Origin of the sequence: Kitasatospora sp. NPDC049285 (assembly GCF_040678815.1) — a bacterium.
Classification (GTDB): Bacteria; Actinomycetota; Actinomycetes; order Streptomycetales; family Streptomycetaceae; genus Kitasatospora.
Genome location: NZ_JBFAQR010000006.1, coordinates 168,566 through 209,045, shown reverse-complemented (window position 1 = coordinate 209,045; position 40,480 = coordinate 168,566). Strand labels below are relative to the sequence as shown.

Here is a 40,480-nt window from a genome sequence, read left to right as displayed (position 1 = left end):
ACGCCGAAGGAGCCGCCGATGGTGCGGAACAGGGTGGCGGAGGAGGAGGCGACGCCCATGTCCTTGAGGCCGACGCTGTTCTGCGCGACCAGCATGGTGACCTGCATCAGGAAGCCCATGCCGGCGCCGAGGACCACCATGTAGCAGGCGGAGGCGAAGCTGGAGGTGTCCACGGCGAGGGTGGAGAGCAGCAGCGCGCCGCCGGCCATCACCGCGGTGCCGATGATCGGGTAGATCCGGTACTTGCCGGTCTTGGTGATGGCCTGGCCGACGACCAGGGAGATCACCAGCATGCCGAACATCATCGGCATCAGCAGCAGGCCGGAGTTGGTCGCCGAGGCGCCCTGGACGATTTGCTGGTAGGTGGGCAGGAAGGTGACCGCGCCGAACATGGTGAAACCGACGATGAAGCCGATGATCGAGACCATGGTGAAGTTCAGGTTGCGGAACAGGCCCAGCGGGATGACCGGCTCGGCGACCCGCTGCTCGACGTAGCAGAAGCCGATCAGCGAGGCGACGGCGAGGGCGCCGAGGCCGAGGATCTGCTTGGAGCCCCAGGCGTAATCGTGGCCGCCCCAGGTGGTGATCAGGACCATCGAGACGATGCCGATGGTGAGCAGCGCCGAGCCGAAGTAGTCGATCTTCGCGTTGGAGCGGACCTTGGGCAGCTTCAGCACGATGACGATGAAGGCCAGCGCGATCGCACCCAGCGGCAGGTTGACGTAGAAGGTCCAGCGCCAGCTGAGGTGGTCGGTGATGAAGCCGCCGATCAGCGGGCCGCCGATGGTCGCCAGCGCCATGACGGCGGCGAACATGCCCTGGTACTTGCCGCGGTCGCGGGGGGCCACCAGCGCGCCCATGATCGACATCACGCCGACCATCAGACCGCCGGCGCCCAGGCCCTGGACGGCGCGGAAGGCGATCAGCTGGTCCATCGACTGGGAGAGCCCGGACAGCGCCGAGCCCGCCAGGAAGATCGCGATCGAGATCAGGAACGAGCCCTTGCGGCCGTACAGGTCGCCGATCTTGCCCCAGATCGGGGTGGAGGCGGCGGTGGCCAGGGTGTACGAGGTGACCACCCAGGACATGTGCTCGGAGCCGTGCAGCTCGCCGACGATGGTGGGCATCGCGGTGCCGACGATCAGGTTGTCGAGCATGGCCAGCAGCATGGTGATCACCAGGCCGACCATGACCAGGCGGATCTCCTTGTGCGGCCGCTGCTCGAACTCGTCGGCCTTCCCGGGAGCGACTGCCGGCTCCTCTGGAGCGGCCTCGGACTTGGCGGTTGACATCGTGCTTCTCTCCCGGGGCGTGAGGTAGCCGCGGGGCCCCGCGGCTTCACTTACTTGACGACCGGCTAGTGAATCGTCGACCGGCACGGTAAGTTGTTCCCTAGCCGGTCGTCAAGCCAGTTTCAGGGAAGCCGCCCTGGGCAGGGAGAATGCACCGGAAGCGGGTCGTCGTCGCCCGCGCCCCACCGACCGTCAAGGCAGGCCGTCAGGATGACCAGCACCCAGAGCCCGCGCAGCGACACCCGAGCGCGGATCATCGACGTGGCTCTGGAGTTGTTCGCGGAGCACGGGTACGAGAAGACCTCGCTGCGCGAGATCGCCGACCGGCTCGGCGTCACCAAGGCCGCGCTGTACTACCACTTCAAGACCAAGGACGACATCGTCCGCGGCATCGTGGAGAAGATGGCCGCGCCGATCGACGACGCCATCGCCTTCGGCGAGGACAAGCCCTGGTCGCCCGAGCTGCGTGACGAGCTGCTACGCCGCTTCGCGGTCGGGATGGGGGAGCGGGCGCCGCTGCTGCGGTTCTTCCACGAGAACCAGCCCGCGCTGCGGGAGTCCGCGGCCGGGCTGGCGTTCAAGGACCGGATGCTGCGGATGATCACCCTGCTGCACGGGCCGGAGCCGACCTTCCGCGACAAGCTGCGGGCCACCGTCGCGCTGACCGCGGTGCACTCGGCGATGTTCCTGCTGAAGGCGGACCTCTGCGAGGACGGCGAGCACCCGGCCGGCGCCACCTCGCTGAACGAGGCGATGGACGCCGCGCTGGAGGTCGCCCTCGAGGTCGCGGCACGGATCGAGCCGCCCGCGTAAGGACGCGGACGGCTCGGTCGGGAAGCCCGGGGGCGGATCAGAAGTTGGTCGCGCCGTGCTGCTTCAGGTAGGCGATCGGGTCGATCACCGCGGCGTACTTGTTGGCGGTGCGGATCTCGAAGTGCAGGTGCGGGCCGGTCGAGTTGCCGGTGGTGCCGGACTTGCCGATCTGGTCGCCGGCGCCGACGTGCTGCCCGGCCTTCACGCCCAGCTGGGACAGGTGCGCGTACTGGGCGAACCGGCCGTCGGACAGCTTCAGCACGATCTGGTTGCCGTACGCGCCGGCCCAGCCGGAGGAGACCACGGTGGCGTCGCCGACCGCGACCAGCGGCGTGCCGACGGAGACCGCGAAGTCGGTGCCGGTGTGGTAGCCGGCCGCGTACTCGGCGTTGGTCTTGTGGTACGGGTTGCTGATCGACGCGCCCGGGGCGGGCGAGGACCAGGACGGCTTGGCCGGCTCCGGCGCGGGCTGCGCGGCGACCGGTGCGGCGGCGGCCGGCTGCTCGGCGGCGGGCTGCGGGGCGGCCGGCTGCTCGGCGGCGGGCAGCTCGGTGCGCGCGGAGTCCCGGGCGGCGCGGTCGTCCTGCGGCTGCGCGGCGGGCTGCTCGGCGGCCGGGGCGGTGCGGTCCAGGTTGGCGGCGACCGCGACCTCGGCGTGCGGGTGCGCGCCCTTCACCTGGTAGGCGACCGGCGAGCTCAGCTGGACCTCGCCCGGCTGCAGCTGCACGCCCTGCACGGTGAACGCGGAGGCGCCCGGGGTGGTGGGGTGCACGGTCTGCGCGGCGGCGTGCCCGCCGGGGATCAGCAGCGCGCCGACCGCGACCACGGCGGCGCCGCCGGCCAGTGCCTTGCCGGGCGCCTTGCGGGCCGCGGCGAGCCGGGCGGCGCCGGCGCTGCGGACGGAGTCGACGCGCTCGGCGGTGAGCAGGTCGGTGGAGAGCAGGTCGCGGACGTGGCGGGCACTGATCGCCTGGAGAAGCCGGCGGCCGGTGGCGGGGAGAGAACGCATCGGGAGTCGGAACCTCACGGACGGGGCCAGCCCGGGGCCGAGCCGCGGGGACTCGCCGAACTGGTGGAACGACTCCGGTGTAAACGACCTCGGGCCCGGGGCCCAAGAGTGTGACCTACGACGGCGGGTAGTGCGCGGGCCGGTCCGAAGGTCCCCCCGGAGCATCGGACGAAGCGGTCATTCACGCTTCAAACCTCCTATTGCGGGTCGTATGTCGTTCGGGGCCTGTGACCATCACCACCGGACGGCACCCGGTTTGGCGGCGAACCGGCGGGGGTAGGACCGGTTCCCGTACCAGCTGCACCATCCGATCTCCCCCACCCATCGGAGATGATCAGCTGATGAACGACACCACGGTTCAGGAACGCCGCTTCGCCGCCCGCCGACAGGCCGACCGCCTGCTCTCCGGCGGCCGCCCGCAGACCGTCCGCGAGGCGCTGGCCGCCCTCACCGCCCTGGCCGACGACCCGCTGCCGCTCGACGGCCCCACCGACCTCTACGGCGACGGCCTGGTGCGCACCCTGGAGCGGCGCACCGCCGAGCTCCTCGGCAAGCCCGACGCCGCCTACTTCCCGACCGGCACCATGGCCCAGCAGGCCGCCCTGAAGACCTGGGCGGACACCCACGGCCCGACCGTGGCCATGCACCCGCTCTCCCACCCCGAGGTGCACGAGCGCCGCGCCTACGCCCGCCTCAGCGGTCTGCGGACCGTCCCGCAGACCGCCGCCCCGCGCCAGCCCACCGCCGCCGAGCTGGCCGCCCTGGACGAGCCGGTGGACGTCCTGATGCTGGAGCTGCCGCTGCGCGACGCGGGCTTCCTGCTGCCCTCCTGGGAGGAGCTGTCCGCCCTCTACGACGTCGCCGAGGAGCGCGGCTGGCCGGTCCACCTGGACGGCGCCCGGCTGTGGGAGTCCACCGCGCACCTGGGCCGCGGCCTGCCGGAGATCTGCGCCCGGGCCGGCTCGGTCTACGTCTCCTGCTACAAGTCGCTGGGCGGCCACAGCGGCGCCCTGGTGGCCGGCGAGGAGGGGTTCGTCCGCCGGATCAAGGTCTGGCGGCACCGCTACGGCGGCAAGCTGTGGCAGCAGTGGCCCGCCGTGCTGAGCGCGCTGGCCGGGCTGGAGCACGAGCTGCCGCGGCTGGACTCGTACGTGGCGCACGCCAAGGTGGTGGCCGAGGCGCTGGCCGCCGTCCCCGGCGCCCGGGTCAACCCGGAGCCGCCGCACACCCACCAGTTCCAGTTCTGGCTGCCGTACCCGGCCGCGCAGCTGGTCGAGGCCGGGCTGCGGCAGGCCGAGGAGCAGGGCGTGGCGCTGTTCTCCGGCTGGCTGGAGCCGGGCCTGGCGCCCGGCTGGGCGATGACCGAGGTGACGGTGGCCTCCGAGGCCCTCGGGTGGAGCGGCAAGGAGGTCGCCGAGGCGATGGAGGCCTTCCTCTCATTGCTCTGATGCCACGTCAGCATGCCGAAGACCCCCGGAGGTTGGGATACCTCCGGGGGTCTTCGGCGTTCAGTGACGGTGCGTCACCTCACGGTGCGTCACTTCACGGGCTTGACCCGGACCAGCGCCTCGAGCTTGTTCCAGGACTGCCACCAGATCTCGATCTGGGTGTGGGTGTCCGGGACCTGGACGCTGCTGTACGGGTTGGCCGCGTCCCAGTACTTCTGGGTGTGGTCGTTGAAGACCGTCACGCCGCGCTCGCTCGGGATCTTGGTGAGCACGTCGGCCTTGTGCAGCTGCAGGCCGTCGGTGCGCTCGAACCCGAAGGTGGAGTCGTAGCCCTGGAGGCGCGGACGCATCAGGGTGCCGTCGGACCACTTGAGCGCGGTCGGGTGGGCGTCGACCGGGAGGATCAGGCCCTGGCCCGGGTGGTTGGCCACGTTGTTGTCCGTCTGCGAGCCGTCCCACAGCCAGATCAGGACGCCGTTCTGGTTGGCGTAGTGGTCCACCCAGTTCGGCTTGGCGGTCGACCCGAAGACGTACGGACCGCTCTTCAGCATGGCGTCGTACGAGACGTACTGGCGGTTCTCGACCAGGTAGTGCTGGTCGTAGTCCTTGGAGAACTTGCCCGAGATCCGGGAGAAGCCGTCCGCGGTCCAGCCGTTGTCGCCGTTCTCGGCGCCGTCGGTGAACACGGTCGCGCCGTCGGCGGTGATCGCGATCTCGTCCAGGGCCAGGCCCTTGAGGTGGACGCCGCCGTCGGTGGTGTTGTGGAAGCGGAGCTTGACCGCCTTGCCGGCGTAGGCGTCCAGCGAGAAGGACAGGTCGCCCCAGGCGCCGTTGGACGAGCCGTTGATGGCGTTGTCCGGCAGCGCGGTGCCGTTGAAGGTGCCGGCCAGCGCGGTCCAGTTCTTGCCGCCGTCGACGGAGACCTCGGCGTACGCGTAGTCGTAGTCCGTCTCCAGCTCGTACCAGGCCTTCGCGGTCAGCTTGGCCGAGGTCTTGCCGGTCAGGTCCAGGTCACGGGTCACCGAGACGTTCAGGTTGTCGGCGCTGCCGCTCCACCACTCGTTGCCGCCCGCGAACGGGGTGTTGATCTCGGTGGTGACGGTCTTCTTCGGCAGGTCGACCAGCAGGCCCTGCTTGCGCTTGCTGTTGTACTCGGCCGGGCCGAGCAGGTGCAGCGAGTCCTTGCCCGCGGTGGCCTTGTCGAAGTCCAGCCAGCCGAGCTGCAGCTTCGACCAGACGTCGAAGTCGGCGGGCATGTCGCCGATCGAGTCCTTGCCCTCGCCGAGCCAGGAACCCGAGGACATCAGCGACCAGAAGCCGACCGAGTTGTCGATGCCCTGGCCGGAGGTGTCGTACAGGTCCGGCAGGCCCAGGTCGTGGCCGTACTCGTGGGCGAACACGCCCAGGCCGCCGTTCTCCGGCTGCATGGTGTAGTCGCCGACCCACAGGCCGGTGGTGCCGACCGGGGTGCCGCCGAGCTTGTTGTTGTCCGGGCCGGACTTGCCGGCCTGGTTGGCGTACACGTAGGAGCGGTGCGCCCACAGCGCGTCGGTGCCCTGGACACCGCCGCCCGCCGACTGGTCCTCACCGGCGTGGACGATCTGGAAGTGGTCCAGGTAGCCGTCCGGCTCGTTGAAGTTGCCGTCGTGGTTGTAGTCGTACCGGTCCCACTGGTCGTACTGCGCCAGGTCGGCCTTGATGTCCGCGTCGCTGCGGCCCTTGGCCTTCTGGTCGGCGACCCAGGCGTTGATGCCGTCGCGGATCAGGTCCTGCGCGTTGGCGCAGACGTGCTGGCCGCAGTAGTCCGAGCCGTAGCGGGCCTCGTTCCACGGCACCCGCACCCAGTCGGTGACCAGGCCGTCGACCGAGTACCGGCCCGAGGACTGGCGCTCGTAGAAGGTCTTCAGCGAAGGCTTGTCCTTCGCGAAGTACAGGTCCTGGTAGTGCTGCTGGTTGTAGTCGGCCTGCCAGGCGGTGGAGTTGTTGGTGGCGCGGTCCGGTGCGGCGATCTGGTTGCGCGCCGGGCCGGGGGTGCCGCCGTACTTCACCTTGCCGTCAGCGGTCTTGGTGGTGGAGTCCACCTGGTCGCTGAAGTCCACCAGGATGGTGAAGATCTTGTCGGTGCGCTCACGCGAGAGCTCGACGAACTTGTCGCGGCCCAGCTTCACGGCCGTGCTGTCGCCGTGCTTCTCGACCTTGGCGGTGCCGTTGACGACCTGCTCGACGGCGGCCTTCTGCTCGGCCTCCACCTTGTCGGTCAGCGGGCTCAGCAGCTCGCGGGGCACGCTGTCGTTCTGAACAGAGTCGGCCGGGTCCTTCACGACCGGAGTCACCGGCGCGGCGGTGGCCGTACCCGGCAGCAGGCCGGCGCCGAGCGCGGCGGTCACCGCGATGGCAGCCGTGGCTGCGGCAGCCTTCTTGGTTATCTTCAACGTGGTGACGTCCTCCCCTAACCGGCCGGGCTGGTGACCGAACCGGTGAACCAATGCAAGACAGGTGGACGACATTTGACCCAAGGTCCGGTAAAAAAGAAAGACCTTGACCATGGCATGGTCACGCCGCTATGCTCCGGCAACTCAGATCATCTGACGGTACGTCAATCTACCTAATGCGCAAGGGGTTAGCGGCTCGATCGCACCCCAACTCGAGGCGAACCCACCCGTTCGGCCGCCCCAAGGGCCGGATTTCACACCACACGGAAACCTAAACAGTTTTTCAACTGAAGAACCGCCCGTGAAAAAGCCCCGGGCCCCGACCGGTTACGGTCGGGGCCCGGGGCTTGGGCCGTGCTTTGCGGCGCTATTACTTCGTCAGGTCCGGACCGGCCGCCGACACCGCCGCGGGAGTGTCCGCCACCGGGGACTTCTCCTCACCGCGGAAGGTGAACTTGGCTTCCTTGCCCTCGCCCTCCACACCGACCACCACGATGTGGCCGGCCCGCAGCTCACCGAACAGGATCTTCTCGGACAGGTGGTCCTCGATCTCCCGCTGGATCGTGCGGCGCAGCGGACGGGCGCCCAGGATCGGGTCGTAGCCGCGCTTGGCCAGCAGCTTCTTCGCCTCGACGCTGAGCTCCAGGCCCATGTCGCGGTCCTTCAGCCGCTGGTCCACCTTCGCGATCATCAGGTCGACGATCTCGATGATGTTGTCCTCGGACAGCTGGTGGAAGACCACGATGTCGTCGACACGGTTCAGGAACTCCGGGCGGAAGTGCTGCTTCAGCTCGTCGCCGACCTTGGCCTTCATCCGCTCGTAGCCGGTGGCGCTGTCGCCGGTGGCCGCGAAGCCCAGGTTGAAGCCCTTGGAGATGTCCCGGGTGCCGAGGTTGGTGGTCATGATGATGACCGTGTTCTTGAAGTCCACGACCCGGCCCTGGGAGTCGGTCAGGCGACCGTCCTCCAGGATCTGCAGCAGCGAGTTGAAGATGTCCGGGTGGGCCTTCTCGACCTCGTCGAACAGGACCACCGAGAACGGCTTGCGGCGCACCTTCTCGGTGAGCTGGCCGCCCTCCTCGTAGCCCACGTAGCCGGGCGGGGAGCCGAACAGCCGGGAGACGGTGTGCTTCTCCGAGAACTCGGACATGTCCAGCGCGATCAGCGCGTCCTCGTCGCCGAACAGGAACTCCGCCAGCGTCTTGGACAGCTCGGTCTTACCGACGCCGGACGGGCCGGCGAAGATGAACGAACCGCCGGGGCGCTTCGGGTCCTTCAGGCCGGCACGGGTACGGCGGATCGCCTGGGAGAGCGCCTTGATGGCGTCCTCCTGGCCGATGACCCGCTTGTGGAGCTCGTCCTCCATGCGCAGCAGGCGCGAGGACTCCTCCTCGGTCAGCTTGAAGACCGGGATGCCGGTGGCGGTGGCCAGGACCTCGGCGATGAGCTCCTCGTCCACCTCGGCCACGACGTCCATGTCGCCGGCCTTCCACTCCTTCTCCCGCTTGGCCTTCGCCTGCAGCAGCTGCTTCTCGCTGTCGCGCAGGCCGGCGGCCTTCTCGAAGTCCTGCGCGTCGATCGCGGACTCCTTCTCCCGACGCACCTCGGCGATCTTCTCGTCGAACTCGCGCAGGTCCGGCGGCGCGGTCATCCGGCGGATGCGCATCCGGGAACCGGCCTCGTCGATCAGGTCGATCGCCTTGTCCGGCAGGAAGCGGTCCGAGATGTACCGGTCGGCCAGGGTGGCGGCGGCGACCAGGGCGGCGTCCGTGATGGAGACCCGGTGGTGGGCCTCGTAGCGGTCGCGCAGACCCTTCAGGATCTCGATGGTGTGCGGCAGCGACGGCTCGGCGACCTGGATCGGCTGGAAGCGGCGCTCCAGCGCGGCGTCCTTCTCCAGGTGCTTGCGGTACTCGTCCAGCGTGGTGGCACCGATGGTCTGCAGCTCGCCGCGGGCCAGCATCGGCTTCAGGATGCTGGCGGCGTCGATCGCGCCCTCGGCGGCGCCCGCGCCGACCAGGGTGTGCAGCTCGTCGATGAACAGGATGATGTCGCCGCGGGTGCGGATCTCCTTGAGCACCTTCTTCAGGCGCTCCTCGAAGTCACCGCGGTAGCGGGAGCCGGCCACCAGGGCGCCGAGGTCCAGCGTGTAGAGCTGCTTGTCCTTCAGCGTCTCCGGGACCTCGCCCTTGACGATCGCCTGGGCCAGGCCCTCGACGACCGCGGTCTTGCCGACGCCGGGCTCACCGATCAGCACCGGGTTGTTCTTGGTGCGGCGGGACAGCACCTGCATGACCCGCTCGATCTCCTTCTCGCGCCCGATCACCGGGTCGAGCTTGGCCTCGCGGGCGGCCTGGGTCAGGTTGCGGCCGAACTGGTCGAGGACCAGCGAGGTCGACGGGGTGCCCTCGGCGGGGCCGCCGGCGGTCGCCGACTCCTTGCCGCCGCTGGTCTGGTAGCCCGACAGCAGCTGGATCACCTGCTGGCGCACCCGGTTCAGGTCGGCGCCGAGCTTCACCAGGACCTGGGCGGCGACGCCCTCGCCCTCGCGGATCAAGCCGAGCAGGATGTGCTCGGTGCCGATGTAGTTGTGGCCGAGCTGAAGGGCCTCGCGGAGCGACAGCTCCAGCACCTTCTTCGCCCGGGGGGTGAAGGGGATGTGACCGGACGGGGCCTGCTGGCCCTGGCCGATGATCTCCTCGACCTGCTGGCGGACCGCCTCGAGCGAGATGCCGAGGCTCTCCAGCGCCTTTGCGGCGACACCCTCGCCCTCGTGGATCAGGCCCAGGAGGATGTGCTCGGTGCCGATGTAGTTGTGGTTGAGCATCCGGGCTTCTTCCTGTGCCAGGACGACAACCCGCCGCGCGCGGTCGGTGAACCTCTCGAACATCGTTAATCGCTCCTCAGAGCGGTCGGTCAGTTCGGGGGCCGTCCCCGCCCTGTCCTTCCGCATGCTAGTCCCGCTCAGCAGCGCGGCTACGGAACTCCCACGGAGCGGGAGCAACATGCTGCGCGACCAGCCGACACCTTTCCCAACCTGATGCTGGGAGACGGTGTTCCCAGCGGCGGGCCCGATGCACCGGATACCGCTACGCCAACGGCGAACACGTCTCCGGTGGTACCGGGGACCGGTCCCGCCCGGTGCTGCGGCAGGGCTCCATCGACCCCGTCCACCTGCATTCATACCCGGTAATCCGGCGGGTTTCGCGTGGTTTCCGCGGTGGTCCTGTTCGCCTGGCGAGAAGTTCGCCGACCGGGCCCCCGGGGTGACGGATCATCAGGCCGGTCGCGGTTGACGTACCGCCATCCCGGTGGCGGCCGCGTGACCGCCCCGGCCCCTCCAGCGTTGCACAGGTCGTGACCCTGCCGACCACCCCGGCAGTCCGCACCGGCGCGGCGGCCCCCTGGCGCGGATCGGACCGGGTGACCGCGCCGCTACGGCCGGCGCTCGCCGCGCTGGGACGGCTGGACCGGCTCGGCCGACCCACCGGCCCGGTGCTGCGGCACCGCGGCCGGGCCGTCTTCCTGCTCGCCCCCGGCACCGCGGAGGCGGTGCCCGCCCTGCTCTGCTGGCTCGGCTGGGGAGCCGAGCTGCGGCTGCCCATCGAGGCCCGGTGGCCCGCCCCCCACGACGGACGGCCGACGGCGGCGCACCCGGAAACCCCCCGGGTGCCCGCGCCGAGGACGACCGCCGACTGGCTGCGGGTCGGCGCCGTCAGGCCCGTGCTGGACCTGCGCTCGCCCGACCTGCTGCGCCTGCTGGACGCCCTCGCGGACGCCTGCGCGCGGGAGCGGCTGGGCCTGCCGCCCGCGCCCTGAGCCGCGCCCGGATCAGGAGGCGTTGGCCTTCTCGTACGCCTCGCGCACGTTGCTCGGGACCCGGCCGCGGTCGTTGACCTGGTAGCCGTTCTCCTTCGCCCAGTTGCGGATCTTGGCGGTGTCCGGCTGGCCCGCCGCGGCCGCCCGGCCGGTGCTGCGGGTGGTGCCGCCGCGCCGCGGCGCGGTCAGCCGGCCGCTCTGCTTGCGGCCCTTCTCCACGTACGGCGCCAGCAGGTCGCGCAGCTTGTCCGCGTTGTCGCTCTTGAGGTCGATCTCGTAGGCCACGCCGTCGAGGGCGAACGTCACGGTCTCGTCCGCGGAACCACCGTCGAGATCGTCTTCCAGAATGACCTGAACCCTCTGTGCCACGGGCTTCCCTTTCCGCGATAACGATCCATTGCCTGAGGAAAGGAAACCGCCTTTTCCCGGAAAACACAAACCCCCGGTGCGTCCGTGCTGCCCCGGGCAGAGCGTCAGAGCCGGAGCAGCATGCGCGAGTTGCCCAGCGTGTTCGGCTTCACCCGCTCCAGGTCCAGGAACTCGGCGACGCCTTCGTCGTACGAGCGCAGGAGTTCTTCATAGACTTCTGTGGCGACGGCAGCCGGGTCTGCCGTACGATCGTCGTTTTCGCCGATCTCCACGAAGCCGTGTTTCGAGAAGAACGGCACCTCGAACGTCAGGCAGAAAATCCGACGGACGCCGAGCCAGCGCGCGGTCTCCAGCAGCTTCTCCAGCAGGAGATGGCCGATACCGATCCCCGTGCAGACCGGATCGACCGCGAGGGTGCGCACCTCGGCGAGGTCCTCCCACATCACGTGCAGCGCGCCGCAGGCCACCACGCGGCCGTCCTCGTCGCGTTCCGCGACCCAGAACTCCTGGACGGACTCGAACAGTGTGACGGTCGGCTTGTCGAGCAGAATGCCGTCCCGTGAGTAGGCGTCGATGAGCCGCCGGACGGCTCGCACGTCGGTGGTCCGCGCGCGGCGGATGGTGACCTCCATGGCGGGGAACGTTATCGTGCATCGGGCGGCCGGGTCTCCTCGGTATCGACGCCCGCCACCCGCAGGGCGTCCCGAAGGGACTCGCGCTGTTCCGGCGACATCATCCCGAAGAAGTGCACCAGTGCCGCGGCCGGATTGTCACTGGTGGCCCACGCGTCGTTCATCAACGCCGCGGTGTATGCCTCCCGGGAGGAGACCGGCTCATATCTATAGGCGCGCCCGGCGCGCTCCCGGCGCACCCAGCCCTTTCGATAGAGCTTGTCCAGCACCGTCATCACGGTGGTGTACGCGATTTCGCGTTCCGACCGCAGATCCTGCAGAACCTCCCGAACCGTGACCGGGCGGTTCCACTGCCACACCCGGGTCATGATGTCGTTCTCGAGTTCTCCGAGTTGCCGCGCCATAGTGCCGCCCAGGATAGGACCGAAGCGGACAAAAGACGGCAACGGCAAACAAAACGGCGCGCCGTTCCGCCCGGACGGGGGGAACGGCGCGCCGTCGGAAGAGCGCTTATTCGGCCTGCGAACGGGACGCCATCGCCTCTGCGGCGGCGTCCTCCTTGGCCTTCTGCGCGCCGCCCTGGCTACGGATGATGGCCCGCACCAGGAAGGCGAAGCCGACCGCCATGACCAGCGGCGGCACGATCGCGCTGACGTACTCCATCAGTTCACTCCTCGGACTTGTCGTCGGCCGCCGCGGTGGCCTTGGCTTCGGGCTTCACCAGCGGGAAGAGCACCGTCTCGCGGATGTTCTTGCCGGTCAGCAGCATGATCAGGCGGTCCACGCCGAGGCCGAGGCCGCCGGTGGGCGGCATCGCGTACTCCAGGGCGCGCAGGAAGTCCTCGTCCAGCTGCATCGCCTCGACGTCGCCGCCGGCGGCCAGCAGGGACTGCGCGGTGAGCCGGGCGCGCTGCTCGACCGGGTCGACCAGCTCGGAGTAGGCGGTGCCGATCTCGGTGCCGAAGATCACCAGGTCCCACTTCTCCGCGACGCCCGGGATCGAGCGGTGCTGGCGGGTGAGCGGGGAGACCTCGGTCGGGTAGTCCTTGATGAAGGTCGGCTTGATCGCGTTGTGCTCCAGCAGCCGCTCGATCATCTCCAGCACGATCTGGCCGTGGCCCCACTCCTTCTCCCACGGCACGCCCGCGGCGTCGGCGAGCTTGCGCAGCTCCTCGACGGTGGTCTCCGGGGTGACCTCGGTGCCCAGGTGGGCGGAGATGCCCGGGTAGACCGAGACCTCCTGCCACGGCTCGGCCAGGTCGATCTCGTGCTCGGCGCCGTCCGGCCCGACGCCGGTGACCACGGTGGTGCCCAGCGCGTCCCGCGCGGCGTTGACGATGATCGCCCGGATCAGCTCGGCCTGGGTGTCGTAGTCGCCGTACGCCTCGTACGACTCCAGGGCGGTGAACTCCGGGTTGTGGGTGGCGTCCGCGCCCTCGTTGCGGAAGTTGCGGTTGATCTCGAAGACCTTCTCCGCGCCGCCGACCACCAGGCGCTTGAGGTACAGCTCGGTGGCGATGCGCAGGTACAGCTCGATGTCGTACGCGTTGATGTGGGTCTTGAACGGCCGCGCGTTGGCCCCGCCGTGGATCGGCTGGAGCATCGGGGTCTCGACCTCGAGGTAGCCGCGGTCCTCGTAGGTGCGGCGGATCGAGCGGATCACCCGGGTGCGCAGCTGGAGCATCTCGCGCGCCTCGGGGTTGACGATCAGGTCGACGTAGCGCTGGCGGACCCGGGCCTCCGGGTCGGTCAGGCCCTTGTGCTTGTCCGGCAGCGGGCGCAGGCACTTGGCGGTGAGCTCCCAGCGGTCCACCATCACCGACAGCTCGCCGCGCCGGGAGGTGATCACCTCGCCCTCGACGCCGACCTGGTCGCCGAGGTCGATGTCGGTCTTCCAGGCGGCCAGCCGCTCCTCGCCCAGCTTGTCCAGGGAGAGCATCACCTGGAGGTCGCCGGAGCCGTCCCGCAGGGTGGCGAAGCAGAGCTTGCCGCCGGTGCGGGCCAGCATCACCCGGCCGGTGATGCCCGCGCGCTCGCCGGTGGCGGTGTCCGGCTCCAGGTCGGGGTGGGCGGCCCGCAGGTCGGCGATGGTCGAGGTGCGGGGGAAACCGACCGGGTACGGGTCGATGCCGGCCGCCCGGAGCCGGTCCAGCTTCTCGCGCCGGACGCGCATCTGCTCGGGAAGGTCGTCGGTCGCGGGGAGAGTGCTCTGATCGGTCACCCCACCAGGGTAGCCAGGCTGACGGCGCGCTCCGCCACGGGATTACCGGTGCCGCGCCCCGCGGTGCGCGCCGCGCCGGCGCCGCTGGGTGAGGAAGAGGATGACGCCCGAGCCGACGGCGACGGCACCGAGGCCGCCGGCCAGCATCGGGGCGATGCCGGTGGCGCCGGTGGACGCGAGGTCGGAGCCGGGGACGGTGCCGCTCGGGGTGGTCGCGCGGGTGGTGGGCGCCGCGCTGCTCGGGGCGGTGGCGGTGGGGGAGTGCGCCGCGGCGGTGCCCGGCGGGGAGGCCGCTCCGGTCGGCGTGGCGCCGGAGGTCCGGCCGTCGAGGGCGACGGTGGCGGTGTCGTTCGCCTTGTCCGGGTCCCAGGGCTTGCCGCCGTCCCGGCCGTCCTGGCCGATGGACGGCAGGGTCACCACGGCGGAGCCGCCCGCGGCCGGGTCGGCCTCGACGGTGAAGTCGAACAGGACGAAGTAGCCGGACGGGATGACGGAGCCGGTCGCGCAGTCGTAGCGGTCGAGCGAGGCGCTCGGAGCGGGGTCGGCGAGCCGGCAGGCGTCGGGTGCGGCGACCACCCTGGCGGTCTTCGGCAGCTCCACCCGGACGTGGGCGGGCTCGCCGCCGCCGCGCCACCGGATGGCGGCCGGGCCGCTGCTGGTCATGCCGACGGAGAGCTTGCCCTGGCGCTTGGCGGTGTCCGGGGCCCAGGCGCCGAACGCGGCGAAGTCCGCGGAGTTCGCCACCTGCGCGGTGAGCCCGGTGCCGTTGCCCCGGTGGAGGTCGAGCGCGCCGCCCGGCGCGGTCGGGGTCTCGGGCTTGCCGACGGTCAGCCGCGGGCTGCCGGCCGGGCCGGGGGTGAAGTGGTAGCGGCTCAGCGGGCCGGTCCGGTCGGGGGCGGTGGTGTCGACGGCGACGTCCTCGTAGGCGGTGTACGCGGTGGTGTCGACGTGCAGCGCGATCGGGTCGAGGTGGACGCTCTCGCCCGGCGCGACCGTGGAGCCGACGGTGCAGATCACCACCTGGCCGCCGTCGCCGTCGGTGCCGTACTCGCAGTTCGAGAAGCGCGGGGCGAAGGTCAGGTCCATCCCGCCGGTGAAGGTGAAGTACAGCCGGGAGGCCGGGAGTTGGCCCTTGTTGGTGAGGGTGAGGTCGGGCGTCCAGGAGTCGCCGGGCCGCAGGCCGGTGCCGGTCGGGACGGCTGTGAAGGCCAGCCTGCTCCCGCCGAGGGTCACCTTGGTGTCGGAGGCCGTGGTGCCGCTGCCGGCCGCCGCGGTGACGTGCAGGACCGCGGTGGCACCCGCGGTGCCGCCGCCGGCGGGCGCGTACAGCGCGAGCTGCTGGGTGGACGTGCCGTCGACGAGCCAGTGCTGACCGCAGGTCAGCACCTGCATGGCGAGCGTGCAGCCGTCGGGGGTCCGCACCGAGGCGACGCCGGCCAGCGGGGTCAGGTCGACCCTGAACACCGCGCGGGTCGGATGCGTGGTGCCGGGCAGGGTCAGCTTCAGGTCGACGGTGGTGAAGCCGCTGCCGTGGTCCACCGAGGTGGCGGCCGGGTCGACGGCGACCGCGGCGGGGGCGGTGAGGGTCGGGGCCGGGTCGGCCGCGCGGGCCGGTACGGCGGCGCCGCCCAGGGCGAGCGCCGCCAGGGCCGCGGCCGGCCCCAGGGTGCGGGAGCGCGGGATGCACATGGTCTCCCCATGGTGGTCTGTGCGCACAGCTGCGCGCGGCCGACCATAGAGGGAGAAACCGACCGGCGGGAGAACGGGAATCGGACAGTTCGGGGCATGGTCGTTCGTATCGCGGGTGATCTTTACCCAAACGTTGGAAAGCCCCCTCGGGGAGGGGGCTTGGGGGCGGTGACGGTGCGTCAGCCGTCGGTTCCGGTGGCGAGTTCGGGGTGCTCGTCACCGGTGGGCGGTTCGGGGTGCGGAGCGGCCTTCGGGCGGCGGCCGAAGAGTTCCGCCGGGGTCGGCATCCGGCGCGGGCGGGGGCGCTCGGCGGGGGGTTCGGCCTGCGGTTGGGGCTTGGGCTGGTCGCTCATCGGGATCCGTCCTCCAACAGGGGTGGCGGGCTGGGGTTCGGAGGCCGGGCTGGGCACCGCCGTCAGGTGCCGCTGCCCGGAGCCGAGGGAGAGCCGTTCCCGCACCTCCGCCTCGGCGAGCGCGTGGCAGCGCCCGGCGAGCCGCGAGCGGCGGGAGCGCTCCTGCGGGCCGCACGGCTGGCGGGAGAGCGAGCGCAGTGCCGAGAGGTCCTCGGCGGTGGGCAGGTAGCCGTCGGTGACGGCCTCCTCCAGGCGCTCCAGGTAGCCGCCCGCGCTGCCCGGCAGGGCGCCGCGGTAGCGTGCCAGGTCGGCGAGGAGGAAGGCGCGCAGCCGCCCGCCCTCCTGTACGGCCTCGTCGATGGCCTCGGTGAGGCGAAGCGCGTCCTGGACGTCCTCGGCCCACAACTCCCCGGCGGTGGCCGCCGGGAGCCGGTCGGGGAGGGCCGGATGGAGGGCTTGGGCGAGGACACGGCGCAGCACCCGGACTTCGTCGGCGCTGAAGGCCATGCCGCCGCGCGATCCGTGTGGCGTTGGCATGGATCGACAGTACGTGGCGTACGTCCGACTTATGGCGATTGATGACGTGTTTGTCCCGATTGGCCTATGAGAGGCTCATTCGATCCGGAACGCGCCGGGGCCGCACACCCCTGTAACGACACGCCGGGCCATCCGGTCATCCAGGTGTAGGGGAGAACACCGGAACAGGGGAGTCGGACGCGATGGTGACGGACGGTCAGGCGCGATCGGGGCACAACGGCCCGGACGAGGAGTTCAGGGCGTTCGCCGCCGCCCGCGCCGCGGCGCTCTACCGCACCGCCTGCCTGCTCACCGGCGGCGACACCCACCTCGCCGAGGACCTGGTGCAGGACGCGCTCGGCCGGGTCTACCTGCAGTGGCACCGCACCGGCTGGTTCGGCCGCCGCAACCGGATCGACAACCCGGCCGGCTACGCGCACACCGTGCTGGTCCGCGCCTTCCTCACCCACCGCGGCCGGCGCCGCTCGGACGAGCAGCCGACCGCCGAACTCCCCGACACCGCCGCCCCCGACGCCGACCCGGCGCTGCGCCTCACCCTGGTCGACGCGCTCGCCCGGCTCGCCCCGACCGACCGGACGGTGCTGGTGCTCCGCTACTGGGAGGACCGCAGCGTCGAGGAGACCGCGGCGATCCTGAACGCCACGCCCGGCGCGGTGCGCACCCGGGCCTCCCGGGCGCTGACCCGGATCCGCGCCGTCCTCGGCGACGGGCTCGGCACCCTCGCCGACCGCTGATCCGACCGATCGTCAGTTCGCTTTCCACTCCGTTCAGTTCACCGAGAGGATGATCCCGCATGTCCGCAGAAACCCCCGAGCCCGGGCACGAGCAGGCCTTCGCCGACGCGATCGGCCTGGCCGCCGAGTCCTACCGGATCGACCCCCAGCCGCTCGCCGACCTCGGCTGGTCCCGCGGCCGCCGGTTGCGCGCCCGGCGACGCGTCTCGCTGCTGGGCGGCGTCGCCGCGCTCGCCCTGATCGGCGTCGCCGGGGCCGGGGCCATCAGCCTGCCCGGCGGCGGCGGCGGCGCGGTCGGGCCGGGCGCTTCCGGTTCGGCCGCGGCCGCGGTCAGCGGGCCGGAGTTCCAGTCCATGCTGACCGAACTCCTGCCCGCAGGGCAGCTGGTGGAGGTCGGCGAGGCACGCGGGACGGAGAACCCGATCCCGCAGCTGCGGCTGGTCTGGGACGACGGGCACGGCCGCGTGCAGTACCTGTTCTGGATCATGAAGGGCGACGGCGGCCCGACCGCCTGCGATCCCACCGTGATCGCCGGGGACGCCTGCACCGACCGGACCCTGGCCGACGGCACCAAGGTCGTGGTCTACCAGGCCGGCACCCGCCCCGGCGAACCCGCCGGGGCGAAGACCTGGTCGGTGAGCGCCAGCACCGCGGACGGCTACCGGCTGATGCTGCAGGAGTGGAACCGGGTGCCGCTCGCCAACGGCACCCCGGTCACCCGCACCGACCCGCCGCTCGACCAGGAGCGGCTGGTCGCGCTGATCAGCGACCCGCGGTGGAAGCAGGTCGAGCGGTCGGTCCGGGAGGACCGCCCCGAGGACGGACCCGCCGGGATGGTCGGCTCGCCGTCCGCCAAGCCGTGACCCGCCGTCAGGCGGTGGCCGGGCGGTTGCGCTCGAAGATCAGGCGCAGGCCGATCAGGGTCAGCCAGGGCTCGTGGACGTCGATCGAGTCGGCCTCGCCGAGCACCAGCGGGGCCAGTCCGCCGGTGGCGATCACCTGGACGTCGTTGGGGTCGGTGGCCAGTTCCTTGGCCATCCGGTTGACCAGGCCGTCGACCTGGCCGGCGAAGCCGTACAGGATGCCGGACTGCATGCCCTCGACGGTGTTCTTGCCGATCACGTTGCGCGGGCGGGCCAGCTCGATCTTGCGCAGCATCGCGGTGCGGCCGCCGAGCGCGTCCACCGAGATCTCGATGCCGGGGGCGATCGCGCCGCCCACGTAGTCGCCGCGCGCGTTGATCGCGTCGAAGGTGGTGGCGGTGCCGAAGTCCACCACGATGCACGGACCGCCGTACAGGTGGTTGGCGGCCAGCGCGTTCACGATCCGGTCCGCGCCGACCTCCTTCGGGTTGTCCATCAGCACGTGCACCCCGGTCTTCACACCGGGCTCCACGATCACCGCGGGGACGTCGCCGTAGTAACGGCGGGTCACCTCGCGCAGTTCGTGCAGGACGGCCGGCACCGACGAACAGATCGCCAGGCCGGCCACCCGGTCGTCCGCCGAGACGATCGGGTGCGCCCCCATCAAACCCTGGAGCAGTACCGCGAGTTCGTCCGCGGTGCGGCGGGGATCGGTGGAGATCCGCCAGTGCTCGACGATCTCCTCGCCGTCGAACAGGCCGAGCGTGGTCTGGGTGTTGCCGACGTCGATGGTGAGGAGCATGGGGCGCTTTCTGCTTCGAGGGGTCAGGAACTGCGGAGATCCAGGCCGATGTCGAGGATCGGCGAGGAGTGGGTCAGCGCCCCGACTGCGAGGTAGTCGACACCAGTGTCCGCGACCTCGCGCGCCGTGGCCAGGGTCAGTCCGCCGGAGGCCTCCAGCCGGGCCCGGCCCGCCACCAGCTCCACCGCCGCGCGCAGTTGCTCGGTGGTGAAGTTGTCCAGCAGGATCAGGTCCGCGCCGGCGTCCAGCACCGGCGGGATCTGCTCCAGGGTGTCCACCTCGATCTCGATCGGCAGCTCCGGGTACGCGGCGCGGACGGCGGTGAACGCCTCGGCGACACCGCCGGCCGCGACCACGTGGTTGTCCTTCACCAGTGCCGCGTCCGACAGCGCCATCCGGTGGTTGGCGCCGCCGCCGGCCCGCACCGCGAACTTCTCCAGCGCGCGCAGGCCCGGCGTGGTCTTGCGGGTGTCGCGGACCACGGCCTTGGTGCCCGCCAGCGCGTCCGTCCAGGCGCGGGTCGCGGTGGCGATGCCGGACAGGTGGCAGAGCAGGTTCAGCGCGGAACGCTCGGCGGTCAGCAGGTCGCGGGTGCGGCTGCGCACCGAGAGCAGCACCTGGCCGGGCTCGACCAGGTCGCCGTCCTCGACGTGCCGCTCGACCTCGAACTCCTCCTCGCAGACCAGCGAGACGACCGCCTCGGCGACCCGCAGGCCCGCCACGACGCCCTTCTGACGGGCCGTGAAGTCCGCGGTGGCGACGGCCTCGGCGGGCACGGTGGCCACCGAGGTGACGTCCTCGCCGCCGGCCAGGTCCTCGGACAGGGCCATCATCGCCACGTCCTCGACCTCGACGGGGTCCAGCCCGGCCGCCTCCAGCAGCTCCGCCAGCGCGGGGTCGAGACCGGTCTCGTACACCTCGCCGTCGCCGCAGGCACACCCGTCGCCGCAACCGTCGGACTCGGCGGACAGGAGGGGGAGTTCGGAGTGGGACATGAGGGCTGGGCTCCTAGCGGGGAATCGGGGCGCGGGCGGTGACGGGAGGTCAGGCGGGGGTGGAGCGGGTGATGTGGTGCTGCCAGTGGGCGTCGTCGCGGTCCGGGAAGTCCTCGCGCCAGTGGCAGCCGCGGGTCTCCTCGCGGAGGGTCGCGGCGGCGACCAGGGCGGAGGCGACCTGGTGGAGGTTGGTGGACTCCCAGGTCTCGACGGCGGGGTCGGCGGAGTGCCGGGCGTCGGCGAGCGCCGCCAGGCCCTTGGCGGTGGCGGTGAGCGAGTCGGCGGAGCGGATCACGCCCGCGCCGGTCGACATCAGCTGCTGGATCTCGCCACGGGCCTCGGCGGGCAGCAGCGGGACCGGGGTGGCGGCGCTCGCGGCGTCGGTGACCACGGTGCGGGCCGGCAGGTCGCCGGCCGCGTCCCGGGCGGCCAGGTCGGCGGCGATCCGCTCGGCGAACACCAGACCCTCCAGCAGCGAGTTGGAGGCCAGCCGGTTGGCGCCGTGCACACCGGTGCAGGCGACCTCGCCGCAGGCGTACAGGCCCGGGACGGTGGTGCGCCCGTGCAGGTGGTCGGTGCGGACGCCGCCGGAGGCGTGGTGGGCGGCCGGGTAGACCGGGATCGGCTCGGTGACCGGGTCGATGCCGTGCGCCCGGCAGGCGGCCAGGATGGTCGGGAAGCGGTGCTCCCACATCTCGGCGCCGAAGTGCCGCCCGTCCAGGTACACGTGCTGGGTGCCCTGCTCCTGCATCCGGCGGATGATCGCCTTGGCGACGATGTCGCGCGGGGCGAGTTCGGCCAGCTCGTGCTGCCCGACCATGAAGCGCACCCCGTCGGCGTCGACCAGGTGCGCGCCCTCGCCGCGGACCGCCTCGGAGACCAGCGGCTGCTGGCCCTGCGCGTCCGCGCCGAGGAACAGCACGGTCGGGTGGAACTGGACGAACTCCAGGTCGGTGATCTCGGCGCCGGCCCGCAGCGCGAGTGCCACGCCGTCGCCGGTGGAGACCGCCGGGTTGGTGGTGGCGGCGAAGACCTGGCCCATGCCGCCGGTGGCCAGCACCACGGCGCGGGCCAGGATCGCGCCGACGCCGTCGCGCTGGCCCTCGCCCATCACGTGCAGGGTGACGCCGGCGGCGTGGCCGCCGGCGTCGGTGAGCAGGTCCAGCACCAGCGCGTGCTCGATGAGTTCGAGGCCCGGGTCGGCCTCCACCGCGGCGACCAGGGCGCGCTCTATCTCGGCGCCGGTGGCGTCGCCGCCGGCGTGCGCGATCCGGCGGCGGTGGTGGCCGCCCTCGCGGGTCAGGACGATCTCGCCGTCCTCGTCGAGGTCGAACTCGGCGCCGGTCTCGATGAGCCGGCGCACCGCGTCCGGGCCCTCGGTGACCAGCGTCCGGACGGCCTCCTCGTCGCACAGGCCGGCGCCCGCGACCAGGGTGTCCTGCAGGTGCTGCTCGGGGGTGTCGCCCTCGCCCAGGGCGGCGGCGATGCCGCCCTGGGCCCAGCGGGTGGAGCCGTCGTCCAGCACCGCCTTGGTGACCACCATGGCCCGCAGGCCGGCCTTGCGGGCGTTGAGCGCCACGGTGAGTCCGGCCACGCCGGAGCCGACCACGACCACGTCGGTGGTCGTGGTCCAGCCGGGGGCGGGGGCGGTCAGACGGTAGGACATGACTTCAGTCGCTCCTTCAGCGCGCGGCGGCGGTGGCCGTGCCGTTCGAACCACCGTACGCGGCGTCCCCGCGCAGCAGTCCGCTGCCCTCGGGGGCCTCGGCGGCGTCCCCGCCCATGCCGGTGATCCGGTTGTGCTCGTCGACGAAGACGACCTTGGGCAGGTAGCCCTTGGCCTCGGCGGTCTCCATCTGGCCGTAGGCGATCAGGATCACCAGGTCGCCGGGGTGGACCAGGCGGGCGGCGGCGCCGTTGATGCCTATGACGCCGGTGCCGCGCGGACCCGCGATGGTGTAGGTCTCCAGCCGGGCGCCGTTGTTGATGTCGACGATGTGGACCAGCTCGCCGGGGAGCAGGTCCGCGGCGTCGAGCAGGTCCTCGTCGACCGTCACCGACCCGACGTAGTGCAGGTCGGCCTGGGTGACGGTGGCACGGTGGATCTTGGACTTGAGCATGGTGCGGAGCATGGGTCACGCCTCTCTGAGTGCATGCCTGGGGCTACTGCGGGCTGTGCTTACCGGACGATGATGCCGACGTTGTCGATCAGCCGGGTCGAACCGACCCTGGCCGCGACCGCGAGCACCGCCTCGCCCTGGAAGTCGTCCGGCGCCTCCGTGAAGGAGAGCGGGTCGATCAGGGCGAGGTAGTCGAGGGAGATGCCGTCCGCGTCGTCCAGCACGGCGGCGGCCGCCTCGCGGACGGCCTGCGGGCCCTTCGCGCCGGCGTCGCGGCCGGCGAACAGGGCGCGGGAGAGGGCGAGCGCCCGGGAGCGCTCCTCCTCGGAGAGGAAGCGGTTGCGGGAGGACAGCGCCAGGCCGTCCTCCTCGCGGACGGTCGGGACGCCGACGACCTCCACGTCGAAGTCCAGGTCGGCGACCATCCGGCGGATGATCGCCAACTGCTGGGCGTCCTTCTCGCCGAAGACCGCGAAGTCCGGGTCGGTGATGTGCAGCAGCTTGGCGACGACGGTCAGCATGCCGTCGAAGTGGCCCGGGCGGGCCGCGCCCTCGAAGCCCTCGCCCATCGGGCCCGCGGACAGCCGCACCAGCGGCTCGCCGTTCGGGTACATCTCGTCCACCGAGGGGGCGAACACCACGTCCGCGCCCATCTCCTCGGCCAGCGCCAGGTCCGCCTCCAGGGTGCGCGGGTAGCGGTCCAGGTCCTCGCCCGCGCCGAACTGCAGCGGGTTGACGAAGACCGTCACCGCGACCCGGCCGTCCTTGCCGACCTGGCGGCGGGCCGCCTGGACCAGCGCCGCGTGCCCGGCGTGCAGCGCGCCCATGGTCATCACCACGGCGTTGTCCACCGGCTGCTCGTCCGGCCAGAACGCCGCCTCGAACTCGTCCACGGTGCGGGTCAGCACCGCCGTGCGGACCTTGGCGGCCTTCGGGGCCTTCGCCGGGCGCCTGTCGCGTGCCATCAGTGGTTCTCCTCGTTCAGTACGTCCAGCAGCGCCGCCGCCGGTTCGGGCTTGAGCGTGCCGCTCGCCACCGCCCGCTGCGCGGTGGCCTTCGCCATCGCCCGGTAGGCCTGGCCGATGTCCGGGGTCACGGTAGCGAGTTGGGCCAGGTGCTTGCGCACGGTCCCCACGTCGCCGCGGGCCACCGGGCCGGTCAGCGCCAGGTCGCCGGAGCGCAGCGCGTTGTCCAGCGCCGCGCCGAGCAGCGGGCCGAGCATCTGCCCCGGCTCGCCGACGCCCGCGGTGCGCAGCAGCTCCATCGCCTGCGCGACCAGCGTGACCAGGTGGTTCGCGCCGTGCGCCAGGGCCGTGTGGTAGAGCGCCCGGACCTCCTCGGGCACCCAGGCCGGCTCGCCGCCCATCTCCACCACCAGCGCCTCGGCGACCGGGCGCAGTTCCTCGGGCGCCGTCACCCCGAACGGGCAGCCGGCCAGCCGGGCCACGTCCACCGAGGTGCCGGTGAAGGTCATCGCCGGGTGCAGCGCCAGCGGCAGCGCGCCCTTGCGGGTCGCGGGCTCCAGCACGGCCACGCCGTGCGCGCCCGAGGTGTGCACCAGGAGCTGGCCCGGGCGCACCGCGTCGGTGGCGGCCAGGCCGGCCACCAGATCCGGCAGCGCGTCGTCCGGGACGGTCAGCAGCACCAGGTCGGACGCCGCCATCACCTGAGGCGGCGTCACCAGCCGCACGCCGGGCAGCAGCGCCTCGGCCCGCCGCCGGGAGGCGGCGGACACGCCGGAGGCGGCGACCACCCGGTGCCCGGCCAACTGCAGGGCCGCGCCCAGCGCGGGTCCGACCCTTCCGGTACCGACCACCCCGACGGCCAGCCGGGCAGGGCGGTTACCGGGGTCGGAGGGGTCTCCGAAGTCGTGCAGCACAGTTCGCGTTCCAGTCCTCGGCGGGTACCAGACGTACCGGTCCATGGTACGGGGACGGGAAAGGCGGGTGGGACCTCAGAGCACCTCGCCCGCGCGGACCAGGCCGTTCTCGTAGGCCAGCACGACCGCCTGGACCCGGTCGCGGAGGCCGAGCTTGGCCAGGATCCGGCCGACGTGGGTCTTCACGGTGGCCTCGGAGAGGGTGAGCCGGGCGGCGATCTCGCTGTTCGACAGGCCCTGGGCGACCAGCAGGAAGACCTCGCGCTCGCGCTCGGTGAGCGGGCCCAGGACGGGCGAGCCGGGGGTGCTGGACGGGGTCGGGAGCACCTCGGCGAAGCGGTCGATCATCCGGCGGGTGGTGGTCGGGGCGACCACCGCGTCGCCGTTGTGGACGGCGCGGATCGCGGCGACCAGCTCGGTCGGCGGGACGTCCTTGAGCAGGAACCCGGAGGCGCCCGCCTTGAGCGCGGCGAAGGCGTACTCGTCCAGGTCGAAGGTGGTGAGGATGAGCACGTGCGGGGCGCCCACGACCGGGGTGCCGTGCTCGTCCAGGCAGATCCGGCGGGTCGCCTGGACGCCGTCCAGCCGGGGCATCCGGACGTCCATCAGGATCACGTCGACCTCGGCGGTGCGCAGCACGTCGAGGGCCTGCTGGCCGTCGCCGGCCTCGGCGGCGATCTCGATGTCGCCCTGCGACTGCAGGACCATCCGGAAGCCGGTGCGCAGCAGTTCCTGGTCGTCCACCAGCATCACGCGGATGGGCATCGGTGGGGCTCCTTACTTGGACACTTTGAGGGGGAGGACGGCCCTGATCCGGAAGCCGCCGCCGGGGCGGGGCCCGACGTCCAGGCTGCCACTGACCATGCCGACCCGTTCGCGCATGCCGATCAGGCCGTGGCCGAGGCCGTCGGTGCCGCCGCCGACCAGCTGCTCGGAGGTGCTGCCGCGGCCGTCGTCCTCGACCAGCACCTCCAGGTCGCGCTCGCGGAAGTCCACGGCCACCTTGGCCCGGGCCGCCGGGCCGCCGTGCTTGCGGACGTTGGTGAGCGCCTCCTGGACGATCCGGTACACCGTCAGCTCCAGGCCGCGGGGCAGCTCGCGGACCTCGCCGGTGGCGGCGAACTCCACCGGCAGCCCGGCCGTGCGGACCTGCTCCAGCAGGTCGGGCAGCTCCTCGACGCCCGGCTGCGGCACGTACTCCTCGCCGACGGTGTCCGCCGTGCGCAGCACGCCCAGCAGCCGGCGCATCTCCACCAGCGCCTGCCGGCCGGTGGAGGCGATGGTGCCCAGCGCCTCCTTCGCCTGCTGCGGGGAGGAGTCCAGCACGTACGCGGCGCCGTCCGCCTGGACGATCATCACCGAGACGTTGTGCGCCACCACGTCGTGCAGCTCGCGGGCGATCCGGGCCCGCTCGGCGGCGACCGCGACCTTCGCCCGGGCGTCGCGTTCGCGCTCCAGCCGGGCGGCCCGGTCCTCCAGCTCGACCAGGTACGCGCGGCGCACCCGGGTCAGCCGGCCCCAGGCCCAGCACAGCACGAACGGCGTGGTCATCAGCCCGGCCAGGAACAGCTGCCGGCCGAAGTCGCCGCGCTCCGGGGCGTTCATCAGCCGCCACACCGTCAGCGGACCGGCCGCCAGCGACGCGGCCAGCGCCAGCCGGGAGGTCCAGGGCCGGCCGAACGCGGCGCCGGTGTACGCGAAGACCAGGTAGGCGATGCTCGACCCGTTCGGCGCGATCGCCGCCGCGACCTGGCCGAGGCCGACCGCGGTGGCCACCACGGTCATGACGTCCGGCCAGCGGCGGCGGACCACCATCATCGCGGGCAGCACCACCGCCAGCACGATCTCGACCGTGTGCTTGGTCGGGTCCAGCGGCGGACCGTCCGCCGGCGCGGTCTGCTCGACCGCCGACAGCAAGCTGAGGCCCATCAGCAACAGCGCCCAGGCGGAGTCGACCACCATGGGATGTCGGCGGAGCCAGGCGTTGAGTCGATGCACGCCTCCAGCCTAGGGAACCGCAGACCCCGATCAGGTCCGCCGGGAGAGCGATCCGCTGCTACTCCCCAGGGTGGAGACCCGACCGCCGGGGTAACGTCGTCCGCCATGACCTGGATGCGGTGGCGCCCCGCGATCGAGCACGCCCTCTACCGGCCCGACGGCGGCTTCTACCGCCGGCCGGAGGGCCCCGCCGGGCACTTCCGCACCTCCGTGCACGCCTCCCCGCTGTTCGCCGCCGCCGTCGCCCGGCTGCTGGCGGGGGTCGACGCCGCCCTCGGCTCGCCGGCCGAGCTCGCCTTCGTCGACGTCGGCGCCGGCCGCGGCGAACTCACCCTCGCCGTCCGGGCCGCCCTGCCCGCGCACCTGCGCGACCGGGTCCGCCTCACCGCCGTCGAGCTGGCCGACCGGCCCGCCGCCCTGCCCGCCGACATCGCCTGGCAGCCCGAGCCGCCGGCCGGCGTCACCGGGCTGCTGTTCGCCAACGAGTGGCTGGACAACGTGCCGCTGGACGTCGCCGAACCCGGCCCGGACGGTCGGCTGCGGTACGTCGAGGTCGCCGCGGACGGCGCCGAGCGCGCGGGGGAGCCGCTGGCGGCGCCCGACGAGGCGTGGGCCCGGCGCTGGTGGCCGGACGGCACGGGCGTACCTCGGGGCTGGGGGAGGGTCGAACTCGGCGGTCCCCGGGACGCAGCCTGGGCGCGGGCCGTCGGGTCGCTGGAGCGCGGTCTCGCGGTCGCCGTCGACTACGCGCACACGCGCGACGCCCGGCCCCCGTTCGGCACCCTGACCGGGTTCCGGGACGGCCGCGAGGTGGCGCCCGTCCCCGACGGCAGCTGCGACCTCACCGCGCACGTCGCCCTCGACGCCGCCGCCGTCCCCGGCCATCCCACCCTGCTCACCACGCAGCGGGCCGCCCTGCACGCCCTCGGCGTCAGCGGCGGCCGCCCCCCGCTCGCCCTGGCGAGCACCGACCCGGCCGGCTACCTGCGGGCGCTGAGCGGGGCCGGCGAGGCCGCGGAGCTGACCGATCCCGCCGGACTCGGCGCCTTCGGCTGGCTCGCCCAGACCGTCCGCATGCCGGTACCGGACGACCTCGCCGGCCTCCCGGGATGGCAGACTCTCCCCTCATGAAGGACGCGACGGGCATGCGGGAGACCACGGTCGGCATCGGCGCGGGCGCGCAGACGCTCCCGGGCGGGCCGGACAGCACCGACATGGTGCTCAACATCGGTCCCCAGCACCCGTCCACGCACGGCGTGCTGCGCCTCAAGCTGGTCCTCGACGGCGAACGCATCAGCGCCGCCGAACCGGTCATCGGCTACATGCACCGCGGCGCCGAGAAGCTCTTCGAGGCCCGCGACTACCGGCAGATCATCATGCTGGCCAACCGGCACGACTGGCTCTCCGCCTTCGCCAACGAACTGGGCGTGGTGCTCGCCGTCGAGCGGATGCTCGGCATGGAGGTCCCCGAGCGGGCGGTCTGGCTGCGCACCCTGCTCGCCGAGCTCAACCGGGTGCTCAACCACCTGATGTTCCTCGGCTCGTACCCCCTGGAGCTGGGCGGGATCACCCCGATCTTCCACTCCTTCAACGGCCGCGAGGAACTCCAGCACGTCCTGGAGGAGGCCTCCGGCGGCCGCATGCACTACATGTTCAACCGGGTCGGCGGCCTCAAGGAGGACCTCCCCGCGGGCTGGCTGGGCCGGGTGCGCCGCGCCGTCGGCGTGGTCCGCTCGCAGCTGCCGGTCTTCGAGGACCTGGTGCTCGGCAACGAGATCTTCCGCGGCCGGACGGCCGGCGTCGGCGTGCTCTCCCGCGAGCAGGTCCACGCTTACGGTGTAAGTGGGCCGATCGCGCGCGGCAGCGGCGTCGACTTCGACCTGCGTCGGGACGAGCCCTACCTCGCGTACGGCGAACTGCAGGACGTGTTGAAGGTGGCGGTCCGTCAGGACGGCGACTGCCTGGCCCGGTTCGAGTGCCTGCTGGAACAGACCGGCAACGCGCTGGCGCTGGCCGACGCGTGCCTCGACCGGCTGGCGGAGCTCCCCGCCGGCCCGATCAACCTGCGCCTGCCCAAGGTCCTGAAGGCCCCCGAGGGCGAGACCTACGCCTGGACCGAGAACCCGCTCGGCCTGAACGGGTACTACCTGGTGTCGCGCGGCGAGAAGACGCCGTGGCGGCTCAAGCTGCGCTCCGCGTCCTTCAACAACATCCAGGCCCTGACCGAACTCCTGCCGGGCACGCTGGTGGCGGACATGGTGGCGATCCTGGGGTCGATGTTCTTCGTGGTCGGGGACATCGACAAGTAGGGCAACAACAGGGGCTCGGGGAACCGCGAGGCGAGTGGCTCGCGGTCTCAGTCCGGCTGTGGGTCTTGGAGACCTCTATGCGCCGAGACCTTGCAGCGCCCCGGCACCCTTGGCGCCACGCACTCCCGCCGTTCCCCGGGCCCCTAGATGTCCGCTGGGTGTGGGGCGAGGCGGGGGTCGTGGGTCTTGCAGAGTCGGGTGAGGAGCTCGTAGGCCTCGGGGCCCATGAGTTCGGTGAGTTCGGCGCGGTAGGAGACGTAGACCGGGTCGGGGGCGGTGTGGGCTTCGGGGGAGCCGGTGCACCACCAGTGGAGGTCGTGGCCGCCGGGGCCCCAGCCGCGGCGGTCGTACTCGCCGATGGAGACCTGGAGGTAGCGGGTGTCGTCGGGGCGGTCGATCCAGTCGTAGGTGCGGCGGATCGGGAGCTGCCAGCAGACGTCGGGCTTGGTCTCGAGGGGTTCGAGGCCCTCGCGCAGGGCGAGGATGTGCAGGGAGCAGCCGGCGCCGCCGGGGAAGCCGGGGCTGTTGAGGAAGAGGCAGGCGCCGTTGACGCGGCGGGTCTGGCGGTCGCCGTCCTCGTCGAGCATGGTGATGCCGCCGTCGCGGCGGATCCGGCCCTTGGCGTCGGTGCCCTCGGCGTGGTGTTCCCAGATGTCGGGGGTGAGCCGGGCGGCGTGCTCGGTGACGCGCTGCTCGTCGTCCTCGTCGGAGTAGTGGGCGCCGAGGGTGCAGCAGCCGTCGGAGGCGCCGCGGCCGGGCTGGATGCCGTGGCAGCCCTTGCCGAAGATGCAGCCCCAGCGGGAGGTGAGCCAGGTGAGGTCGCACCGGAACACCTGGTCGTCGTCGGCGGGGTCGGTGAACTCGATCCAGGCGCGCGGGAAGTCCAGGGCGACCTCGCGCACGGTGGGCATCGCCAGGTCGACGGTGCCGGCCTTGGCGGTCTTGGCGGACTTCTTGCTCTTCTTGCTCTTCGCGGTCTCTGCTGGTGCCACCCGGCAAGGGTATGGCCTGAGCGGGGTCGAACGGCGTGCGGCGGTGTGCCTTTTGTGCGGGTTTCGGGGTGTTGGTCGGGGATCTGGCGGTCGGTGAAGGTGAAACGGCTGTGAAAAGGACCGGCGGTCTGGGGGCGGGCGGGTCGGGCGGCCCTAGGATGACCCAGCCGGGGGAAGGATGGACGCATCGGGCGTCCGGGCACGGGGGAGTGCGCACCATGGGCGACAAGTTCGTCATCCGGTCGTGGGAAGTCCACGGCGAGGGACGGGAGTTCGAGGCCATCTCGACTGAGTTCGCGGGCGCCGCGAAGCAGTTGGAGAGCGGCCTCGCGGGGCTGGGCAGCCCGTGGGGGCAGGACGCCCCGGGGCAGCCGTTCGGCTCCGCGTACGGCGAGGCCAGGGAGGGTGTGCTGGCCGGGCTGCAGGGGCTGGCGGAGCGGCTGGGCCGGATCGGCCAGGGCCTGCACACCATGGCGGACAATGCCGAGCGCACCGAGTCCGACATCAGCGCCGACTTCAACGCGCCCTCGCTGAACCACCCGGGCGCAACCGGCCACGGCCGCAACGGAGTCTGAGCACACGACCGCCGGGTCCGCCCGCGCCGCACCGACCGCCGAACCGCACCATCCGAAGGGGGAGCACGTGTCCAGGAAGCTGCCGGAGGAACTGGCCCCCGCGCTGGCCCGGACCGGCCACGCGTGGCCGCAGGCCGACGAGGACGGGCTGCGCCAGGCAGCCGGCCTGTGGCGGGAGTTCGGGACCGAGGCGGACCGGCTGGTGCGCCGCGGCGGGGACTCCGCGCAGCGGGTGGCCGGGGAGAACTCGGGCGCCGCGGTGGAGGCGTTCGCCGAGCACTGGCGGCAGTTCAGCGGCGGCGGGCGGGGGCAGTTGGACGACGCCTCGGCGGCGGCCGGGCTGCTGGCCGGGGCGCTGGACAAGGCGGCCGGGGCGGTGGACCACGGCAAGGCCGAGATCATCGCGGTGCTGACCGAGCTGACCGAGAAGATCAAGGCCGCCGACGCGGCGGAGGCCACGGCCAAGGCGCAGATCAAGGAGGCCGGGCAGCAGGCCACCTCGGGCATCGGCGGACTGATCAGCGGAGCGGTCGGGGCGACCGTGGGCGCGGTCAAGGAGGTGGTCGCCGAGGTCGAGGAGGCGGCCGCCGTGGAGAGCGCCAAGCTGAAGATCGGTCAGCTGCTGGAGCAGCTGGGCCGCGACATGGCACAGGCGGTGAAGGCGGTCGCGTCCGATCCGGCCGTCACCGCGCTGGAGCGGATCGCGGCCGCCGACGGCCGCGGGCTGCACGGCGAGCGCCGGGAGGCCAGCGTGGCGGGCCGGGCCGGGCAGATCACCGGGGTACTGGCCAGGTCCGGGGTGTCCCGCTCGGTGGAGGTCGCCGGGGTGGAGAGCGTGCGCCCCGAGCTGAAGGCGGACGGCACCGTCCGCACCGACCACCACGGAAACCCGGTGCTGGTCGGCACCGACGGCCTGGAGATCAAGGGCGTCAAGGGTCTGACGATCACTCAGGGGGCCGACGGCCAGCAGACGGTGGTCGGCGCCGACGGCAGCCCGGTCACCGGCATCGCGCTCGGCACCGACGGCAAGCCGCTGCTCACCTCCGAGGGCAAGCCGCTGCTGGTGGGCCTGGGCGGCGCGCTGCTCGGCACCGGCGTGGTGATGGCGCTCGGCGCCGACGGCCACCCCAAGCTCGGCTCGGACGGCCACCCGGTGCTGCTCGGCGCCGACGGCAGCCAGGTGTCGGGCCTGGTCACCGACCCGAAGGGCCACCTGCTGTCGGGCGGCGACGGCCACGCCGTCACCGTGAACGCGGCCGGCCAGGCGCTCACCCCGGACGGCCGGACCGTGGTGTTCGGCGCGGACGGCAGCCCGATCGCGCTCTCCGGCACCGCCAACGGCATGCCGGTCCCCGGCCTGGACGGCGCCGGCCCCAGCCCGGACGGCACCCAGCCCGGTCTCCACGACCCGCACGGCAAGCAGGACATCCACGGCGGCAAGCACGACCCGCTGGGCGATCTGCTCCCCGGTGGGAAGCCCGACAACGGGAAGCCCGTGCTCGGCAACGCGGCGGAGACCCTCACCAACACCACCAGCCAGCTGCTCAACCCGGACCCCGGTCAGCAGCAGTCCGCACCCGCCGGGTCCGGTGGCCGCGGCCACTGGGACCAGAGTGACCACCGCGGCGCGGGCAACGGCAACAACTCCCCCGTCTCGTACGGCGGTTCGGGCGGCGGCTCGTACGGCGGCCCGTCCGGCGGCGGCTCCGGTCCGTCCGGCGGTTCGTCGGGCCCGGACTACGACCTGCCGATTCCGCCGCGGATCCCCGGTTCGCTCCAGGTCGACGGGGTGCACGCGCCGCCCGCGCCGAGCGCCCCGCCGGTCTTCGACAACGGCGACGTCTGGGGCGGTGGCGGCGGCGGGAGCCACCGCGGCGCGGACCCGGTGTCGGGTGGCTTCGGCGGCTCGGCCGGCTCGTCCGGTGGCGGTTCGTTCCAGCTCGGCCCGGTGGGCAGCGGTCCGGCCGGTCCGGTGGGCGGCGTGCTGCCCGGGGCCGGTGCGGGCCTGCCGATGGGCGGCGGTCCGGTCGGCGGCGGCCCGGTGGCGGGTGCGCCGGTCGCCGGTGCGGCGGGCGGTGGCGCGGCCGGACCGGTCGGCGCTCCCGGCGCTGCGGCCGGTGCCCCCGGGGCGGGCGCGGGTGCGCCCGGTGCGGCGGGCGGCGGTGCGGCCGGTCCGGTCGGTGTGCCGGCGGCGGGGGCGGGAGCCGGTGCGCACGGTCAGGGCGGTGGCAGTGCCGCCGCGGTGATCGGCGTCGGCCAGCAGCCGGTGGGCGGACGGCCGGTGGGCGGCGTCGTGCCGCCCGCGGGCGGCGGCGGGATCGGCCAGCAGGCCCCCGGCGGCCCGGTCCGCTACGACCCGCTGGTGGACGGGCGCCGCCGCGACCTGCTCGACGACTCCGGGCTCCCCGTGCACCCCGGCCAGACCGCCGCGGCCTGGCTGGTGATCGCCGGCCGCGCCCCCGGCCAGGCGCCGCTGCCGGCCGCCCCGGTCCGCGAGCGGACCCTCGCCGACGGCCGCCCGTACGGGCTGCCCGGCGGGCTCGGCCCGGTCGACCCCGCGCACCAGGCCGAGGTGGTGCGCCGCACCCCGGTGCCCGCACCGGACCCGATGGTCGGCGAGTGGATCGAGGTGCTCAACGGCGGCGGCCCCGCCGAGAGCGGACGGTCCAACAACTGCGTGGACGTGGCGCTGTCCGCCGTCGACACCCTCGGCGGCACCCCGACCTGCGCCGCCCCCCGGCTGCCCGACGGCCCGGCGGGCGAGCGCGGCGGCCGGGACCGCGCCGAACGCGAGCTCGGCACCCGCTTCCTCGACCTCGGCGACGGGTCGGACGCGCACGCCAAGCTCGGCCAGGCCCTGCTGGCGCACGGCACCGGCACCCGCGCCGTGCTGCTCACCGTCGACGGGTTCGGCCGCTCGCACACCTGGAACGCCGTCAACCGCGAGGGCGTGCTCAGCTACCTCGACCACCAGACCGGCTACGCCGCGCCCACCCCGCTCTACCCGGCCGACCACGGCCTGTGGGCGATCGCGGTGGACGCCGCCGACCGGCCGATCGACCTGACGCTGCCGCTGCCCGCCACCGTCGCCGTGCCCGCGCAGGCGGCCGAGGCCGTGCCGGCGGCGCCCGAGCCGGTCGGGGTGGCCGCTGCGCCCGCCGGCCCCACGACCGAAGCCGCACCGCCGCGTTCCCGGCTCACCGTCCACCGCACCGCCGGGAGCACCCGCTGATGATCACCCGAGAGCAGGCCCTCGCCACCGCCCACCGCTGGGTCAACGGCGATCTCCCGCAGGAGAGTTCACGGCCTGTCAGGTGCCACGAGTTCGACCTCGGCTGGGTGCTCTGGCCGGAGCCCGCGCCGGTGCTCACCGACCCGCTCACCGGGGTGCGGCGCGCCCCGGAGGAGATCGGCACGGCCTGCGCCGTGGTCGACCGGCACAGCGGTGAGCTCACCGTCTACCCGTCCGTCCCGGTGCCCGAGGTGGAGCGGCTGTACCGGGACCGGCTCGGCGCCGGCAGCCACCGGCCCGGGCAGCCCCCGGTCACCGGCCCCGGCACCCGGGCCACCGTCGGCTACCGCGACAAGCAGGGCGAGCCGCAGAGCCTCACCGTCCGCTCCGCACACGGCCGCCCGCACCCCGCGCTGCGCGCCTGGCAGCAGCTGCGCGGGCAGGGCGTCACCGCCGAGGACGTCCTCGCGGTGCGCACCGACCTGCGGCTGTCGATGCTGCCCGGCGGCTACTGGGCGTACGCACTGGAATCCCAACTGCCAGGCGTCCGCGTGGAGTTCGAGCAGCCGTACGGGCCGCGCCACGACCACCGGGCGGCCGCCGTCCGGGCCCTGGCGGCCCGGGCCGGCACCCCGTACAACCGGGTGCCGCTGCCGCGCGACGTGCCGCCCGCGCAGCCGGAGACCGAGGACGGCCTGGCCAAGCGGCTGGCCGCGCAGTTCGGCGAGGACGGCGTACGGCGCTTCGAGCAGGCCGCCACGCTCGCCGCCGACCTGCCCGAGCCGGTGGCCCGCCCGCTGCAGCACACCGGGCTGCCGCGGGCCGTCGCCGGGTTCTTCGCCCTGCACCACCCCACCGCGGACGGCATCGCCGAGCAGGCCGCGCCGGTCCTGCCCGACCTCGCCGAGCACCTCGCCGCGCTCGGCCGCGGCCGGCGGGCCACCGCCGCCGCCCGCGCCGGACTGCTCGGCCAGCGGGTGCTCGGCAGCGACGGCTGGGCGCTGCTCACCGTCGACGCCGCCCAGGGCCGGATCCGCGCCGTCGACCCGGACACCTGCGAGGCCCGGTACTGCAACGCCGACCTCACGTCCTTCGTCCGCAGCCTGGCACTGCTCGCCGACCGCCACCCCCGGCTGCGCGACCTCACCCCCGAGCAGGCCGGACCGGCCGTCGCCGAGTTCCAGCACGCCCTCGCCGCCCTCGACCGGACCGCGCTGCGCGACCCCGAGAACTGGTGGGCCGTGATCGTCGAACAGCTCTGGGACGGCCTCCTGTGACCCACCCGGTCACCGGCTTGGACTAGGTTGGACGGTTATGCGACTCGGTGTGCTCGACGTAGGTTCCAACACCGTCCACTTCCTCGTGGTGGACGCCCACCCCGGTGCTGCCCCGCTGCCCGCGTACTCGCACAAGGCCGAGCTGCGCCTCGCCGAACTGCTCGACGAGCACGGTGCGATCAGCGAGACCGGCATCGAGCGGCTGATCTCCATGGTCGCCTCCTCGCTGCGCGTCGCCGAGGACAAGGGCGTCGTCGACCTGCTGCCGTTCGCCACCTCCGCGGTCCGCGAGGCCGCCAACGGCGAGGAGGTGCTGCGCCGGGTCGAGCAGGAGACCGGCATCGCGCTGACCGTGCTCTCCGGCCAGGACGAGGCCAAGCTGACCTTCCTCGCCGTCCGCCGCTGGTTCGGCTGGTCCTCCGGCCGGCTGCTCGACCTCGACATCGGCGGCGGCTCGCTGGAGATCGCCTGCGGCATCGACGAGCAGCCCGACGTCGCCACCTCCCTCCCGCTCGGCGCCGGCCGGCTGACCGCCCGGCTGCCCGGCGACGTCGCCGACCCCGGCGACATCCGCGAGCTGCGCCGGCACATCCGCGCCGAGATCGCGGGCGTGGTCGGCGACATCACCCGCCTCGGCCCGCCCGACCACGCCGTCGCCACCTCCAAGACCTTCAAGCAGCTCGCCCGGATGACCGGCGCCGCCCCCGAGGGCGCGGGCTCGCGCGTCCCGCGCAAGCTCACCCGCGCCGGCCTGTCCGCCTGGCTGCCGCGCCTCGCCGCGATGACCCCCGCCGAACGCGCCCAGATCCCCGGCGTCTCCCTCGGCCGCGCCCGCCAACTGCTGGCCGGCGCCCTGGTCGCCGACGCCGCCATGGACCTGTTCGGCCTGGAGGAGCTCGACATCTGCCCCTGGGCCCTGCGCGAGGGCATCATCCTGCGCCGACTCGACACCATGGACGGCAACGAGCACCGGATCGCCATCGAGGCGTAGCCCCGAGGTTCCTGATGGGTAATCCGGTGGCGGTGGTCCGTATGCGCCCCGCTAGACTCCGGCTGCCCTGGACCCGGTGACGGATGCCGGCGTCGGGCATTCCCACAGGGGGGGACGATGAGAGTGCTGCCGTCCGGAAGACCCAAACGCCTCGTGGGCCTGGTGGCCACCGGGGCGTTGCTGCTCGGCGCGCTGGTCGCGCAGAGCAGCAACGCCTTCGCCGCGGCTCCGGCGCCCGCCGCCGCGCAGCCCGCCGCCGCACAGCCCGCCGCGGGCCCGCAGGCCGCGCCGAAGGCGGACCCGGCGGCCGAGCACGCCGCCGCGGTGAAGCAGCTCCAGCTGAGCGACCCGGCGGGCGCCTGCCCGGCCGCGCTCGACCCGCAGACCGTCGTCACCTGCACGGTGCCGGCGTACGGCAGCGCCCAGCTCACGCTGACGCTGCCGCAGCAGAACGACCTGGTGATCCTCCAGGTGGTGTCCACCCAGTCCTCCGTCTACCCGACGCTCACCGCGCCCGACGGGTCCGCGGTCTCCTGCGAGAACGCGCTCGGCGGCGGCTTCGGCTACGGCACGGTCCGGTGCGCCACCGGCCAGGCCGGCACCTACACGCTGAAGGTGTCGTCCAACTACTACACGGACAACCCCGTCGCGCTGTCCTACCTGCCGCTGCTCTCCGCCACCGGCTGCAAGACCGTGGCCCCCGCGGACCGTAAGCTCGGCGCGCCGACGGCCTTCCACGGCTCGCTCGCGGCCGGCAGCGCCGGCGACTGCTACACCACCGACCTGGCCACCGGCGACGTGCTGCGCACCTCCGGGCCGGACTACCGGCTGACCTGGTTCGTCTACGACGGCGCGGGCAAGCAGATCTGCAACTCCTACGCCGTCAGCGACTCCTACACCGGCCTGAACTGCGGCCTCACCGGCCCCGCGCCGTACCGGGTGACGGTCCAACAGAACTCCGGCTCCGCCCAGGAGTACGACCTGCGGATCGCCCGGCTGTCCAAGCCGGAGGGCTGCGCGGTCGTCGACCCGCAGGCCTACGGCGCCGCCCCGGACCTGACCTCCACCGCGCTCTGCCGCACCCTGCGGGTGGCCGCGGCGGGCCGCCACACCTACGCCTCGCTCTCCACCGGGCAGAGCGTCAACGGGCGGCTGTTCGAGGCCGACGGCTCCCTGGCGAGCTGCCAGAGCGGCGACTGCGACCTGGCCCTCGGCGACCACACCTGGGTGCCGGACGCCAACAACCAGAACCTCGGCGCGTACGGGATGGCCTTCCACTCCGGCAAGGAGACCCGCGGCTGCACCGCCGGCGCCGACGACGGCCTGGTCTCCGGACCGGTCACCGGCACCTACGGCGCGCTCGGCCAGCAGCGCTGCCTGACCCTGCCGACCGCGAGCGGGAACGGCCTCTACCTCCTCAACCGCCCGCCCGCGGACGGCGGTCCGGTCGCGGTCGAGGTCGACGACGCCAAGGGCGTCAAGCAGTGCGACAACGGCGGCTCCGGCTACGGCTCGTGCAAGCTGACCGGCACCGCGCCGTTCCGCGCCGTGCTGACCGGCACCCCCGCCCAGCCGTACCAGCTGGTGATCCACCGCACCGGGAACGCGAACGGCTGCGCCGCGTGGCCGCAGTCCGGCTACAACGGCTCCTGGGGCGCGGAGGTCGCGCTGACCGCGAGCGTCCAGAACGCCTGCCTGAGCGTCCCGGCCGGTCAGCACTCGCCCGCCGAGATGCTCGACTACGCGAACAACCTGAACCGGGTGAACGCCGCCGTGTACGTGGTGGACGCCGCGGGCAACACCGCCTGCTCCACCCTCGGCTCGTCCACCACCACCTGCCAGCTGACCGCGGGCACGGCGTACACCGCCATGCTGGTGGGCGTCGGCCAGGCCGACACCTACCACCTGGTGCGCCGGGACATCTCGCCCAGCGCGCCGTGCACCCCGGTCTCCTCCACGCAGGTGGGCGGCCCGTCCACCGCGTTCGACTTCACCTCGGCGCTGGACGCCCGCTGTGTGCGGGTCAGCGGTGCGGCGACCGACAAGTTCTGGCTGAGCGGCCGGACCCTCGGCAGCCGCTACGACCCGTCCACGCTGCTGATGGCGGTGGACGCCGACGGCAAGATCCAGTGCCGCCAGTGGGGCATCTCCTGCAAGGTGACCGGCTCCACCTCGTACGTGGCGGTCGTGGTGGCCTCCGGCTACCAGGACAAGCCGATCCACGCCGACGTCGACGCCTGGAAGGTCGGCGGAGCCGGCGGCTGGGCACCCGAGTGCGCGGCCAACAAGCTGTCGGTGAACGGCTTCCCGCAGCGCAGCGGGGTGCTGACCGAGTCCGCGACCGCGTTCTGCGGCGTGGTGGACATGAAGCCCAACGACGGTTTCACCATCGGCGGTTCCTCCAGCTCCACCACCGTGGAGAACCCGTTCCTGTCGGTCGTCGGGTCCGCGGACTGGGTCGACCCCAACCTGACCTACCAGTGCATGCAGAGCTACGGGAAGTTCGGCGGCTCCTGCTCCGCGCTGTGGAACGCCGTCGGCGGCCAGGCCGTGCTGATCCTCAGCGCCAACAAGGCGGCCACGCCGGTCGAGTACACCCTGCAGGGCGTGCCCGGCGTCGGTGCGGTCAACTCCGGCACGCCGGACTCGATCAGCCCGTCGACCGGCCAGGCCGACACGCTGGTGCCGGCGGTGATCCACGGCGCCGGGCTCAGCATGGCCGGCAAGCTGCAGATCGTCCCGAACAGCTACACCGGCCTGCAGCAGATCAAGCCGGTGTCCCTCAGTGACGACGGCACCACGCTGAACGTGCTGGTCGACACCACCGGTCTCGCGCCGGGCAGCTACGGCCTGAGCAACGGCGGCGGCTACACCTCCGGGGTGCCGTCCCCGGGCTACGTGCCGAACGCGTTCACGGTGACCGCCCCCGCCGCGCCGGCGAAGGCGCGGTTCGTCCCGGTCACCCCGGCGCGGTTCCTGGACACCCGGGACGGCACCGGTGCGCCGAAGGCGCGGGTCGGTGGCGGTGGTGTGGTGAAGCTGCAGGTGACGGGCGTGAAGGGCGTTCCGGCGACCGGTGTCACGGCCGTGGTGATGAACGTGACCGCCGTCGACCCGTCCGAGGACGGGCACGTGACGGTGTATCCGGACGGACGGCCGCTGCCGAACGTGTCGAACCTCAACTTCGCCGCGCACCGGACCGTGCCGAACCTGGTGACGGTGCCGGTGGTGAACGGCAAGGTGGACCTGCGGAACAACTCCGGTGCGGTCGACCTGATCGCCGACGTGACGGGGTACTACACCGACGCGGCCGGGCAGGGCTCGGCGCTGACGCCGATCACCCCGGCGCGGTTCCTGGACACCCGGGACGGCACCGGTGCGCCGAAGGCGCGGGTCGGTGGCGGTGGTGTGGTGCAGCTGCAGGTCGCGGGTGTGAAGGGCGTTCCGGCGAGCGGGGTGACCGCGGTGGTGATGAACGTGACCGCCGTCGACCCGTCGGAGGAGGGGCACGTCACCGTGTACCCGGACGGCCAGTCGCTGCCCAACGTGTCGAACCTGAACTTCACGCCCCATCAGATCGTCCCGAACCTGGTGACGGTGCCGGTGGTCAACGGCAAGGTGGACCTGCGGAACAACTCCGGCTCGGTGGACCTGATCGCCGACGTCACCGGCTACTACGCGGCGACCGGCTCGACCTTCTCGGCGGTCGACCCGCTGCGGCTGCTGGACACCCGCTACGGGACCGGCGCGCGCGCCGGGAAGATCGGCCCGGACGGGATCGTCAGCTTCCAGGTCGGCGGCGTGGACGGGGTTCCGGCCGGTGCCACCGCGGTGGTGCTGAACGTCACGGTGACCGACCCGACGGTCGACAGCCACCTGATCGTCTACCCGCACGGGACGGACCGCCCGGGGGTGTCGAACCTCAACTTCACGCCCGGTGCCACCGTCGCCAACCTGGTGGTGGTCCCGGTCGTCGACGGGCGGGTGACGCTGTACCTGCACGCCGGTGAGACCCACGCCATCGCGGACCTCAGCGGCTACTTCGCGGCCTAGCCTCGGCGGTGAAAGGGCGGCACCCCCGGGTGCCGCCCTTTTCCGTGCCCAAGCGCACACCATTTGTCCGCTCCGTCTCGCTTAACCTGGTCGGCGTGGCGCTTTCCGAGGACGACGACCCGGTGAACGCCGCTGCCCCGGCCCGGCAGCGGCGCGAGCGTCGTGCCGCGCTGCCGCTGAAGGCGGCGCGGGCGGCCCGGGCGGCGCGCCGGAAGCTGGACGAGCGGGCGCCGCTGCTGCGCACCACGGACCGGCTGGTGCTGCCGCCGCATCCGGCGCTGCACGTGCCGGACACCAAGGTGGCGCTGTCGACGGCGTCGGTGTACCCGTCGACCACCGAGACGGCGTTCGACCTGGCGGCGCGGCTCGGGTACGACGGCGTCGAGGTGATGGTCTGGAACGACCCGGTCAGCCAGGACGTGGAGGCGCTGCGGCGGCTCTCCGAGGGGTACGCGGTGCCGATCCTCGCGGTGCACGCGCCGTGCCTGCTGATCACCCAGCGGGTGTGGACCTCCGACCCGTGGACCAAGCTGGTGCGGGCCCGGCGGGCGGCCGAACGGCTGGGCGCGGACACCGTGGTGGTGCACCCGCCGTTCCGCTGGCAGCGGCAGTACGCCAAGGACTTCGTGGCCGGGATCAACCGGATGGCGGGGGAGACCCACGTCCGGTTCGCGGTGGAGAACATGTACCCGTGGCGCTACCGGGACCGCGAGATGCTGGCGTACGCGCCGGGCTGGGACGTCACCGACGAGGAGTACCGGCACTTCACCGTCGACCTGTCGCACGCGGCGACCTCCCGGATCGACGCGCTGGAGATGGTCGACCGGATGGGCGACCGGCTGGCGCACGTGCACCTGGCGGACGGTTCGGGGTCGGGCAAGGACGAGCACCTGATCCCCGGGCGCGGCAAGCAGCCCTGCGCCGAACTGCTGGAGCGCCTGGCCCGGACCTCCTTCGACGGGCACGTGGTGCTCGAGGTCAACACCCGCCGCTCGGCCACGCCGGCGGAGCGGGAGGCGGACCTGGCGGAGGCGCTGGCCTTCACC

Annotated in this window: 33 protein-coding genes (1 of these 33 only partly in view); 13 read left to right on the top strand and 20 right to left on the bottom strand. The window is 72.8% G+C overall.

The features are described 5' to 3' along the window. Positions 1-1,190, bottom strand: a 1,190-nt coding sequence (locus AB0K51_RS07120; protein WP_363451438.1) for an MDR family MFS transporter, incomplete at its 3' end; no start/stop codon positions are given. A gap of 312 nt (positions 1,191-1,502) precedes the next feature. Here AB0K51_RS07120 and AB0K51_RS07115 point away from each other — a divergent pair. Next, positions 1,503-2,105 (top strand): helix-turn-helix domain-containing protein, encoded by a 603-nt coding sequence (locus AB0K51_RS07115; protein ID WP_363451404.1) that lies wholly within the window; start codon positions 1,503-1,505, stop codon positions 2,103-2,105. 37 nt (positions 2,106-2,142) lie between these two features. On the opposite strand, the gene AB0K51_RS07110 is transcribed toward AB0K51_RS07115, so the two are convergent. Beyond that, a complete protein-coding gene (locus AB0K51_RS07110) occupies positions 2,143-3,114 on the bottom strand; it encodes a M23 family metallopeptidase (RefSeq protein WP_363451401.1) in 972 nt (323 codons plus the stop codon). A 341-nt stretch (positions 3,115-3,455) separates the two neighbouring features. Between AB0K51_RS07110 and AB0K51_RS07105 the strand changes: the two genes are divergently transcribed. Next, positions 3,456-4,562 carry a beta-eliminating lyase-related protein gene (locus AB0K51_RS07105; protein WP_363451399.1) on the top strand — a complete coding sequence of 369 codons (1,107 nt, stop codon included), beginning with the start codon at positions 3,456-3,458 and terminating at the stop codon, positions 4,560-4,562. Positions 4,563-4,651: 89 nt separating this feature from the next. On the opposite strand, the gene AB0K51_RS07100 is transcribed toward AB0K51_RS07105, so the two are convergent. Both AB0K51_RS07100 and AB0K51_RS07095 read right to left on the bottom strand, forming a co-directional pair. Beyond that, on the bottom strand, positions 4,652-6,994 hold the full coding sequence (locus AB0K51_RS07100) for an immune inhibitor A domain-containing protein (protein ID WP_363451397.1): 2,343 nt from the start codon (positions 6,992-6,994) through the stop codon (positions 4,652-4,654). Positions 6,995-7,364: 370 nt separating this feature from the next. Beyond that, entirely contained in the window at positions 7,365-9,884 is a 2,520-nt protein-coding gene (locus AB0K51_RS07095; protein ID WP_363451395.1) for an ATP-dependent Clp protease ATP-binding subunit, read from the bottom strand. A gap of 467 nt (positions 9,885-10,351) precedes the next feature. On the opposite strand from AB0K51_RS07095, the gene AB0K51_RS07090 reads away from it, so the two are divergent. Next, positions 10,352-10,813, top strand: a complete 462-nt coding sequence (locus AB0K51_RS07090; RefSeq protein ID WP_363451393.1) for a hypothetical protein — start codon at positions 10,352-10,354, stop codon at positions 10,811-10,813. Positions 10,814-10,825: 12 nt separating this feature from the next. Here AB0K51_RS07090 and AB0K51_RS07085 read toward each other — a convergent pair whose 3' ends face one another. The 7 genes from AB0K51_RS07085 to AB0K51_RS07055 all read right to left on the bottom strand — a co-directional run bounded on the left by AB0K51_RS07085 (position 10,826) and on the right by AB0K51_RS07055 (position 16,614). Further along, positions 10,826-11,182: an Lsr2 family protein gene (locus AB0K51_RS07085; protein WP_363451391.1), complete on the bottom strand. Its 357-nt coding sequence runs from the start codon at positions 11,180-11,182 to the stop codon at positions 10,826-10,828. A gap of 104 nt (positions 11,183-11,286) precedes the next feature. Further along, positions 11,287-11,814 (bottom strand): amino-acid N-acetyltransferase, encoded by a 528-nt coding sequence (locus AB0K51_RS07080; RefSeq protein WP_363451389.1) that lies wholly within the window; start codon positions 11,812-11,814, stop codon positions 11,287-11,289. An 11-nt stretch (positions 11,815-11,825) separates the two neighbouring features. After that, a complete protein-coding gene (locus tag AB0K51_RS07075) occupies positions 11,826-12,218 on the bottom strand; it encodes a BlaI/MecI/CopY family transcriptional regulator (RefSeq protein WP_363451387.1) in 393 nt (130 codons plus the stop codon). 106 nt (positions 12,219-12,324) lie between these two features. Next, entirely contained in the window at positions 12,325-12,477 is a 153-nt protein-coding gene (locus AB0K51_RS07070) for a hypothetical protein (RefSeq protein ID WP_363451385.1), read from the bottom strand. A gap of 4 nt (positions 12,478-12,481) precedes the next feature. Further along, on the bottom strand, positions 12,482-14,035 hold the full coding sequence (lysX, locus tag AB0K51_RS07065; RefSeq protein WP_363451384.1) for a bifunctional lysylphosphatidylglycerol synthetase/lysine--tRNA ligase LysX: 1,554 nt from the start codon (positions 14,033-14,035) through the stop codon (positions 12,482-12,484). Between the two features lie 42 nt (positions 14,036-14,077). Next, complete coding sequence (locus tag AB0K51_RS07060) at positions 14,078-15,724, bottom strand: hypothetical protein (protein ID WP_363451382.1); 1,647 nt, start codon at positions 15,722-15,724, stop codon at positions 14,078-14,080. 179 nt (positions 15,725-15,903) lie between these two features. After that, positions 15,904-16,614, bottom strand: coding sequence for a hypothetical protein (locus AB0K51_RS07055; RefSeq protein ID WP_363451380.1), 711 nt, complete (start codon positions 16,612-16,614; stop codon positions 15,904-15,906). 182 nt (positions 16,615-16,796) lie between these two features. Here AB0K51_RS07055 and AB0K51_RS07050 point away from each other — a divergent pair, with 182 nt between their 5' ends. Both AB0K51_RS07050 and AB0K51_RS07045 read left to right on the top strand, forming a co-directional pair. Next, positions 16,797-17,348 (top strand): SigE family RNA polymerase sigma factor, encoded by a 552-nt coding sequence (locus AB0K51_RS07050; RefSeq protein WP_363451378.1) that lies wholly within the window; start codon positions 16,797-16,799, stop codon positions 17,346-17,348. Positions 17,349-17,407: 59 nt separating this feature from the next. Continuing rightward, a complete protein-coding gene (locus AB0K51_RS07045) occupies positions 17,408-18,211 on the top strand; it encodes a hypothetical protein (protein WP_363451376.1) in 804 nt (267 codons plus the stop codon). Between the two features lie 7 nt (positions 18,212-18,218). On the opposite strand, the gene AB0K51_RS07040 is transcribed toward AB0K51_RS07045, so the two are convergent. The 8 genes from AB0K51_RS07040 to AB0K51_RS07005 all read right to left on the bottom strand — a co-directional run bounded on the left by AB0K51_RS07040 (position 18,219) and on the right by AB0K51_RS07005 (position 26,005). Next, complete coding sequence (locus tag AB0K51_RS07040; protein ID WP_363451374.1) at positions 18,219-19,013, bottom strand: type III pantothenate kinase; 795 nt, start codon at positions 19,011-19,013, stop codon at positions 18,219-18,221. Positions 19,014-19,036: 23 nt separating this feature from the next. Beyond that, on the bottom strand, positions 19,037-20,008 hold the full coding sequence (nadC, locus tag AB0K51_RS07035; RefSeq protein ID WP_363451372.1) for a carboxylating nicotinate-nucleotide diphosphorylase: 972 nt from the start codon (positions 20,006-20,008) through the stop codon (positions 19,037-19,039). A 49-nt stretch (positions 20,009-20,057) separates the two neighbouring features. After that, positions 20,058-21,674 carry an L-aspartate oxidase gene (locus tag AB0K51_RS07030; protein WP_363451370.1) on the bottom strand — a complete coding sequence of 539 codons (1,617 nt, stop codon included), beginning with the start codon at positions 21,672-21,674 and terminating at the stop codon, positions 20,058-20,060. Between the two features lie 16 nt (positions 21,675-21,690). Beyond that, complete coding sequence (gene panD / locus AB0K51_RS07025; protein WP_363451368.1) at positions 21,691-22,140, bottom strand: aspartate 1-decarboxylase; 450 nt, start codon at positions 22,138-22,140, stop codon at positions 21,691-21,693. A 47-nt stretch (positions 22,141-22,187) separates the two neighbouring features. After that, the gene (gene panC, locus AB0K51_RS07020) at positions 22,188-23,093 is read right to left on the bottom strand and encodes a pantoate--beta-alanine ligase (RefSeq protein ID WP_363451366.1); all 906 of its coding nucleotides are present in this window, start codon (positions 23,091-23,093) and stop codon (positions 22,188-22,190) included. Then, positions 23,093-24,007, bottom strand: coding sequence for a DUF2520 domain-containing protein (locus AB0K51_RS07015; RefSeq protein ID WP_363451364.1), 915 nt, complete (start codon positions 24,005-24,007; stop codon positions 23,093-23,095). The genes panC and AB0K51_RS07015 overlap by 1 nt, the downstream gene beginning before the upstream one ends. Before the next feature lie 75 nt (positions 24,008-24,082). Further along, complete coding sequence (locus tag AB0K51_RS07010) at positions 24,083-24,772, bottom strand: response regulator transcription factor (RefSeq protein WP_363451362.1); 690 nt, start codon at positions 24,770-24,772, stop codon at positions 24,083-24,085. 12 nt (positions 24,773-24,784) lie between these two features. Beyond that, complete coding sequence (locus AB0K51_RS07005) at positions 24,785-26,005, bottom strand: sensor histidine kinase (RefSeq protein WP_363451360.1); 1,221 nt, start codon at positions 26,003-26,005, stop codon at positions 24,785-24,787. Positions 26,006-26,110: 105 nt separating this feature from the next. Between AB0K51_RS07005 and AB0K51_RS07000 the strand changes: the two genes are divergently transcribed. Both AB0K51_RS07000 and AB0K51_RS06995 read left to right on the top strand, forming a co-directional pair. Beyond that, complete coding sequence (locus AB0K51_RS07000) at positions 26,111-27,136, top strand: SAM-dependent methyltransferase (protein WP_363451358.1); 1,026 nt, start codon at positions 26,111-26,113, stop codon at positions 27,134-27,136. 14 nt (positions 27,137-27,150) lie between these two features. Next, a complete protein-coding gene (locus tag AB0K51_RS06995; protein ID WP_363451436.1) occupies positions 27,151-28,314 on the top strand; it encodes an NADH-quinone oxidoreductase subunit D in 1,164 nt (387 codons plus the stop codon). Positions 28,315-28,457: 143 nt separating this feature from the next. Here the strand turns inward: AB0K51_RS06995 and AB0K51_RS06990 are convergent, their stop codons facing one another. Beyond that, the gene (locus AB0K51_RS06990) at positions 28,458-29,225 is read right to left on the bottom strand and encodes a hypothetical protein (RefSeq protein ID WP_363451434.1); all 768 of its coding nucleotides are present in this window, start codon (positions 29,223-29,225) and stop codon (positions 28,458-28,460) included. A 299-nt stretch (positions 29,226-29,524) separates the two neighbouring features. On the opposite strand from AB0K51_RS06990, the gene AB0K51_RS06985 reads away from it, so the two are divergent. From AB0K51_RS06985 to AB0K51_RS06960, 6 genes are all read left to right on the top strand, one after another. Continuing rightward, on the top strand, positions 29,525-29,881 hold the full coding sequence (locus AB0K51_RS06985; protein ID WP_363451356.1) for a hypothetical protein: 357 nt from the start codon (positions 29,525-29,527) through the stop codon (positions 29,879-29,881). 67 nt (positions 29,882-29,948) lie between these two features. After that, on the top strand, positions 29,949-33,113 hold the full coding sequence (locus AB0K51_RS06980) for a toxin glutamine deamidase domain-containing protein (RefSeq protein ID WP_363451353.1): 3,165 nt from the start codon (positions 29,949-29,951) through the stop codon (positions 33,111-33,113). After that, complete coding sequence (locus tag AB0K51_RS06975) at positions 33,113-34,390, top strand: SUKH-4 family immunity protein (protein ID WP_363451350.1); 1,278 nt, start codon at positions 33,113-33,115, stop codon at positions 34,388-34,390. The genes AB0K51_RS06980 and AB0K51_RS06975 overlap by 1 nt, the downstream gene beginning before the upstream one ends. A gap of 37 nt (positions 34,391-34,427) precedes the next feature. Beyond that, positions 34,428-35,381, top strand: coding sequence for a Ppx/GppA phosphatase family protein (locus tag AB0K51_RS06970; protein WP_363451348.1), 954 nt, complete (start codon positions 34,428-34,430; stop codon positions 35,379-35,381). Positions 35,382-35,498: 117 nt separating this feature from the next. Beyond that, positions 35,499-39,434, top strand: coding sequence for a hypothetical protein (locus tag AB0K51_RS06965; RefSeq protein ID WP_363451346.1), 3,936 nt, complete (start codon positions 35,499-35,501; stop codon positions 39,432-39,434). A gap of 254 nt (positions 39,435-39,688) precedes the next feature. Beyond that, a protein-coding gene (locus AB0K51_RS06960; protein WP_363451432.1) for a sugar phosphate isomerase/epimerase crosses the window boundary here: on the top strand, positions 39,689-40,480 show its 5' portion. Its footprint extends 36 nt past the window's final position; the window shows 792 of its 828 coding nt (coding positions 1-792); it begins with the start codon at positions 39,689-39,691; the stop codon falls past the right edge of the window.

Excerpts from the sequence above, each read along its gene's own strand:
- AB0K51_RS07115 (WP_363451404.1), top strand. The coding sequence starts at position 1,503 with ATGACCAGCACCCAGAGCCCGCGCAGCGACACCCGAGCGCGGATCATC.
- AB0K51_RS07110 (WP_363451401.1), bottom strand. The coding sequence starts at position 3,114 with ATGCGTTCTCTCCCCGCCACCGGCCGCCGGCTTCTCCAGGCGATCAGT.
- AB0K51_RS07105 (WP_363451399.1), top strand. The coding sequence starts at position 3,456 with ATGAACGACACCACGGTTCAGGAACGCCGCTTCGCCGCCCGCCGACAG.
- AB0K51_RS07095 (WP_363451395.1), bottom strand. The coding sequence starts at position 9,884 with ATGTTCGAGAGGTTCACCGACCGCGCGCGGCGGGTTGTCGTCCTGGCA.
- AB0K51_RS07080 (WP_363451389.1), bottom strand. The coding sequence starts at position 11,814 with ATGGAGGTCACCATCCGCCGCGCGCGGACCACCGACGTGCGAGCCGTC.
- AB0K51_RS07075 (WP_363451387.1), bottom strand. The coding sequence starts at position 12,218 with ATGGCGCGGCAACTCGGAGAACTCGAGAACGACATCATGACCCGGGTG.
- AB0K51_RS07070 (WP_363451385.1), bottom strand. The coding sequence starts at position 12,477 with ATGGAGTACGTCAGCGCGATCGTGCCGCCGCTGGTCATGGCGGTCGGC.
- AB0K51_RS07060 (WP_363451382.1), bottom strand. The coding sequence starts at position 15,724 with ATGTGCATCCCGCGCTCCCGCACCCTGGGGCCGGCCGCGGCCCTGGCG.
- AB0K51_RS07055 (WP_363451380.1), bottom strand. The coding sequence starts at position 16,614 with ATGCCAACGCCACACGGATCGCGCGGCGGCATGGCCTTCAGCGCCGAC.
- AB0K51_RS07050 (WP_363451378.1), top strand. The coding sequence starts at position 16,797 with ATGGTGACGGACGGTCAGGCGCGATCGGGGCACAACGGCCCGGACGAG.
- AB0K51_RS07045 (WP_363451376.1), top strand. The coding sequence starts at position 17,408 with ATGTCCGCAGAAACCCCCGAGCCCGGGCACGAGCAGGCCTTCGCCGAC.
- AB0K51_RS07040 (WP_363451374.1), bottom strand. The coding sequence starts at position 19,013 with ATGCTCCTCACCATCGACGTCGGCAACACCCAGACCACGCTCGGCCTG.
- nadC (WP_363451372.1), bottom strand. The coding sequence starts at position 20,008 with ATGTCCCACTCCGAACTCCCCCTCCTGTCCGCCGAGTCCGACGGTTGC.
- AB0K51_RS07030 (WP_363451370.1), bottom strand. The coding sequence starts at position 21,674 with ATGTCCTACCGTCTGACCGCCCCCGCCCCCGGCTGGACCACGACCACC.
- panD (WP_363451368.1), bottom strand. The coding sequence starts at position 22,140 with ATGCTCCGCACCATGCTCAAGTCCAAGATCCACCGTGCCACCGTCACC.
- panC (WP_363451366.1), bottom strand. The coding sequence starts at position 23,093 with ATGGCACGCGACAGGCGCCCGGCGAAGGCCCCGAAGGCCGCCAAGGTC.
- AB0K51_RS07010 (WP_363451362.1), bottom strand. The coding sequence starts at position 24,772 with ATGCCCATCCGCGTGATGCTGGTGGACGACCAGGAACTGCTGCGCACC.
- AB0K51_RS07000 (WP_363451358.1), top strand. The coding sequence starts at position 26,111 with ATGACCTGGATGCGGTGGCGCCCCGCGATCGAGCACGCCCTCTACCGG.
- AB0K51_RS06995 (WP_363451436.1), top strand. The coding sequence starts at position 27,151 with ATGCGGGAGACCACGGTCGGCATCGGCGCGGGCGCGCAGACGCTCCCG.
- AB0K51_RS06990 (WP_363451434.1), bottom strand. The coding sequence starts at position 29,225 with ATGCCCACCGTGCGCGAGGTCGCCCTGGACTTCCCGCGCGCCTGGATC.
- AB0K51_RS06985 (WP_363451356.1), top strand. The coding sequence starts at position 29,525 with ATGGGCGACAAGTTCGTCATCCGGTCGTGGGAAGTCCACGGCGAGGGA.
- AB0K51_RS06975 (WP_363451350.1), top strand. The coding sequence starts at position 33,113 with ATGATCACCCGAGAGCAGGCCCTCGCCACCGCCCACCGCTGGGTCAAC.
- AB0K51_RS06970 (WP_363451348.1), top strand. The coding sequence starts at position 34,428 with ATGCGACTCGGTGTGCTCGACGTAGGTTCCAACACCGTCCACTTCCTC.
- AB0K51_RS06965 (WP_363451346.1), top strand. The coding sequence starts at position 35,499 with ATGAGAGTGCTGCCGTCCGGAAGACCCAAACGCCTCGTGGGCCTGGTG.